Origin of the sequence: Jiangella aurantiaca (genome assembly GCF_004349105.1) — a bacterium.
Lineage (GTDB): Bacteria > Actinomycetota > Actinomycetes > Jiangellales > Jiangellaceae > Jiangella > Jiangella aurantiaca.
The window spans coordinates 1-55689 of record NZ_SMLB01000030.1 but is presented as its reverse complement, the minus strand read 5'-3'; the positions used below and the strand labels follow the sequence as shown (position 1 = coordinate 55689).

The window sequence follows — 55689 nt, the reverse complement described above, 5'->3', positions numbered from 1 at the left end:
GATGCGGCTGTACTTCCAGCCCGAGTTCGACCTTCGCGACGGCCGCATGACCGGCGTCGAGGCGCTGGTGCGCTGGCAGCACCCCGAGCGCGGGCTGCTCGCGGCCGACGCCTTCATCTCCGTCGTCGAAGAGATCAACCTCTCCGCGGAGCTCGGCCGCTGGGTGCTCGAGGAGGCCTGCCGACAGCTCGCGTCGTGGAAGCGCACGTCGCCGGTGCCGCCGCCGCTGGTCCGGGTGAACATCTCCGCCGGCGAGCTGATCAGCGCCGACTTCGTCGGGTTCGTCGCCACCCTGCTGAGCCGGTACGGCCTGGCGCCGGCCGAGCTGGGCATCGAGATCACCGAGAGCACGGTGATGCGCGACATCGACGACGTGCAGGCCACCCTCAACGGGCTGCGCGGTCTGGGCGTCACACTCGCCATCGACGACTTCGGCACCGGGTACAGCTCGCTGGCCCAGCTGAAACAGCTCCCGGTCGACATCCTCAAGATCGACCGCAGCTTCGTCTCGGCGCTGGCCGAGAGCAGTGGCGATCGCGCCATCGTCGCCGCGATCGTCCGGCTCGCCGAGGCCTTCAACCTGACCACGGTGGCCGAGGGCGTCGAGGACCCCGCAGCGGTCACGACGCTGCTCGACCTCGGCTGTTACCGCGCTCAGGGGTTCTTCATGTCCAAGCCGCTGCCTGCTCAGGTCGTGCTGGAACAGGCGCGGAATCCAGGAGTCCCACTGCGCATGATGTGACGTGGAACACGTGTCGTTGGCGTGTCCTGGCCTGACCTCCTAGCATGCGAGCTGAACAAAGTCGCGGACGGCCGATGATCAATCGGCCGCAAATGCCCGGTATTCTCTGATATGTCCCGGGCGTTGTCCGGGACCCTGCCAGGGGGGCGGCGCAGGCGTGCTGGTGCGGGCGGATCAGTACGGAGGACGAGGCACCTTTGGGGAGCTCGACGATGAACGACGGCAGTCCGAACTCGACGGAGGAGGACTTCGCGAAGGTCGTGGGCGCACGGTTGCGCGCGTTGCGCAAGCGCCGGCGGCTCTCGCTCCAGGCCGTCGAGGAGAAGTCCGGTGGCCGGCTGCGCGCAGTCGTGGTCGGCTCCTACGAACGCGGCGACCGCGTGGCGTCCATTCGACGCATCGCCGAGCTCGCCGAGTTCTACGGCGTCCCGGTCGACACCCTGGTGTCCGACGGCGCCCGGTCCCGGATCCCGACGCAAGAGGGCAAGGTGGTCCTCGACCTCGACGCACTGCGCAACGCGCCGCCCGAGGCCGAGCGGCTCGCCACCTTCGTCGCGTCCATCCAGCGGCAGCGCAACGACTTCGGCAGCCCGGTGCTCACCATCCGGTCCGAGGACATCTCGCTGGCCGCATTGCTCTACGAGATCCCGCCGGCCGAACTGCGCGAGAAGCTCGTCGCGTGGGGGGTCCTGGCCGCCAGCTCCGCCTGAGCCTGCGGCTAGGCTCCCGTCGTGGCGACCACGCTCCTCGACGGCATCGGACTGCTGGTCACGAACGACCCCACACTCGGTGACGGCTCGCCGCTCGGCGAGATCTCCGGCGCCGCCCTGATCGCCGACTCCGGCGGTCGGGTCCTCTGGGTGGGCCCAGCCCCCGCCGCACCCAGCGCCGACACCCGCATCGACCTCGACGGCCGCTGCGTCGTGCCCGGCTTCGTCGACAGCCACGCCCACCTCGTCTTCGCCGGCGACCGCTCGGCGGAGTTCGCTGCGCGCATGACCGGTGAGCCATACGCCGCCGGCGGCATCCGCACGACTGTGGCGGCCACCCGGGCCGCCCCCGACGAACTGCTCGGCCTCAACCTCGTCCGGCTCGTGGGCGAGATGCGTCGGCAGGGCACCACCACCGTCGAGATCAAGAGCGGTTACGGCCTGACGGTGGCAGACGAGGCCCGCGCACTCGCGCTGGCCGCGGAGCACACCGACGAGACCACCTACCTCGGGGCGCACGTCGTGCCCGCCGAGTACGCCGACGACCCGGCCGGATACGTCGACCTCGTGACCGGCCCGATGCTCGACGCCTGCGCCCCGCATGCGCGCTGGGTCGACGTCTTCTGCGAGACCGGCGCGTTCGACGCCGACGCCGCCCGCGCGGTGCTGACGGCGGGCATCGGCCGCGGGCTGGGCGCACGGGTGCACGCGAACCAGCTCGGCCCCGGCCCGGGCGTGCAGCTGGCCTGCGAGCTCGGCGCCGCCAGCGCCGACCACTGCACTTTCCTCGACGACGCCGACGTCACCGCGCTGGCCGCCTCGGACACCGTCGCGACGCTGCTGCCGGGCGTGGAGTTCTCCACCCGCTCGCCGTACCCCGACGCCCGCCGGCTGCTGGCCGCCGGCGCCACCGTCGCCCTCGCCACCGACTGCAACCCGGGCTCCTGCTACACGTCGTCGATGCCGTTCTGCGTCGCCCTGGCGGTCCGCGAGATGCGCATGACGCCCGCCGAGGCGCTCTGGGCGGCGACGGCCGGTGGCGCGGCGGCTCTGCGGCGCACCGACAACGGACGGCTGATGCCCGGCTCGCGGGCCGACTTCGCCGTCCTCGACGCGCCGTCGTACGTTCACCTCGCCTACCGGCCGGGGGTGCCCCTGGTCGCCGCCACCTGGGTCGCCGGCCGCCCGGTCTCAGCCGGCGGCGTCCAGCAGCCGCCGGTCGGCGGCCGGTAGCCAGGCGTCCACCGGCGGATCGAGCCAGCCCTCGGCCGGGATGAGGCGGTCGAGGGCCCGGTGGAGGGCGTCGATCCCGGGATGCGTCAGCGCCGTCCGGTGGACCATGGTCCACGGGTACAGCGGGGCCGGGTGGGTCAGCGGCCGGACCACGGTGCCGGGGATCGGCGCGGCGTCGAGCTTGGTGAGCACCGGCCAGCCGGTGGCGCGCAGGTGGTGGGTGGTCTCCTCCGGCGGGGCGGCGGCGACCGCGGCCATGCCGGGATGGTGGTCCGGCGCGACGATGCCGCCGTGCTCGCCGACCAGCTCGGCACCGAGGTCGACCCACTCCGGTGCCTCCGGGTTGCCGCCGCTGGTGTCGATGGTGCGGCCGCCGAGCGTGGCCATGGGGATGGTGTCGTGGCGCGCGAGCGGGTCGTCGTCGAGCACCATCAGGCCCAGTGGCTCGAGCCGGACCAGGCGGCGGGTGAGGTCGCCGGGCAGCGCGACCCGGATACCGCTCAGCCGGCCGAACACGACGTCGATGCGGTGGGCCAGCAGGCCGCGTACCGCGGCGTCGCAGCCGCCGTGGAACCGCGCCTCCAGTTCGGCGTCGGGCGCCAGCGGCCGGGCGGCCTCGAGGACGCGCAGCGCGGTCGAGCGGTCGTGCATGACGTCGACGAGCAGCGGCCGGGCGGTGTCGCGCAGCTCCGCGAGCATGGCGTCGTGCAGCGCCAGCAATTCGGTCGCCCGGGCGAGCAGCCGTTCCCCTGACGGTGTCAGAGTCACCTTGCGGGTGGTGCGGACGAACAGCCGGACGCCGAGCTCGCGTTCGAGCCGGGCGACGTCGCGGCTGAGCGCCTGCTGGGCGACGTAGAGCCGGGCGGCGGCCCGGCCGAAATGGAGGTCTTGGGCCACGGCCACGAAGTGCCGCAGCAACCGGGTGTCGACGTCGGACACGGCCACTCCGACACCTTATCGATTGACAACACAGCACGGTCAATTCTGCTCGAACAGGTGTTGGACGCCCTTCGATGACGGCGCCGATCGTGGAGGGCATGACTACCACCATCATCGCTTCCGCGGCCCCGCGACCGCCGACCACCCGAACCCGGCTGGCGTTGCTGGCCACCGCCACCGCCGTCGGCAGCATCGGCCTGGCCGCCGGCGGCCTCGCCGGACCGCTGCTGGCCGTCGAACTGACCGGCGACCCGGCGACGGCCGGACTGCCGATCGGCGTGCACGTCGCCGGCTCCGCCGTCGGCGCCGTCCTGGTCTCGCGCGTCAGCGCCCGCGACGGCCGGCCCGCCGGGCTCGCCCTCGGCTACCTCCTCGGCGCGGCCGGCGCCGTGATCGTCGTGGCGGCGGCCGCCTGGGCCGGCCTCGGCCTGCTGTTGCTCGGCAGCGCGGTCTTCGGCGTCGGCAACGCGTCGGTGTTCCTGGCCCGCTACGCCGCGGCCGCGACCGGTGGGCCGGCCACCCGGGGGCGGGCGCTGGGCATCGTGCTCTTCGCGGTCGCCGCGGGCGCCGTGGCCGGCCCGAACCTGCTGGCTGCGGGCGGCACGCTCGCGTCCGCCGTCGGGCTGCCGCACCTGACCGGGCTGTACCTCATCTCCATCGGCTCCTTCCTGACGGCCGCGGCGCTGCTGGGCGCCTTGACGCGGGCGTCGGAGCGGCCCGCGGCCAGGCCGGCGGTGCGCCGCGCGGCGGTCGCGGGGACGGGCGTGCCGGTGCGGGCCGTCGTGCTGCTGGCCGTCACCAACCTGGTGATGGTCGGGGTCATGGCCGTGGCACCGGTGCACCTCGTGGCGCACGGCCACGGGCCGGCGCTGGTCGGCGGCATCGTCAGCGTGCACGCGCTGTGCATGTTCGTCCCGTCGATCCTGTCCGGCCCGCTGCTCGACCGCGTCGGCCCGGCCGTCGTGACGACCGCGGCCGCGCTGCTGCTGGCCGCGTCGGGCGTCGTGGCCGCCGCCGGTTCGGACGACGGCGTCGCGCTGCTCGTTTCGGTGAGCCTGCTCGGCCTGGGCTGGAACGCCGGCGTGCTGGCCGGGAGCGCACTCCTGACGGCGGGCGTGCCGCCGCAGGACCGGCTGCGGGCCGAGGGCCGGGGCGAGGTGGCCATGGGCCTGGCCGCCGGAGGCGGTGCACCGGTCGCCGGGCTGGTGGTGGCGTCGGGCGGTTTCGTCGCGCTCGGTATCGGCGCGGCGATCGTCGTGCTCGTCGTCGCCGTCCCGGTCGCCGTCACGCTGATGGAGAGGTTCGGCGAACCTTCGCAAGGATAGGCACGACTTCGTGGAAATGCGTTCTGAGCTGCGTTAACGTCGGGCGCATGAAGCTCAACGACACGCTTGCCAAAGCCTACTCCGAGCAGATCACGCTCGAGATCGAGTCGTCCATCGCGTACCTGCAGCTGGCCATCGCGCTCGAGGACGCCAACCTGCCGGGCATGGCGTCGTGGATGCGCATCCAGTCCCACGAGGAACGCGTTCACGCGGCCAAGTTCATCCAGCACGTCACCGACCGCGGCAACCGCCCGCAGATCGGCGACATCTCGGCGCCGAAGGATCCCGGCCCAGCGGTGGTCGCGGCGTTCGAGGCGTCGCTGGCGCACGAGCAGAAGGTGTCCGACTCCATCCGCGCCCTCTACCGACTGGCCCAGGCCGAAGGCGACATCGACAGCCTGCCGCTGCTCAGCTGGTTCATCGAGGAGCAGATCGAGGAGGAGTCGACGGTCTCGGAGATCCTCGGCCGGCTGCACCTCATCGGCGACGACGGCCCCGGGCTGCTGCGGCTCGACGCCGAGCTCGGCGCCCGCCGTACCGGCGCTGACGAGGAGTAGGCCCGAGCCGTACGCGAACCGATGACGGACCACGGGGCGGCCAGCAGCCCCGGCGGTCCGGAAACCGCTTGCCGCACCGGACCGGCCGTTCGCCGCATCGTGCCTGGCGGGAAGGGCGCCGCCGGCCTTAGCGTCACCAGTGCCGCGCCCGGTTCCCCCCGCCGGGCGCGGCCGACTCGACGAGGAGCCGCCGATGCCGCCGTCCCGCTCGCTGCCGACGTCCCTTCGACGCTGGGCCGGGCCGCTGGCCACGGCCGCCGCGGGCGCGGTCCTCGTGGCCGCCGCCGCGACCGCCACTCCGTCCGCGAGCACCGTCCCGCCGAACCCGACGGCCGTCGACGTACCGGTCGCCACAGTGCCCGCGGCGACCGGCGACTGGGTCGGCACCTGGGCCACCGCGGTGGCCCGGCCCCAGAACGGCCAGGCCCTGGCCGGCTTCACCGACACCACCCTCCGCCAGCGGCTGCACGTGTCGGTCGGCGGATCGCAGGTGAGGCTGCGACTGACCAATGTCTACGGCACGCAGCCGCTGGTCGTGCTGGCGGCGACGCTCGCGCTGCCGGGCGCAGCGCCCGGCGACGTCGACCCGGCGACCCTGCGGCCGGTGACGTTCTCCGGCGACGCCAGCGTGACGATCCCGGCCGGCGCCGAGCTGATCTCCGACCCCGTCGGGCTGCCGATCGCCGACGACAGCGACGTCCTGGTGAGCCTGTACGTGCCCGGCCCGACCGGGCCGGCGACGTACCACTCGGCGGCGCACTCGACCGGCTGGGTCGCCACCGGCGACCAGACCACCGCGCCGTCGGTGTCCTCGTTCCCGCAGACCACGACCTCGTTCTGGTTCCTCGACGGGCTGGACGTGCGCGGCGTGGCGTCCGGCGCGGTGGTGTTCCTGGGCGACTCCATCACCGACGGCAGCGGCTCGACCCGCGACGCGAACCGGCGCTGGCCGGACTACCTGGCCGACCGCATGCTCGCGCAGCCACGGCCGCTCCAGTTCGGGATCCTCAACGCCGGCATCGGCGGCAACCGGCTGCTGTTGCACGCCAACAGCCCCGGTCAGGGTGACAACGCACTGGCCCGGTTCGACCGTGACGTGCTGACCCAGGCCGGCGCCGGCACGGTCGTCGTCTTCGAGGGCATCAACGACATCCAGCAGCCGAACTCGCAGTACGACCCGGAGCGGCTGATCGCGGCGTACGAGCAGATCATCCAGCGCGCCCGCGACCAGGGCATGCGGGTGGTCGGCGCGACCATCGGGCCGTTCCAGGGCTGGGGCACGTGGACGCCGGAGCGCGAGGCCGTGCGGGCCGCCGTCAACGAGTGGATCCGCGAGTCGGGCGCGTTCGACGCGGTGATCGACTTCGACGCCGTCCTGCGCGATCCGGACGAGCCGCTGCGGATGCGGGCCGAGTACGACTCCGGCGACCACCTGCATCCCGGCGACGCCGGCTACCAGGCCATGGCCGACGCGGTGGATTTGGCCGAGCTATCGCCGCGCCGACGGTGACAGCACCAGCTCCCGACCCGAGCGGCCCAGGGCTGCTGCCACCGCCTCCAGCGGGCCACGGCCGATGAACGCCCGCCAAGGCATCGCGATCGCGAACATGATCGCGACGTGCACCAGGTAGGTGGACAGGTCGTGGCCCGCGACCGGCCCGGACAGCAGCACGACGTGCAGGGTGTACAGCGTGAACGTCATGCCGCCGATCGCCGCCAGCGGCCACACCAGGGGCCGGGCGCGGGGCGCGATGAGCAGCATCAGCCCGAGCACGGCCACGCTGGTGCCGATCGTGTGCAGCAGGTCGAACGGGGTCGCGGTGTGTGGTGCCGCCACTATCAGCCACCACCAGCTGGTGGCCGGCGTGGTGCCGTAGAAGGACGTGTTGTTCACCGCGCCGGCGAAGTCGAACGGGTTGGCCGGGTGCCCGCCGAGCCCGGCGGTGACCAGGTGCTCCAGTCCGCCGTTGTCGAGCAGCACCGTCGACGTCACCCAGGCGGCCACCGCCAGCGTGGCGCCGCCGGCCAGCAGCGTCGCCGCGACCCGGGTCGACGACAGGGCCAGCCGGCCGATGCCCAGGCCGACCAGCAGGTAGGCCAGCCAGGGGAACACCGGGTAGTAGCCGGTGACCAGCAGCTCGCGCAGCAGGTCGCCCGTGTGCTCGAGCGACTCGAACGTCGGTGTGTCGTACGACGCCGGGGGCTCGCCGATGCGCCAGTAGTGGTTCAGCAGCGGCGCGCCGGTCGCCCAGACCAGCCCCAGCGGCAGGAGGATCCGCGGCCCGAGCCCCAAGAACGGGATGGCCAGCAGGAACAGCAGCCCGTAGTAGGCCAGGATGACCGCGACGCCGGACGGGAACGCGCCGAGGCACAGGCCGACGAGGAAGATCACCAGGGCGCGCAGGGCGACGCCGACGCTCGCGGCAGCCAGGGGCCTGCCCCGCAATGGCGTGCGCCCGCCGGTGGCCAGCGCCAGTCCGACGCCGGCCAGCAGCGCGAACAGCGCCGACGACCGTCCGCTGGCGATGAGCCGCGATGCCGTGGCCCCGCCGTCCTCGCCGATGCCTGGGAGGATGTGCACCGACATCATGCCCAGCAGCGCGATGCCGCGGGCGGCGTCGACACCCAGCAGCCGGCTGCGGACGGCGACCGGCCGGGCCTCTTCCTGAACGGCCATGGCGGCTAGAAGATCAGGGCGGCGAGGAACGGCGCCACGCCGGCGATCAGGCAGAGGATGAGCACGGCGGCCGTGATCTGCTTGCGCAGGTCCGGGCGGCGGGGTGCGTCGTCGTCCTGGAACTCCGGGAACATGCGGGTCAGCGTACGCGCAGTATCTGAGGGAATCCTCAGAGCCGGTCGCTCGTTGTCCAGATACGGAAGTTGAGCCACGTCGGCTCAAGGTTATAGTTGAGCCATACTGACTCAACACTGCTGAGCGAACACTGGAGGTAACTGCCATGGCACGAGCCGTCGGCATCGACCTGGGCACGACGAACTCCGTCGTCGCCGTCCTGGAGGGTGGCGAGCCCACCGTCATCGCCAACGCCGAGGGGTCGCGCACCACCCCGTCCGTGGTGGCCTTCGCCAAGAACGGCGAGGTCCTGGTCGGTGAGGTGGCCAAGCGCCAGGCCGTCACCAACGTCGATCGCACCATCCGCTCGGTCAAGCGCCACATGGGCTCCGACTGGTCGCAGAAGATCGACGACAAGACCTTCACACCACAGCAGATCTCGGCGTTCGTCCTGCAGAAGCTGAAGCGCGACGCCGAGGCGTACCTGGGCGAGACCATCACCGACGCCGTCATCACCACGCCGGCGTACTTCAACGACTCCCAGCGCCAGGCCACCAAGGAGGCCGGCGAGATCGCCGGGCTCAACGTCCTGCGCATCGTCAACGAGCCGACTGCCGCGGCGCTGGCCTACGGGCTGGACAAGGGCGAGCACGACCAGACCATCCTCGTCTTCGACCTGGGTGGCGGCACGTTCGACGTGTCGCTGCTCGAGATCGGCGAGGGCGTCGTCGAGGTCAAGGCCACCAGCGGCGACAACCACCTCGGTGGCGACGACTGGGACCAGAAGGTCGTCGACTGGCTGATCGGCCAGGTGAAGTCCGCGCACGGCCTCGACCTCTCCAAGGACAGGATCGCCATGCAGCGCGTCCGCGAGGCCGCCGAGCGGGCGAAGATCGAGCTGTCGTCCAGCACGCGGACGTCCATCTCGCTGCCCTACATCGCGCAGGACGCCGAGAAGAACCCGGTGCACGTCGACGAGACCCTCTCTCGCGCGCAGTTCGAGCAGATGACCACCGACCTGCTGGGCCGCACCAAGGCGCCGTTCCAGAACGTCATCCGCGACGCCGGCATCTCCGTCGACCAGATCGACCACGTGGTCCTGGTCGGTGGCTCCACCCGCATGCCCGCCGTCGTCGACCTCGTCAAGGAGCTCACCGGCGGCAAGGAGCCCAACAAGGGCGTCAACCCGGACGAGGTCGTCGCCGTCGGCGCCAGCCTGCAGGCCGGCGTGCTCAAGGGTGAGGTCAAGGACGTCCTGCTGCTCGACGTCACTCCGCTGTCCCTCGGCATCGAGACCAAGGGTGGCGTCATGACGAAGCTGATCGAGCGCAACACGACCATCCCGACGAAGCGCTCCGAGATCTTCACCACGGCCGACGACAACCAGCCGACCGTGGGCATTCAAGTCTACCAGGGCGAGCGGGAGATCGCGGCCTACAACAAGAAGCTCGGCACGTTCGACCTCACCGGTCTGCCGCCGGCGCCGCGCGGCGTCCCGCAGATCGAGGTCACGTTCGACATCGACGCCAACGGCATCGTGCACGTGTCCGCGAAGGACCTCGGCACCGGCCGCGAGCAGTCCATGACCATCACCGGCGGGTCCTCGCTGCCCAAGGACGACATCGACCGCATGGTCCGCGAGGCTGAGCAGTACGCCGAGGAGGACCGCAAGCGCCGCGAGGCCGCCGAGAACCGCAACCAGGCCGAGTCGCTGGTCTACCAGACGGAGAAGTTCCTGGCCGACAACACCGAGAAGGTCGGCACGCTCTCCCAGGAGGTCCGCGACGACGTCGACACCGCCCTCGCCGACGCCAAGAAGGCGCTCGAGGGCAACGACGACGCGGCCATCAAGTCCGCGACCGAGCGCCTGCAGACGGCCTTCCAGGCCCTCGGCGCGGCCATCTATGCCAGCGCTCAGGCTCCGTCGGGCGACGGCGACGGCGCGCAGGCCGGTGCCGACACGGGTGCCGCCGGCGACGGCGCGTCCTCGGCCACGAGCGACAACGCCGAGGAGGACGTCGTCGAGGCCGAGATCGTCGACGACGAGAAGGACACCAAGTGACCGATGCGCAGCGACCCGAGGGTCTGGGAGACGACCCCGAAGAGCTGAAGCCCGTCATCCGCGACCGGCGCCGCATCGATCCCGAGACCGGTGAGGCGCGGGCCGCCGACGCCGGCACCGCGTCCGGCCCGGACGCGGGGGCCGCGGCTCCCGCGTCCGACGGCGTGGCGGCGGCCGGCGAGGAGCTGGCCGCCGCGCGTGCCGAGGCGGCCGAGCGGCTCGACGACCTCCGGCGGCTGCAGGCCGAGTACGTCAACTACCGCCGCCGGGTCGAACGCGACCGCGAGGCCAACCGCGAGGCGGCCAAGGCCGAGGTGCTCGCGGAGCTGCTAGGCGTGCTCGACGACATCGGCCGGGCCCGCGACCACGGCGACCTCACCGGTGCGTTCCGGTCGGTCGGCGAGGCGCTGGAGTCGGTGACGGCGAAGGCCGGCCTGGTCCGCTTCGGCGAGCCGGGCGACGCCTTCGACCCGATGATCCACGAAGCGTTGATGCACGGCTACGCCGACGACGTCGAGGTGCCCACCTGCACGCAGATCCTGCAGCCGGGGTACCGCATCGGCGAGCGGATCATCCGGCCCGCGCGGGTCGCGGTGGCCGAGCCCACCGAGGCGCTGCCGGCGGCGCCCGCGGACTCGCCCGGCGAGGACGATTCGGCGGAGAATAAGGACGACCAGATCTGACGTTCCGTAGACGGAGAGGAGGGGTGAGCCCGTGAGCACCAAGGACTGGATCGAGAAGGACTACTACAAGATCCTCGGCGTCTCGAAGGACGCCGACGCGGCCACGGTCAAGAAGGCGTACCGCACCCTTGCTCGCGAGCTCCACCCCGACCGCAACACGGACGACAAGGCCGCGGAGGAGCGCTTCAAGGACGTCTCCGAGGCGTACTCCGTGCTGTCCGACCCCGCCAAGCGCAAGCAGTACGACGAAGCGCGCACGCTGTTCGGCAGCGGCATCCGCACGCCGGCCGGCGGGGGCGGCGGGTCGTTCAACTTCGACCTCGGCGACCTGTTCTCGGGTAGCGGCGGTGGCGGTCTCGGCGACGTGTTCGGTGGCATCTTCGGCCAGCGCAACCGGCCGCGGAGCACCGGCGCGCGCCGGGGCGCCGACGTCGAGCGCGAGGTGACCGTCTCGTTCAGCGAGGCGGTCGAAGGCAAGACCATCCCGCTGAAGCTGACCAGCTCGTCGGCCTGTTCGGCCTGTGCGGGCACCGGTGCGCGGGCCGGCACCGTCCCTCGGGTCTGCCCCACCTGTTCGGGCACCGGGTTCACCAGCACCGACTCGGGCGGTTTCGGCATGGCCGAGCCGTGCAAGGATTGCCGGGGCCGCGGCCTGGTGGTCGACGACCCGTGCCCGGTCTGCAGCGGCTCCGGCCGTGGCACCACGAGCAAGGTCATGCACGTGCGCATCCCGGCCGGCGTGGTCGACGGCCAGCGCATCCGGCTGCGCGGCAAGGGCGTGCCGGGCGAGCGCGGCGGCCCGGCCGGCGACCTGTACGTGATCATCCACGTCGGGTCGCACCCGGTGTTCGGCCGCCGCGGCGAGCACCTCACCCTCACCGTCCCGGTGACGTTCCCCGAGGCGGCGCTCGGCGCCGACATCAAGGTACCTACGCTGGGCGGCAGCGCGGTGACGCTGAAGCTGCCACCGGGCACGCCCAACGGCCGCACCTTCCGGGTCCGCGGCCGTGGCGCGCCCCGTAAGGACGGCACCCGCGGCGACCTGCTGGTCACCGTCGAGGTGACGGTGCCGCCGACGCTCAAGGGCGACGCGAAGCAGGCGCTCGAAGAGTTCCAGACGGCCACGTCGGGCGATGACGTCCGGGCCGAACTGATGAGCCTGGCGGCGAAGGAGGGATGACCATGGAGGCCGGAGGACGGTTCATCGTGGCGATGTCCGGCGCCGCCCGGCTGGTCAGCGACGACGAGCCGCTGTACGTCATCTCGGTCGCGGCCGAGATGGCCGGCATGCACCCGCAGACGCTGCGGCAGTACGACCGCCTCGGGCTGGTGTCCCCCCGGCGCACCCCCGGCGGAGGCCGGCGCTACTCGCTGCGCGAGGTCGAGCTGCTGCGAGAGGTGCAGCGGCTGTCCCAGGAGGACGGCGTCAACCTCGTCGGCATCAAGCGGATCCTGGCGCTCGAGGCCGAGGTGCACGCGCTGCGCCAGCAGCTCGAGCTGCTCACCGGCGCGGTCCACGAGCCCGCCGATTACCTGCCGGTGCCGGCGTTCACGTCGGCGCTGGCGGTCTACCGCTCCCGCTACGTCACCGGCGACTGACCACCCGGGCGTCAGGCCGTCAGCAGGCCGACGCCCAGAGTGGCGAGGCCGGCGGCCAGGATCACGGCGCCGATCCACACCAGCCAGATGAGCCGGTTCGGCATCGTGCGGCCGGGCCCGATCGACGAGAGGAAGAAGCCGGCCGGCATGACGATGGCGGCGATCGGCACGCCGCTGCGCGCCACCCAGGCCGCGAACCCGTCCAGCGACGTCGCGTCGGTGAGCACCGCCGTGATCAGCCCCAGCGTGACGAACATGCCGGCGTGACCGTGCCCCGCCCGGGCGAACGAGCGCTGGAAGTCGGTGGCCGGCACCTTGCCGCGGGCGATCCGGGTGAGGTACCAGCCGCCGGACTCGATGGTGACGGCGGCGAGCAGGAGCACCCCGGCCAGCCGGGTGGCCTCGGAGCTGAGTTCGAGCATTGATGGCACCTCTCCGATGTGCTGAGCGCGCGAATAACCTAACGCTGTTATGAAACAACGTTAGGTTATGCTCGTCAAGTGGGTAGACCTCGGCTGCACGACGACGCGCTCCGCGACCGGCTGCTCGAGCGGGCGGCTGCGACGGTGTCGTCCGAAGGCGTCGCGGCGCTGAACCTGCGCGCGCTGGCGGCCGAGGCCGGCACGTCGACGGCGGCGGTGTACTCGCTGTTCGGAGGCAAGTCCGGGCTGGTCTCGGCGCTGTACGAGCGGGTGTTCGCCCGGTTCGCCGAGCGGCTGGCGGCGGTCGGGGTCAGCGACGACCCGGTCGCCGACATCGTCCGTCTCGGCCACGCCTACCGCGAGAACGCGCTCGCCGATCCGCACGGCTACCGCGTCATGTTCGGCGGCGAGCTGCGCCCGTCCGACGTCGGGCGGCGTGCGGCGCGGTCCGGCGCGCGGACGTTCGATCCGTTGCTCGACGCGGTCCGGCGGGCGGTCCGCGCGGGCGCGTTCCCGAAGCGGCCGCCGGCGGAGTCGATCGCCACCGCGCTGTGGGCCAACGTGCACGGGCTGGTCTCGATCGAGCTGGGCGAGTTCATGCCGCCGCGGGCCGGCGACCCGGCCGCGGTCTTCGCCGCCGCAGTGCGGGCCAACGTCGCCGGCTGGACACTGACAGAGGCCGGCTGACCGGATGGTCTCAGCCCGTGGTCGGCGCCGTTGTCGCGGGCTCAGTGGGCGACGGCGTGGGCGTCGGGCTCGCGGTGTCGTTGCGCACCTCGTACCGGACGTCGTTGCCGTCGACGTCGGTGGTGGTGACGGTCAGGCCGAGCTGCTCGCCGTCGACCGTCGCCGTGCAGTGCACCGACGCGTCGACCTCGCCGGCGAGGTCGCCGTCGCAGCTGACGGACTCGACTTCCTGGCCGGACTGCTCCTCCATCAGCTGCCGCACCGCGCCCTCCAGGTCCGAGCGGGGCACCGAGCGGTCGCCCAGCACGGAGCAGCCGGTCAGGGCGGCGATGGCGAGGGCGGCGGCGGTCAGCGCTGCCGGGAGGGGTCGAGGCATCACCGATATCGTTCCAGATATCTGGGTCGTCATGCAGAGTTGAGTGGAATAGGCTCAACTCTGTCGCGGTTGTCTCCGACAAGAGACCGACCACACTGGGAATCCGGGGAGATCGATGTCCGACCAGCTCACCACCAAGGCCCAGGAGGCGCTGTCCGTCGCCGTGCGCAGCGCCGCGACCGCAGGGAACCCGGCCGTCGAGCCGGTGCACGTGCTGCGTGCACTCCTCATCCAGTCCGGTGGGCTGACCGGGCCGCTGCTCGAGGCGGCCGGCGCCGACCTCGCGGCGGTCCGGCGCGATGTCGACGCCGCGTTCGAGGGGCTGCCGAAGGCCGCCGGCTCCACCGTCGCGTCGCCGAACCTCGCCCGCACGACGTACTCCGTGCTGTCGCACGCCGGCGAGGTCGCCCGCGAGATGGACGACCAGTACGTCTCCACCGAGCACCTGGTCGTGGGGTTGGCACACGTGCCGTCGCCGGTGCGCGACCTGCTGTCCAAGCACGGCGTGTCGGCTGAGAAGGTGCGCGCGGCGTTCGGCGAGGTCCGGGGCTCGGCCCGGGTCACCAGCCCGGACCCCGAAGGCAGCTACGACGCCCTGAACAAGTACGGCGTCGACCTCACCGAGCGCGCCCGCGAGGGCAAGATCGACCCCGTCATCGGGCGCGACTCCGAGATCCGCCGCGTCGTCCAGGTGCTGTCGCGGCGCACCAAGAACAACCCCGTCCTCATCGGCGAGCCCGGCGTCGGCAAGACCGCCGTCGTCGAGGGCCTGGCCCAGCGCATCGTGGCCGGCGACGTGCCCGAGTCGCTGCGCGGCAAGCGGCTGGTCGCGCTCGACATGGGCGCCATGCTGGCCGGCGCGAAGTACCGCGGCGAGTTCGAGGAGCGGCTGAAGGCCGTCCTCGACGAGATCAAGGCCAGCGACGGCGAGGTCGTCACGTTCATCGACGAGCTGCACACCGTCGTAGGTGCGGGCGCCACCGGCGACTCCGCCATGGACGCCGGCAACATGCTCAAGCCGATGCTGGCCCGCGGCGAGCTGCGCATGGTCGGCGCCACGACGCTCGACGAGTACCGCGAGCGCATCGAGAAGGACGCCGCCCTGGAGCGCCGGTTCCAGCAGGTGTACGTCGGCGAGCCCAGCGTCGAGGACACCGTCGCGATCCTGCGTGGCCTGCGCGAGCGGTACGAGGCGCACCACAAGGTGCAGATCGCCGACGCCGCGCTGGTCGCCGCCGCCGCGCTCTCACACCGTTACATCACCGGCCGCCAGCTGCCCGACAAGGCCATCGACCTCGTCGACGAGGCCGCGTCCCGGCTGCGCATGGAGATCGACTCCTCGCCGGTCGAGATCGACACGCTGCGCCGCCAGGTCGACCGCCTCAAGATGGAGGAGCTGGCCCTCGACAAGGAGCACGACGACGCCTCGCGCGAGCGGCTCGCGTCGCTGCGGGCCGAGCTGGCCGACCGCGAGGAGGAGCTGCGTGGGCTCGAGGCCCGCTGGGAGCAGGAGAAGGCCGGGCTCAACCGCGTCGGCGCGCTGAAGGAGCAGATCGACGAGCTGCGTGGCCAGGCCGAGCGCGCGCAGCGCGAGGGCGACCTCGCCGGCGCCAGCGAGCTGCTGTACGGCCGCATCCCGGAACTGGAGAAGGAGCTGGCCGCGGCCAGCGAGGCTGAAACCCGGACCGCGACCGCTGAGTCTCTCCTGGTCAAGGAGGAGGTCGGCCCCGACGACGTCGCCGACGTCGTGGCGGCCTGGACCGGCATCCCGGCCGGCCGGCTGCTCGAAGGCGAGACCGAGAAGCTGCTGCGCATGGAGGACGAGCTGGGCAGCCGGGTCGTCGGGCAACGGACCGCGGTGGCTGCCGTCTCTGATGCCGTCCGCCGGTCCCGCGCCGGCATCTCCGACCCCGACCGGCCCACCGGCTCGTTCGTCTTCCTCGGCCCGACCGGTGTCGGCAAGACCGAGCTGGCCAAGGCGCTCGCGGAGTTCCTCTTCGACGACGAGCGCGCCATGGTCCGCATCGACATGAGCGAGTACAGCGAGAAGCACAGCGTCGCCCGGCTGGTCGGCGCCCCGCCCGGCTACGTCGGCTACGAGGAGGGCGGCCAGCTGACCGAGGCGGTCCGCCGCCGCCCGTACTCCGTCGTGCTGCTCGACGAGGTCGAGAAGGCGCACCCAGAGGTCTTCGACATCCTGCTCCAGGTGCTCGACGACGGCCGGATGACCGACGGCCAGGGCCGCACGGTCGACTTCCGCAACGTCATCCTCATCCTGACGTCGAACCTCGGCTCGGTGTTCCTCGCCGACCCGGCGCTGGACGAGAAGGCCAAGCGCGACGCCGTCATGGAGGTCGTGCGGGCGTCGTTCAAGCCGGAGTTCCTCAACCGCATCGACGACATCGTGATGTTCGAGCCGCTCGGCACCGACGAGCTCGCCCGCATCGTCGACCTGCAGGTCACGAAGCTGGCGGCGCGGCTGGCCGACCGGCGCCTGGTGCTCCGGGTCACCGACGGCGCGAAGGAGTGGCTGGCCCTGACCGGATACGACCCGGTCTACGGCGCTCGGCCGCTGCGCCGGCTGGTGCAGACCGCTATCGGCGACCAGCTGGCGAAGGAGATCCTGGCCGGCCAGGTCCGCGACGGCGACACCGTCGTCGTCGACCTCGACGAGGGCGCCGACAAGCTCAGCGTCCGCCCCGCCGCCTGACGCCGCCCGGCCGGCTCCCCGCTCAGCCGGGGGAGCCGGCCCGGCCGAGGCGCCAGTAGCCGAACGCGTGCAGCCGGTCGCGTTCGACGCCGCGTTCGTTCGAGGCGAACCGGCGGATCGCGCGCACCTCGCCCGCCTCACCGGCCACCCACACGTCGACGGCGCCGCCGGGCCAGGGGAGCGACCGGACCGCGCGCTCGAGCGCACCGGTCGTCCCGGCCGGGGCGCCGTCGCGGTGCAGCCAGGTGACCCGCAGGTCCGCAGACGACGCGAGCGGCTGCTCCTCGGCGGCGTCGGCCACCTCGATGACGGCGTGGACCGGCAGCCCGGCGGGCGCGGCCTCGGCCACGGCGGCCAGCGCCGGCAGGCCGGTCTCGTCGGCCGCCATGATCACGGCATCGGCGGCGAGCGACGGCACCGCGTGCGGCCGCGGCCCGGTGAAATCGAGCGCATCGCCGGGTGCGGCGGACCGGGCCCAGCGGACGAACAACCCGTCGCCGTGCAGGACGACGTCGAGGTCGATCAGCCCGGACGCCGGGTCGGCGCGGCGGATCGTGTACGTGCGGCTGGCCGGCCGCGCCCCGCTGAGCGCCCCGGCATCGGCCTCGGCGCCGACGGGTGAGAGCCGCAGCACTTGGTTCGGGCAGGACGGGTCCAGCGGCAGGTGCGGCTGCTCGACCTCGACGGTCAGCCGGAGCATCGCCGGGGTCAGCGGCTCAACGGACGTCACCCGCAGCCGGCCGGCCGACCCGCGGGCGGGTGCGGGTCCGGCGGTCATGCCCGCATCGTAAGACCGCCCCCGCGGCCGGTCGGCTGCGGGGGCGGTCGGAGGTCCATCGGTCTCAGTCGAACTCGCCGGCCTTCGCGCCCATCACGAATGCCGACCACTCGCCAGCGGTGAACTTGAGAATTCCACCGTTGGGATTCTTGCTGTCGCGCACGGCCATGCCACCTTTCGGCAGCGGCGTGACCTCGACGCACTGTCCGCCGTCGCCGTTGCTGTAGCTGGACTTGCGCCACACGGCGCCGGCCAGCTCCGACACCTCGCTCATAATTCCTCCATGACTTGGCGGATCAGATCCGCCGATTCATCTGGTGACAACGCCTGGGCCCGGAGCACATCCATCCGGTCCACGGCATCGCCCACGACTCCGCTGTCCGTCATGAGGTGACCCCCTGTGGGGCCCTCGTAGTACAACACCGGCTGCCCGTTCAGACGGTCGAAGATCGTCATTTGTCCGTTCAGCGCGGCATGCGCACCTGCAGCGAATGGCATCACCTGAATGGTGATATGCCGCATCTCGCCCATTTTGAGCAGGTGTTGAAGTTGATCTCTCATGACGTCCGGCCCGCCGATCATCCGGCGGAGCGCGGCCTCGTCGATCACCGCTCGCAGCCTCGGTGGATCATCGCGGCGAAGGATCTCTTGCCGCCGCATCCGAGCTTCGACCTGCGTGTCGACGTGGTTGTCATAGGCCATCCTGACGCCCGCCAGGAGCTCGCGTGCATACGCCTGTGTCTGCAGGAGTCCGGGCGGAAATGTCTGCTCGTACGTATGGATCGACTTTGCCCGTTCTTCCTCCTCGATGAACCCTCGATACTTCGCGGGTACCGACTCGCGGCTCACCATCTTCCATGCACGGACGAGGAGGCCGTCGGTTCCCAGGATCTCATCGCACCGTTCCGCGAACTCTCGCTGCGGAGGCCGCTGCGCAGTTTCCACATTAGCGACGGCCCCGCGCGAGTAGTTCAGCTTTTCGGCCAACTGTTCTTGGGTGAGACCGGCACGGTGACGCGCCCGCGCCAGCTCACCACCGAAAAAGGCGGCCGCGGAATCCGGATCATGGTCTGTCACGGCATCTCCAGGCGATGTCACAAAGTCGCGGGCGGCGTCACAAGTGGGGGGCGTGACAGCCGAATTGTTCCCGCGGGTGGCTCAGATCATGCACGATACTTCGCCAAGGGCTACGGCGCAGCGTTTCGGCTGATCCGAGCCGTGGCGAAGCGTTGCCAGGCCCCGGTCCGCAGCCCGCCCCGAACGGGCGTGGACGAGCCCGGAGCACGGGCCCTCGAGAGGCCCGGCACGACGGAGGAGAGATGGCCCGCTTCACGGCCCGAGCCCACGGGTACGGCCTCGTCGACTGGAGCCCTGACGAGGTGGACGCCTACGCCTCCCGGTTGCTGCGTGACCACGTTCCGGGCCGGCGTTGGATGCCGCACCGCTCGTCGTCGTGCCGCGAGTGCGGAGAGAGCTGGCCGTGCCCGGCCGCGGCGTGGGCCGGCCAGTGGAGCCACGGCGTGACCCGTACCGAACCGCGCTCGCGGTTCTGAATCCGGTGAGTGAGATGACCTCGACCCTCGTTGTCCTTGCCCTGCCCCTGCTGTGGGCCGTCTGCGAGCTCATCTCGCGGGAGCGTCGCCGGCACCATTCGTGACCAGCGGCGTGCCCGGTGAGACGCGGTCGCGCGTGCGCACCGCCCGGGCCACCCGGTCGATCGGATGTGCCGTCATGGCGAACGCCTGCACCGATGCGACGCCGTCGACGCCGAAGTGGTAGCGGATGGTCTCGCCTACGGGCGCGTAGCCGGTGCCGCCGGCGATGCGCAACGTGTGGTCGTCGACGACGGCCAGCCGGATCGGCTCGTCCGTGGGATCCCGGTCGGTCGGGTCCAGCAGGTAAAGTCGGCCGGCCAGGTCGACCACGTCGAACACCCGCCACATGCTGGCGAACCGCCCGGTGAACCGGGACAGGTCGGCCGGTGACGGCGCCAGCTGCGGGCTCGCGGTCTGGGCGAGGTTCACCAGCCGGATCAGCCCGTCGGCCAGCATCTGCGCGGGCCCGTCGATAGCGTTGGTGAGCACCGAGACGGCCAGCCGCCCGGCCGGGTCGAACGACGTCCGGGTGATGTGGCCCGGGTAGCCGCCGCCGTGCCCGAACACCAGCCGGTCGCCGATCACCGAGCGGCCGAACCCGAGGCCGTACTCCGCGTCGCCACGGCCCTCGACCTTCCACTCGGCCCGCTGCATGAGCCGCTTCGACGCGTCCGACACCAGCCGGGTGTCGCCGTGGAAGTGCGCCGCGACGTAGTGCACGAGGTCCTCGGCGGTGCTGAAGAACCCGGTGGCGGCGGCCATCGCGGCGGTGTCGACGTGATCGATCGGGATGCGCCGGTCGGCGTAGGACAGCGCGGTGTAGCCGGTGGCGTAGTCGCCGGCCCGGACCGGGTCGTACTCGGGGCCGGTGTTCTCCAGCGACAGCGCCTCGACGATGTACTCGTGCACGAAGGCGTGGTACGGCATGCCAGACACCGCCGCGACGATCATGCCGAGCATCGAGTAGCCGATGTTGGAGTACTTGAACCGCTCGTTCGCGGGGAGCACGCCGGCGCCGTCGTCGAGCAGGATGTCGCGTAACCGGTCCTCGTCGGGGAACGCGTGCGCCAGCTGCCAGAAGTCGCCGTCGCGGCTGTCGCGGACCACGCCGCCGCCGTGCCCGAGCAGCTCGCGCACCGTCACCATGGCCAGCGGCGTGCCGCGCAGGAACGGCAACCAGTGGACCGCCTGGTCGTCCAGCCGCAGCTGCTCGCGCTCGGCCAGCTGGAGCACCGCGGTGGCCGTGAACGTCTTCGAGTGCGACGCGATCCGGAACAGGTGCTGCGGAGTCAGTGCGACGCCATGCTCGACGTCGGCCAGCCCGTGCGCGCTGGAAAGCAGCAGCTTGTCCTCGTGGAGGACGGCCGCCTGGATGCCCGGGACGCGGTCGTACTGCTGCCGGAACGCGACCCACGTGTCGAAATAGCGGGTGGCGTCGGCCACTGCGGGATGAGAAAGATCGCTCACGAATCATGACCTTATCGACCGTGATGACCGAAGTGTGACCATGATCGTCGCGATGTATCGAAATCGGGGGCCGGGTCTCGCATGCTGGTCGTCGGCGTAGGGTCGCCCTATGGCTACGGCACTCGTCACCGGACCCACCGCGGGCATCGGGCTGGCCTTCGTGCGGGCGCTGGCGGCGCGTGGTCACGACGTCGTCCTCGTCTCCCGCGACGAGGCCCGGCTGCAGGCCGTCGCCGCGGAGCTGCGCGGCGCCTACGGCGTGGCCACCGAGGTGCTGCCGGCCGACCTCGCCACCGACACCCACGTCGTCGAGAAGCGGCTGCGCGCGGTGGAGCGCCCGGTCGACCTGCTGGTCAACAACGCCGGCTTCGCGTTGCGGACCCGGTTTCTCACCAACGACGTCGCGGACGAGGAGTACCTGCTCGACGTGCTGGTCCGCGCGGTGCTGCGGCTGACGCACGCCGTGCTGCCCGGCATGGTCGAGCGCGGACGGGGCGCCGTCGTCAACGTCAGCTCGATGGCCGGCTCGGTGCCGCGCAGCACGTACAGCGCGGCGAAGGCGTGGGTGACGGCGTTCAGCGAGGGCCTGGCGCCGCAGCTGCGGGGGACCGGCGTCCAGGTGATGGCGCTCGCGCCGGGCTTCGTCCGCACCGAGTTCCACGACCGCGCCCAGATGAACATGTCCGGCCTGCCCTCGTGGATGTGGCTCGACGCCGACGCGGTGGTCGCCGCCGCGCTGAAGGACCTGCGGCTCGGGAAAGTCGTGTCCGTGCCCGGGACGGTGTACAAGGTCGCCGCCGCCGTGCTGCCGCGGCTGCCGCGTCGGCTGGTGCTCGGGCTCGGGCAACGGCACCCGGCCGGCCGCCGGTGATCCCGACCGAGCCGTGAGGGGTCCGACCCAGCGCGCCGCAGTGATGTTGATCATGGCAAAGAGCCCCTCTCGAGGCGAGTGAAAGGGGGACTTCCCCATGATCAACCGGGATTCCAGCGCCCGGACGAGCGCGCGCGAGCGGACGGCGGTGCCGGATTTCGGTGGTCAGGCGGTTGCGTGACTGTCGGTCATCCGGGCAGTGCGGCGACCGCCTCGGCCAGCGCGGCCGTCACGTCCTCGTCGTCGGTCATCGTCCGCACCGGCCAGCCGCGGGCCGCCGCCGAGCGCGCCCAGAAGTCCACCGGGCCGATGCCCGGCACTGTGGCGCCGGTGCGCAGGAAGGCGCACGGTGCGTCGGGCCAGTCCGGCGCCGGCGGCAACCGTTCGGTCCAGAAGTCGTGGTCGCCCGGGTGCGCGGCCTCGGGCGGCCATCCGGCGCCGCCGGCGTGCAGCGCGTCGTGCGCGGCGTCGGCAGTGGCGCCGTCGGCGGCGCGCAGCAGATCCAGGTGCGACGGCGCCCCCGGCCGCGGCAGCGTGGCGTCGGCGAACACGTAGCCGCCGACCCGCCGGCCGGCCGCCCGCTGGGCGCGGGCCAGGGCCGGCAGCAGCGGTCCGGCGGTGCCATGCGCGACGAGGACCAGCGGCGACGCGGGCCTGGCCGCGAGCAGCCGCCGCGCGGCGTCGGCCAGCCAGCTGACCGCGTACGGCCGGCGGTCCGCGACCGGCGCCGCGACGACGACGGGGTACGGCACGGCGGTGGACGGCTCGCGCGGCGGCGGCCCACTGGCCCAGGGACCGAGCGGGCCGGACACGACGACGACGGCTCCGGGCTGCACGTTGCCAGCCTGCCGTACGCTCGTGCCTCGTGAGTGCCTGGGATGAGCTGCGCCGCCACATCGTCGAGAAGGCCGTCGTGCACGGCCGAGTCGTCCTGTCATCGGGCAAGGAGGCCGACTATTACGTCGACCTGCGCCGCATCACGCTCGACGGCGCCGCCGCGCCGCTGGTCGGGCAGGTGATGCGCGACCTGACGGCCGACCTGCGGTTCGACGCCGTCGGCGGGCTCACGCTGGGCGCCGACCCCGTCGCGACGTCCATGCTGCACGCCGCCCACGCCGCCGGGCAGCCGCTGGACGCGTTCGTCGTCCGCAAGGACGCCAAGCAGCATGGCCTGCGCCGGCGCATCGAGGGCCCGGACGTCGCCGGCCGCCGCGTGCTCGCCGTCGAGGACACCTCCACCACCGGCGGCAGCGTCCTGACCGCTGTCGAGGCACTGCGCGAGGCCGGTGCCGAGGTGGTCGCCGTCGCCGTGATCGTCGACCGCGACACCGGCTCCCGAGAGCGCATCGAGGCCGCCGGTCTGGAGTACCGCGCCGCCTACTCGCAGGCCGACCTCGGCCTCTAAGTCACGGCCACACCGTCGGGGGCCGAGCAGGCACCCATTTACCGTCCAGCAGCTGCCGGTCTCCCAGCGGCTCGTCGAGCTGGACGGTCAACGGTGCCGGCGGACTGCCTTGGCAGGTGTAGGCGCCGTCTGGCAGCGGCTCGATCCGCGCGGTGATCACGACGGCGTCGGCGCGATACTCCACGATCGCTTCGGCCAGCCGGTCCGCGGGCGACATGCCCCCGGAGCAACCCTCCTCCTGGACCTGGATGGTGACCGAGGTGGCGTCCGGCCCCGGCGTGGTGCGCAGCCACCATTCCGCGAGAACCAGACCGTCGTCAGGAGTTCGCTGCGGGTAACAAGCGCCGCCGCCCTGGGAAGACCACGCTCCATCCGGCGCCTGCTCGTACCGGGCGCCCAGGACGTCGGTGTCGAAGAGGCTGCGGGCCTCGTCCGTGTCCGTCAGCCAGATCAGCACGTAGGCCGTCGATCCGGTCTGCTCGACGAGGGTGGCGCCCGCGACGATCGCCGGCGTGGCCGGGGGCGGCGGGCCGGTGCGTACGGCCGTTCCAAGTGCGCTGGCGGGATCGACCAGCGGGCGCTCGGTCAGCAGGGCGGGGTCGAATCCCGGGCCGTTGCCCCAGCAAGTGGCCAGATCCGGATCGAGCGTGGCGACGAGGTCCTCGGCCGGTTGAGTCGCGGCGGGCTCCGGCTCTCCGGCGAAGGGGACGTACCCGGATCCGGCCAGGCCCGCCACCACGCCGGCAACGAGCGCCGCCGCCGCGGCCGCGACACGGCGCCGCTTCCGGCGGGCGAGGCCGGTGCGGGTGACGGTGTCGGCGAGCTCGTCTCCCGCTGGTGCCCAGCCGGCGTGGTCGGCCAGGGTGGCGCGCAGGGCGGTCTCGAGGTCGAGGTCAGACACGGGTCCGCTCCTTCCGCAGCGTCGCCAGGGCCCGGGACGCGTTCGACCGGACCGTCGAGGGCGTGCTGCCCAGCACTTCGGCGATGCGGGCGTCGTCGAGGTCCTCGTAGAACCGCAGCACCAGCACCGCACGCTGCACCCGCGGCAGTCCTGCCAGCGCGGTCCACATGACCGACCGCTCGGCCTGCGCGTCGGTGTGGTCGTGCTGCGCCGGTGCGGGCAGATCGGCCGGCGCCGTCGGCGCCTCGGTGGAGCTGCGCCGCCGCTTGCCGTCGATGTAGACGTTGACGACCATGCGGCGCACGTAGGCGTCAGGCTGGTCGGCCCGGCTCACCCGTCGCCACTGCCGGAACGCCCGCAGCAGCGCCGTCTGGACGACGTCCTCGGCGAGGTGCGCGTCGCCGGTCAGCAGGTACGCGAGACGCAGCAGCGGCTGCCGCCGGGTGACCACGTATTCGTGGAAGTCCACGCCCATATCCCTCAGACGTACCGGCCCGGTCGATCCGCTGCATCGTCCGTCTGGCGCGAATCTCCCACACCGCCCACGCGGGCGCTCGCAGGTCGGTAGATTTGCCGCCGTTCCCCTGCCGTGAGGCATGTGCGCGTGTCGTTGACAAGGCGCACGACTGTCCATGTCGGGGGATGTCCTATGCACACCCCTCAGTCAAGGAATCAGACGAACCATGCGAAAGCTCGGAATTTCAGCGCTGGTGGCCGCCACCCTGTTCCTCGCCGCGTGCGGGGGTGACGACGAGTCGGGCGACGACGCGACCACCTCCAGCGAGGAGACCGCGGCCGCCGAGACCCCCGGGGACGACGCCACCGGCGACGCCGCCGCCGAGGAGGAGGGCGGCGAGGCCGGCGCCACCGGCCTGCAGGCCGCGCTGCTGGCGGCCGAGGACCTCCCCGAGGGCGCGACGGTGTCCGCGTTCGATGTCGCCCAGCTGAGCAGCGCCGGCGAAAGCATGGCGCAGCTGCTCGAGGGCGTCACCTACGAGCCGGCCGACTGCCAGGCCTACGACGCCAACCCGCTGCAGAAGGACGGCGCCGAGGCGGCCGGCATGACGGCGACCTCGGGCACCGACGTGCTGGTCAACGCCGTCTACACCAACGCCAGCGCCGACGACGTCGCCAGCGTGCAGGAGTACTACGACCGCTGCGGCGAGATCACCATCAGCGGCGAGGCCGCCGGCCAGCCCCTCGACATGACGGTCCGCACCTCCACCGTCGAGGCGCCGGAGGTCGACGCCGACGAGGTCGTCGCGGTCGAGACCGTCACGGAATCTGCGGCCATGCCCGCCGTCCCGACCCGGGTCATCTACATGATCGACGGCGACCGCGGCGTCTACGTCGCCGGCAACCCGGAGTCGACGACGTTCGACCTGGACGCGCTGGCCGCCGCCGCCCTGGAGAAGCTCAAGGCGCAGGGCTGACACACCCCGTGCCGGCGCCGGGTCACCCGCCAGGCGGGCGGCCCGGCGCCGGCACGAACTACGGTGGGTCCCGTGAGTGACCAGGCGGCCCTCGGCGCGGATCCCGAGGCGGATCAGCCGGGCGTCGGGCCGTGGCCGGGTCCCTGGCCCGACGACCCGCGGTACGACCACGAACTGCTGGAGCACGGCGACCGCCGCAACGTCGTCGACGCCTACCGCTACTGGAGCAACGAGGCCATAGTCGCCGACCTCGACCGGCGCCGGCACCCGTTCCACGTCGCCATCGAGAACTGGCAGCACGACTTCAACATCGGCTCGGTGGTCCGGACGGCGAACGCGTTCCTCGCCGCCGAGGTGCACATCGTCGGACGGCGCCGCTGGAACCGCCGCGGCGCCATGGTCACCGACCGCTACCAGCACATCCGGCACCACGCCGACCTCGCCGCGCTCGCGTCCTGGGCACGCGCCGAGGACCTGCCGGTGATCGGCATCGACAACCTGCCCGGTGCCGTCGCGCTGGAGACCTACGACCTGCCGCGCGCCTGCGTCCTGCTGTTCGGCCAGGAGGGGCCCGGCCTGTCCGAGTCCGCGCGCGAGCACGTCACCGCCGTCCTGTCGATCGCGCAGTTCGGGTCCACCCGTTCCATCAACGCCGGCGCCGCGGCGGCCATCGCCATGCACGCCTGGATCCGCCGGCACGTCGTCCCCGGAGGTGCCGATGGCTGACCGTGTGCTGGTGATCGGGGCGGACGCCGCCGGTATGAGCGCCGCCTCGCAGGCACTGCGGACGGCGAAGGCGGCCGGCCGCGACCTCGACGTCATCGCCGTCGACCGCGGGCACTGGACGTCCTACTCCGCGTGCGGCATCCCGTACTGGATCGGCGGCGACGTCGCCTCGCCGGGCGCGCTGGTCGCCCGCACGCCCGAGGAGCACCGCGCCAATGGCATCGACGTCCGCCTGCTCACCGAGGCGGTCGCCATCGACACCGAGGCCGGCTGGGTCGAGGTCGTCGACCACGCGGCCGGCCGGCGCGAGCGGTTCGGCTACGACCAGCTGGTGGTCGCCACCGGCGCGGCGCCCGCGCGGCCGGACGTCCCCGGTGCCGACGCGGCGGGGGTCTACGGCGTGCAGACGCTCGACGACGGTGGCGCGGTCATCGCCCACCTCGGCGGCGAGGTGCGCTGCGCGGTCGTCGTCGGCGCCGGGTACATCGGCCTGGAGATGGCCGAGGCGCTCGTCCGCCGCGGCCTGTCCGTCACCGTCGTCGACCGCGGCCCGGAACCGATGAACACCCTCGACCCCGACCTCGGCACCCAGGTGCACGCCGCCATGGAACGCATGGGCATCGACGTCGTCACCTCCGCAGCCGTGACGGCGTTCGAGACCGCGCCCGGCGGGGGCGTCGCGGCCGTCGTCACCGACGTCGGGACGTTCCCGGCCGACATCGTCGTGCTCGGGACCGGCGTGCGGCCGGCCACCGACCTCGCCCGGGCCGCGGGTCTGCCGCTGGGCCCCTCCGGCGGGCTGCGCACCGACGACACCCAGCGGGTCGCCGACGGCGTCTGGGCGGCCGGCGACTGCGTCGAGACGTGGGACCGGGTCCGGCGCGACTGGGTGCACGTGCCGCTGGGGACGCACGCGAACAAGCAGGGCAGAGTGCTGGGGACGAACCTCGGCGGCGGCGCGGCCCGGTTCCCGGGCGTCGTCGGCACCGCGCTGACGAAGGTCTGCGACCTAGAGCTGGCCCGCACCGGCCTGACCGAGGGCGACGCCGTCGAGGCCGGCCTCGACCACGTCGCGGTCACCATCGAGTCGACCACGCGCTCCGGCTACCTCCCGGGCGCCGAGCCGATCACCGTCAAGATGGTCGCGGAGCGCCCGACCGGCCGGCTGCTCGGCGCGCAGATCGTCGGCCGCGACGACTCGGCCAAGCGCATCGACGTGTGCGCCATGGCACTCTGGACGGAGCTGACGGTCGGTGAGCTGGCCATGACCGATCTCGCCTATGCGCCGCCGTTCTCGTCGGTCTGGGACCCGGTCCAGATCGCCGCCCGCAAGGCCGCCGACCGGCTCTGACGGCGGACCCTGAGGACGATCTCAGGGTCGCCCCGCGCCGGCGGCTCGGGGAGGCTCGTGCTCTGGGACGATGTCGCGTGTCGTACCACCGCCCGACGCGCGATGCCACACCTCGGCTGTAGCGTCGATCCGTGCCTGTCATCCAGACCGAGGAACTGACGAAACGGTTCCCGGCGACCACCGCGCTCGACCGGCTGAGCATCGAGGTCGAGCCGGGCGTCGTCGGCCTGGTCGGCGCCAACGGCGCGGGCAAGTCGACGCTGATCAAGATCCTGCTCGGGCTGTCGCCGGCGACGTCGGGACGGGCCAGCGTCTTCGGCCTCGACGTCACCAAGGAGGGCCCACGCATCCGCGAGCGGGTCGGCTACATGCCCGAGCACGACTGCCTGCCGGCGGACGTGTCGGCCACCGAGTTCGTCGTGCACATGGCCCGTATGTCTGGGCTGCCGGCCAACGCCGCCCGCGAGCGCACCGCCGACACCCTGCGCCACGTCGGCCTCTACGAGGAGCGGTACCGCCCCATCGGCGGCTACTCCACCGGCATGAAGCAACGGGTCAAACTGGCTCAGGCGCTGGTGCACGACCCCGAGATCGTCATGCTGGACGAGCCCACCAACGGTCTCGACCCGGTCGGCCGCGACGAGATGCTCCTGCTGATCCGGCGCATCTGGGCCGAGTTCGGCATCACCGTGCTGGTGACGTCGCACCTTCTCGGCGAGCTGGAGCGGATCTCCGACCACGTGGTGGTCATCGACGCGGGCACGCTGCTGCGGTCGTCGTCGACATCGGAGTTCACCCGCACCAGCCAGTTCCTGGTCGTCGAGGTGTCGGCCGAGGCCGACGCCGTCGCCGCCACGCTCACATCGGCCGGCCTGACGGTGAAGCGCGACGGCGCGCAGCTGGTGCTCTCGCTGGACGACGACGAGATCTACGACGCGGTGCGCGATGCCGTCGCCGCCCACGGCGTCGGGCTGATCCGGCTGGAGCAGCGCCGGCACCACATCGCCGAGATCTTCGGAGAAGACCAGGCAGGAGCGGCCCGATGACCGATTCTCCGACCGGCGTCATCCACGACATCGGCTACCGCAAGTACGACGGACCCCGGCTGGGCCGCGGCCAGGTGGCCCGGGCGCTGTACGCCCACAGCCTGCGCGGCGCCTACGGCCTCGGCCGGTCGGCCCGGGCGAAGGTGCTGCCGATGCTGCTGCTCGGCGTCATGTGCATTCCGGCGTTCGTCATCGCGGTCATCGCGAACGTCGCGTCCGGCGTCACGACCGAGCTGGTGCTGCCGTACTCGCGCTACGCCGTCGTGACGCAGGGCATCCTGACGATCTTCGTGGCCGCGCAGGCGCCCGCATCCCTCTCGCGCGACCTGCGGTTCAAGACCGTGCCGCTGTACTTCTCCCGGCCCCTGGAGCGCTCCGACTATGTGCTGGCGAAGTACGCGGGGCTGGCGACGGCATTGTTCCTGCTGCTCACCGCCCCGCTGCTGATCATGTACGTCGGCGCGCTGCTGGCCGAACTGCCCGCCGGGCGCGAGACAGGTGACCTGCTGCTGGCGCTGGTCGGGGCCGTGGTGTTCGCCGTCGTCTTCGCCGGGATCGCGCTGGTCGTCGCGTCGTTGACCGCGCGGCGCGGACTCGGCGTCGCGGCCATCATCACCATCTTCGCGCTCAGCTTCCCCGCGGTCAGCGTCATGCAGGGGGTCATCCGGTACGAGGTCGAGAACCCGGACCTCGCCGGCTACCTGGGGCTGCTGTCGCCCATCTCGCTGGTCGACGGGTTCCAGACCTGGGTGCTCGACGCGTCGTCGTCGGCCGTCGCACAGCCGCCGGGCGCCACGGGTGGCGTCGTGTTCGTGCTGGTGACGTTCGCCGTCATCGGCGCCTGCTGGGCCCTGCTGAACCTGCGCTACCGGAAGGCCTCCGTCTCATGAGCCCCTCGGTGCTGTCCGTCGACACCGTCTCGCGCTGGTACGGCAACGTCGTCGCCGTCAACGACGTCACCATGACCATCGGGCCGGGCATCACCGGCCTGCTCGGCCCCAACGGTGCCGGCAAGTCGACGCTGATCGGCATGCTGGCCGGGTTCCTGGCGCCGTCGGCCGGGTCGGTCACGCTCGACGGTACGACCGTCTGGAAGAACCCCGACGTCTACCGCGCCATCGGGCTGGTGCCCGAGCGCGAGGCCGCCTACGACTTCCTCACCGGCTGGCAGTTCGTGCTGGCCAACGCGGAGCTGCACGGCCTGGCCGACCCCGGCGCCGCCGCCAAGCGGGCGCTGGCCACCGTCGAGATGGAGTTCGCCCAGAACCGCAAGGTCGGCGAGTACTCCAAGGGCATGAAGCAGCGGGTCAAGATGGCCTCCGCGCTCGTGCACGACCCAGCCGTGCTGCTGCTGGACGAGCCGTTCAACGGCATGGACCCGCGGCAGCGGCTGCACCTCATGGAACTGCTGCGGCAGATGGGCGCCGAGGGTCGCACGGTGCTGTTCAGCTCGCACATCCTCGAAGAGGTCGAGCAGGTGGCTCAGCAGATCGAGGTGATGGTCGCCGGCCGGCATGCCGCGTCAGGCGACTTCCGCGAGATCCGCCGGCTGATGATCGACCGGCCGCACCAGTACGTCATCCGCTCCTCCGACGACCGCGGGCTCGCCTCCGCGCTCATCGCCGACGGCTCCACCGCCGGCGTCCAGCTCGACGACGGCGTACTGAGCGTCGAGGCGGTGTCGTTCCTGCGGTTCACCGAATTGCTGCCACGCGTCGCCCGCGACGCCGGCATCCGGCTCTTCGAGGTCTCGCCCACCGACGAGTCGCTCGAGAGCGTCTTCTCCTACCTGGTGAAGAGTTAGGGGTTCAGGCATGAACGGGACCGTTGTCCGGCTGACCTACCGGGCGCTGCTCGGGGGCCGGCGCGCCTGGCTGCTGTTGCTGATGTCGGTGCTGCTGCTGGCCATGGCGGTGCTGCTGCGGGTCACCGTCGGGGTCGACCACCAGGTCACCGCCGACTTCCTCGGCGCCGTGGCGGTGGCCGCGCTGGTGCCGCTGTTCGGGCTGATCGTCGGCACCGGCGTCATCGGCCCCGAGATCGACGACGGCTCCATCGTCTACCTGCTGTCCAAGCCGATCTCCCGGCCCCGGATCATCCTGAGCAAGCTGGTCGTCGCCGCCGCCGGGACGGTGCTGTTCGCCGCGGTGCCGACGTTCGTGGCCGGCCTGGTGATGTCCGGGACGGCGGACCGTATCGCGCTCGGCTTCGGCGTCGCGGCGCTGGTGGCGTCGCTGGCCTACAGCGCGATCTTCCTGCTGCTGGCCGTCGTCACCCGGCACGCGGTCGTGTTCGGGCTGGCGTACGCGCTGATCTGGGAGGGGCTGCTCGGCTCGTTCGTCCCCGGCGCCCGGACGCTGAGCGTGCAGCAGTGGTCGCTGTCGCTCACCGAGGCGATCACCACCCGCGACCTCGTGTCCTCGGACGTGCGGCTCGCGGTGGCCGGGGTGCTGCTGGCGGTCGTGATCGTCGGTGCCACTTGGTACGCGGGCCAGCGGCTGCGGGTGCTCACGCTGGCCGGCGAGGAGTGATCTCCCGGCGGAGCGGTCAGGCGCCCTGACGCTCGGCGCGCTGCCGGATCAGCTCCTCGACGGCGCTCGGGAGGGTGGTCTCGAAGTCGATCAGCTTGGCCCACGTCGGCGTCACGACGATCCGCACCATCCGCTCGTAGAGCGAGCGGACCTCGGCCTCCCACTCGACCCGCTGCTCAGGCGTCATCTCGTAGCTGCCGTTCATCTGGAGATACTCCTCCGGGATGCCCTCGACGACGTCCAGCTCGGCCCGGCCGCGGAGCAGCAGGATCTTCGGCGGGTGCACCTCGGTGTCGATCGTCAGGGCGACCGCCGGGTTGCGGCGCAGGGCCGCGAGCTTCGGGGCGTTCGTCGTCGTGCACATCACGATCTCCGCGCCGTTCCAGGTGAACCCGATCGGGACGGTGCGCGGCGTGCCGTCGGCGGCGACGTAGGCCAGCCGGGTGATGTCACGGGCCAGCAGCTCGTGGCTCAGCGGGCGGTTCAGGATCTCCATGATCTCGTTCTGCTGCATCGTCGGCCTCCTCGTTCGTCGGTGGCCCGTCGCGGCCACTCATGCCCCGGGGACGGAGCCGGTGCCGGGTTCTCGACATCGCAGCCGCGCCGATCGCAGAAGTTTCCGGGACTGCCGCCCGCGCCGGCACGACCGAGGAGGCGGCCCGCGACGGCGACATCGTCGTGGTGGCGATCCCGTTGCGCGTCAGCGGCGCCGTGCCGGTGGAGCCGCTGGCCGGTAAGACGGTCATCGACACCAGCAACTACTACTGGCAGCGCGACGGCCACATCCCCGAGCTCGACGACGAGTCCACGACGACGTCGGAGTGGCTGCAGGCGCACCTGCCGCAGTCGCACGTCGTCAAGGCGTTCAACCACATCCTCGCGGGCGAGCTCACCACCGACGGCCGGCCCGCGGGTGATCCCGGCCGGCGCGGGGCCGTCCTCGCCGGTGACGACGAGGGCGCCAAGGCGGAGGTGGCGAAACTCATCGACCGGTTCGGCTTCGACCCGGTCGACATCGGCCCGCTCGCGGAGGGCTGGCGCATCCAGCGCGACACGCCCGGCTTCGGCGCGCGGCACACCGCCGACCAGTTGCGCGCCGAGGTCGCCGTGGCAAAGCGCTGCCGCGACATGTGAGTTCAGGGTTCCGGCCCGACGTTGTCGGTGGCCGCTGCTAGCGTTCGAACTCCTGTTCCCCTTGAGGTATCTCCGGAGGTCGACCATGGCGTTGGGCGCCTGCACGTCGCTTCAGCTGCAACAGTGGCAGGACCAGGAGGACGCGTGGCTGCGCGATACCGTCCGCCGGCACGGCTGGGCGGTCCAGTACGCCGCCGGCGCCCCGCCGTTCGCCTACACCGTCGGGCTGTACGGCTTCGGACATCCCGAGCTGCTGGTCTATGGGCTCGACCTGCAGGCCAGCGCCTGGGTGCTGAACCAGCTCGGCGACAAGATCCGCGACGGTGAGCGGTTCGGCCCGGGCCGGCCGATGCAGCTGGCAGGCTGGTCGCACCGGCTGCAGCTGTTCCCGTTCCACGACGGCGACGATCCGCCGGTGCTGGGCTCGGCGCAGCGCTTCTACGGCCGCGGCGGCGCCGACCCGGTGCCCGCCCTCCAGCTCTTCTGGGACGACGCCGGCGGGCGGTTCCCCTGGGAGGACGGCTACGAGCTGCCCGGCGGCCTGCAGCCCGCGCCCCGGCCGCACTCACCGGAGTGAAGGCACCGCCCCGCCCATGGAGAAGCCGGGGTTCTGGCGGCCCGGAACCCCGGCTTCTCCGTGATCAGCATTCGTGCGGCGTCCCCGGTCGCCGCACCCGGCCTCAACCGTGCGTGGCCTCGGCCGGCGGTTTGTCGCTACGGGTGTCGTCGGTGTGGTGGCGGCGCCAGCGTCCGAGCCGGCTGTGGCGAGCCTCGCCGGCACCGTCGTCGGTGGTGCCGGCGACCGGCCCGCCGGTGGTCGCCGAGCGGTCGTCGACGGCGCCGTCCTCGGACAGCTCTTGGCCGGCCACCTTCTGGCGCAGGTAGCGGATCTCCGTCCGCCGGGCTCGGGCGGCGCGCAGCCCGGCGGCGAACGCGGCCACCGCGGCGAGCACCACGAGCATCGTGACGGCGCCGGCGATGAACACGCCCCACGCCGGGATCTCGGTGTCCAGGCCGAACTCGTCCAACATCACCTGGCCGGTCCCGTCCGCCGCGATCACGTAGACCGCGGCACCGGCGACCGCGAACAACAGCAGTGCGAGCACGATCAACATGGCTCCCGACCTCCTCCGGAGTCTGCCGTCGCCACGTACCCGCCCGGCCGCCGGCCAAACGGGTTCGATCAGGACCGCAACAGCTCCGCCGGCCCGGCGACCACCCGGTGCGCGCCCCCGGCGAGAAGGGACTGCGGCGATGCTCCGGTGGCGACACCGACGACCAGACCGACCCCGGCGTCGAGCGCCGACCGCAGGCCCGGGACGGTGTCTTCCAGCGCGACGGCGTCGGCCGGCGCGACGCCGAGGGTCTCGGCGCCGGCCAGGTAGGGCGCCGGGTCGGGCTTGCCGGTGGCGGTCACCTCCGCGGTGATCAGCGCGGCGAAGTGGTCGCGGACGCCCAGCACGTCACCCACCGCGTGCTCGGCCCAGGCCCGTCCGGCCGAGGTCACCAGCGCGACCGGGATGCCCGCCGCGTGCAGCCGCCGGATCAGCTCGGCCGCCCCGGGCAGCGGCCGCAACGGGTGGGTGTCGTGGTCGAGGTGGGTCAGGACGCCCTCGACCAGAGTGGTGGTGTCCTCGCCGGTCCACGGCCCCGGAAGCTGCGCGAACACCTCGGCGCCGCGGCGCCCGGCGAACTCGCGGAGGACCTCGGGATCGAGGTCCCAGCCGCGAGCCATGAAGTAGGAGCGGTAAGCGGCCTGGTTGGCCGGCTCGCTGTCGACCAGGGTGCCGTCGAGGTCGAGCATCGCGGCCCGCCGGCTGGTGAGCGCGGCGTCGAGCCCGGCGCTCACCGGGCCCACGTGAACAGTACGTCGCCCGCCTCGGCCGGGCCGGCGGGGCGCAGCCCGTCGAGGTCACTCGGCGTGGCCTCGAGCGCGATCACCGGCACCACCGGCGACCGGCCGCTGGTGGCGACGGCTGCGGGGTCCCAGGTGACGACGGCGTCACCGGCGGCCACCACGTCGCCTTCGGCGACGTGCAGCTCGAAGCCCTCGCCCGCCAGCTGAACGGTGTCGATGCCGAGGTGCGTGAGCACGCCGGCGCCGTCGTCGGTCTGGAGGACGAACGCGTGCGGGTGCAGCTTGACCAGCCGGCCCGCCACCGGCGCGACGGCCGTCACCGGACCGGTCCGGACGGGGTCGACCGCCAGCCCGGGGCCGACCAGTGCCTGGGCGAAGACGGGGTCCGGCACCTCCGCCAGCTCGATCACTCGCCCGGGCACGGGGGACAGCACGTCGAGCTGGGTCACATCAGATCCTCGATGTCGGTGGCGATGGTGTCCGCCTCGGGTCCGACGACGACCTGCACGACCTGGCCGGACGAGATGACGCCGAACGCGCCGGCGGCCTTCAGTGCCTTCTCGTCGACCTTGGACGAGTCGTGCACCTCGGTGCGCAGCCGCGTGGCGCACGGCTCGATCTCGACGATGTTGTCGGCGCCACCCAGCGCCGCCAGGATCTGCTCGGCCTTGTCCATGTGTCCCCTCCGTTGGAACTGTGAGTGCGGCCGGCTCAGTTGCCGGCCGGGTCGGTCTGGGTGACCTTCGAGAGCCCGCGGGGCGCGTCCGGGTCGAGCCCGAGCCTGCGCGCCAGAGCCTCGACCGTCAACTGTGCGGGCACGACGAGCGCCAGCGGGGCCACCAGTTCGCGCAGTGCCGGCCCGGGGACGCAGACGTCGACGGCGCCGGCGAACCCGGTGTCGCCGCCGATGCCGATCGTCGCCGCCGCGCCCCGGCGACGCAGGTCGCGCGCCAGCTCCGTCAGGCCGGCCACCATGGGGCCGTCGGCGGCGGACACCAGCAGCGCGACGTGCTCGGCGTCGACGACGGCGATCGGCCCGTGCCGCAGGTCGGCGTACGAGAGCCCGCGCACCGGGCGCAGGCAGGTCTCCTCCAGCTTCAGCGCCGCCTCCAGCGCCGTGCCGAACGTCACCCCACGGCCGCTGACCAGCGTCTCCGGCGTCGACGCGAGCCGCTCGGCGGCCTCGTCGACGCCTTCGCGCCGCTCGATCAGCCGCTGCACCTCGGCCGGGACGCGGTCGAGCTCGGCGTCGAGCGTGCCCGGCTTGGCGGCGAACGCGTCGGCCAGCACCGCCATCGCGGCCAGCTGGGTGGTGTACGACTTCGTCGCGGGCACCGCGAGCTCGGTGCCGGCGCGCGTGACCAGCGCCAGGTCGGCGGCCCCGGCGAGCGCGCTGCCGCCGTCGTTGGTGACGGCGACGGTGCGCGCCCCGTGCGCGGCCGCCCATGCCTGCGTCTCGACGATCTCCTCGGTCTCACCCGACTGTGACACCGACACGACGACGGCCTCAGAGAGGTCGAGGTCCGCGTGGTAATGCGTCGCGACGCTCGGCGCGGCCAGCCCGCCCGGCACGCCGCCGTGCACCTCGAGCAGGTACCGGCCGTAGATCGCGGCGTTGTCCGACGACCCGCGGGCGACGAACAACACGACGCGGCGGTCCTCGGTGAGCGCCCTGAGCTCCGGCCGCAGCGGCAGCAGCGCCTCGAGCGTGCGGGCGAGCGCCTCCGGCTGCTCGGCGATCTCACGGGCCATGATCGTGTCGGTCACGGGGCGGTTCTCCTGTCGGATGGGTCGGTGACGGTACAGGGTCAGGTGGTGGCTCCGGGCGCCGCGGTCCGGCGGCGCGGCACGACCGGCGGGTTCGGGCGGGAGACCGGCACCCACAGCGTGTAGCGGTCCGAGCGGAACGCCGAGCGGCTGTACTCGATGGCGGAGTCGCCGGTGAACGCGCGGCGGGATATCCGCAGCACCGGCTTGCCCGGCTTGATCTGCAGCAGCTTGGCCTCCTCGTGGTCGGCCTCACCGGCGTCGATGGTGTCCTCGCCCCAGTCCGGGATCAGCCCGCGGGCGTCCAGCTCGACGTACACGCTGGCGGGAACGCTGCCATCGAGGAACCCGGGCAGGCGGCCGGCGGGCAGCCACGTGTGCTCGACGGCCATCGGTTCGTCGTCGGCATAGCGCAGCCGGTGCAGGTGGATGAGCTGCTCGCCGGGCGCCACCTTGAGCGCCTCGGCGATGTCCGGCTCGGCCCGCACCAGGCCCGACGTGAGCACCTTGACGCCGGCCGTCATGCCGCGGCGGGTCATCTCCTCGGTGAACGACGCCAGCCGGACCTGCAGGTCGACCTTGGGCGGCGCGACGAACGTGCCGCGGCCCTGCACCCGTTCGAGGACCCCCTCGACGACGAGCGCGTCGACGGCCTGGCGCACCGTCATGCGGGAGACGCCGAACCGCTCGCACAGCATGCGCTCCGAGGGGACCGGGTCACCTGGACGCAGCTCACTGACGACGAGACTCCGCAGGTAGTCGCGCACCTGCAGGTACTTGAGCGTCGATCGGCGCAAGGACAGCACGGGACTCGCATCGGGTCGGGGCCGTCGGAAATCCGGCCGGCGGTCGATTCGGGGCACGCACCCCTTGACAAGCGTGGTGCGCAGCCACATTGTATGGGCCACTGGTCAAGTCATCTAGACCAGTTCCTACCAGTGTCCGAGATGTCCGGAAAGAGGGTCTCCGTGAACGTGGTCGACGGACCGGTGCCCAAACACCGGCAGCTGAGAGAGATCCTGCTCGCCATGATCGAGGGCGAGCTGGTGCCCGACGCGCCAGTCCCCTCGGAGCGAGAGCTGGTGGCCCGCTTCAAGGTCAGCCGGGCCACCGTACGCGAGGCCGTCGGCCGGCTGGTCGCCGAGGGCCGGCTCTACCGCGTCCGCGGCAAGGGCACGTTCGTCGCGGCGGCCAGCATCGAGTCGCAGATGCACCTGTCCTCGTTCACCGAGGACATGCGCCGCCGAGGGCACAAACCGTCGACCGTGGTGCTGGGTGCCGACGAGACCGCGGCACCGCCGCCGGCCCGCGCCGCGCTCGGCCTGGACGTCACCGATCGCGCCTATCGGATCGAGCGGCTGCGCTCGGCTGACGGCGCCCCGATGGCGCACGAGGTGTCCTGGCTGCCGGCCGCGCCGCTGCCCGGGCTGCTCGAGCGCGACCTCACCAGTTCCGTCTACTCGATCCTGGCGCACGACTACGGCCGCGTCCTCGACTCCGCCGCCCAGACGGTGTGGGCCGAGGGCGCCGACCCGCTGCGGGCCCGGCTGCTGCGGGTCCCGCCGGCCGCGCCACTGCTGGTCTTCCGCAAGACCTCCTACGCCGCCGGGCGGCCGATGGAGCATGTCACCTCGTGGTACCGCGCCGACCGGTACCAGGTGCACATGACGCTGGAACGCACCCCGCACTCGGGCTCCGGCCCGGGACATCACCTGTAGAGGAGAAGCACGTGAATCGTCACATCCTCACGACGAGAGAGACCGACCCAAGGCTGACCGCGAGGTCCCAAGCGGGCAGTACGTCCCGCGAGGGAAAGGAAAAGCTGGGATGAGCACGGCGACCGCCACCGCGACCGGGAAGCGTGGCTTCCCCGGCCTCGCGGTCCTGCAGCGCATCGGCCGCAGCCTCATGCTGCCGATCGCCGTCCTGCCGGCCGCGGCCCTGCTGCTGCGGCTCGGCTCGAACGACATGCTCGGCGGCGAGCCGGGCACCGTCCCCGAGGGGTTGCCGGCCGGCCTGGCGCAGTACGACGGACTGCACTGGCTGCAGCCGGTGTCCGAGGTGGTCGGCGCCGCCGGCGCGGGCATCTTCAACAACCTGCCGCTGATCTTCGCCCTCGGCGTCGCCATCGGCTTCGCCCGCAAATCGGACGGGTCCACGGCACTGGCCGCGGTGGTCGGTTACCTGGTCTACGAGAGCGTCTCCGACGCGATGTCGCCCTACATCCTCGGCGAGCCCGGTGAGGGCGAGGAGCAGCAGCTGATCAACTTCGGCGTGCTCGGCGGCATCATCATGGGCATCGTCGCGGCGCTGCTGTGGCAGCGGTACTACCGGATCAAGCTCCCGCCGTACCTGGCGTTCTTCGGCGGACGCCGGTTCGTGCCGATCATCACCGCGTTCGTGGCGGTGTTCATCGCCGTGGGCATGAGCTTCCTGTACAAGCCGTTCGACGCCGGCCTGACCAACCTCGGCGAGTGGGTCACCGAGAACGACGTTCTGGGCGGCGGCCTCTACGGCTTCTTCAACCGGCTGCTGATCCCGCTCGGCCTGCACCACATCCTCAACTCGTTCCCGTGGTTCCAGCTGGGCGAGTACACGCCGCCGGGCGGTGCGCCGGTCCAGGGCGACATCCTGCGTTTCCTCAACGGCGACCCGACCGCCGGCGCGTTCATGACCGGGTTCTTCCCGATCATGATGTTCGCGCTGCCGGCAGCCGCGCTGGCGATCTGGCAGACCGCCAAGCCGGCCCAGAAGAAGATCGTCGGCGGCATCATGCTCTCCGCCGCGCTGACCTCGTTCTTCACGGGCGTGACCGAGCCGCTGGAGTTCTCGTTCCTGTTCGTCGCGTTCCCGCTGTACCTCATCCACGCGGTGCTCACGGGCACGGCGCTGGCGCTGACCAACGCGCTGGACATCCGCGACGGCTTCGGATTCTCGGCCGGCTTCATCGACTACGCGATCAACTTCCGCATCGCCGAGAAGCCGCTCTGGCTGATCGTGATCGGCCTGGGCTACGCGGTGGTCTACTACTTCCTGTTCCGTTGGGTGATCACCAAGTGGAACCTGCGGACGCCGGGCCGCGAGGAGGAGGCCGAGGCGGTCGAGGCGTCGCTCGGCGAGGAGGCCGCGGAGATCGTTCAGGAGGAGAAGGTCCCGGCCGGCGCGCCGGCGCCGACTTCCGCCGACCGCCCGATGGCCACGCCGCCGCCGGGGACCACGCCGCCGCCAGGGACCACGCCGCCGCCGGGGACCACGCCGCCACCGGCGCCCGAGCCGCCGGCGGGACCGCCGTCGGACGGGCAGCCGAAGTAACCGAGCCGCTGTGATCATCGGCACTTTCCGGTCCCACCAGGGCCGGGAAGTGCCGATGATCGTGTGAGAAGACCTGAGGAGGAGCGCCGTGGCAGTGATCAGCGGAGTGGGTGTCAGTTCCGGGCGAGCGGTCGGGCCGGTGGTCCGGATGCCGGACCCGGTGGCCGAGCCTCCGGCCGGGGCGACGCTGGGCGAAGGCGCCGACGTCGCGGCCGAGGGCGCCCGCATCGCCGCCGCCGCGGAGCAGGTCCGTGCCGACCTCGAGCGGCGCGCGTCGTCGGCGCATGGCGACGGCGCCGCAGTGCTCGAGGCGACTGCGCTGATGGCGGCCGACCCGGCGCTGGTCACCGCCGCGCAGACGAAGCTGGCCGACGGGACGGCGGCGGCCCGCGCGGTGTGGGAGGCGGCGGGCGAGGTCCAGGCGATGCTGGAGTCGCTGGGCGGCTACATGGCCGAGCGGGCCCGCGACGTCGCCGACGTCCGCGACCGCATCGTGGCCGTGCTGGACGGCCGGCCGGCGCCGGGTGTGCCGGAGCGGCTCGAACCGTTCGTCCTGGTGGCGCACGACCTCGCCCCGGCCGACACCGCGACGCTAGACCCGGCGACCTGCCTGGCCCTGGTGACGGAGGGCGGCGGGCCGACGTCACACACCGCGATCCTGGCCCGGGCGCTCGGCCTGCCCGCGGTGGTCGCGGCACCAGGGATCCTCGACCTGGCGGAGGGCACCGTCGTCCTGGTCGACGGCGGCACCGGGACCGTCGAGCCGGACCCGGTGGCCGACGTCATCGCGCAGGTCCAGGCGGCCGCCGCCCGTGGGTGGACGTTCGACGGCACCGGCCGCACGGCCGACGGGCACCGCGTCCAGCTGCTGGCCAACGTCGGCGACCCGAAAGGCGCCGCGGCCGCCGCCGACGTGGGTGCCGAGGGCGTCGGGCTGTTCCGCACCGAGTTCTGCTTCCTGGACCGCGCCGAGGAGCCGTCGGTCGACGAGCAGACCGCGCAGTACACGGCCGTGCTGGAGCCGTTCGCCGGCAAGAAGGTGGTCGTCCGCACGCTCGACGCCGGCGCGGACAAGCCGCTGCCGTTCCTCACCGACACGTCCGAGGCGAACCCGGCGCTGGGTGTGCGCGGCTACCGGACCGCGCTGCGGCACCCGGAGGTACTCGACCACCAGCTGGAGGCGATCGCCCGCGCCTGCGACACGTCGGGCGCCGACGTGTGGGTCATGGCGCCGATGGTCTCGACCCCCGCCGAGGCCGCCGACTTCGTCGCCCGGGCCGGTGCGTTCGGCCTGGCCACGGCCGGCGTGATGGTGGAGGTGCCGGCGCTCGCGCTCACCGCCGACGCACTGATGGCGCAGGTCGCGTTCGCCAGCATCGGCACCAACGACCTCACCCAGTACGCGATGGCCGCCGACCGCCTGCTCGGCGAGCTGGCCGTGCTCAGCGACGGCTGGCAGCCGGCCGTGCTTCGGCTGGTGCACCTGACGGCCGAGGCGGGCCTCCAATCGGACCGGCCGGTCGGCGTCTGCGGCGAGGCCGCGGCCGACCCCGCGCTCGCCGTGGTACTCGCCGGGCTGGGCGTGACCAGTCTGTCGATGACGGCGCGCGCCATCCCGGAGGTCGCGGCGACGCTGCTCTCCGTCACCCGGGCCGAGTGCGTCCGGCTGGCCGAGCTGGCTCTGGCCGCCCCCGACGCCCGGTCCGCCCGCGCGGCCGTCCACGCCGAGCTCCCGCCGCTGGTCTGACGGCGTCGGGCGGCGCCGAGGCGGGCCTCGACCCGCGGGTCGCCGAGCTCTGGGTCACGGTCATGAGACACCTAATAATGTCTGATGACAAGACATAATCCGTTGGCTTGTAGACGAAATAGAGGTGTCACCGATGCCGCTCGTCGTGCAGTTCACCGGACCCCGTCAGGTCGGCGTGGCCGATGAACCGTCGTCGCTGCTGGGCGCGGGGCAGGTCCGCATCGCCACCTGGTACTCCGGCATCTCCGCCGGCACCGAGCTGACCGCGTACCGCGGCTCGAACCCGTACCTGACGAAGACCTGGGACGCCGGCGCCCGGCTGTTCACCGAGGGTGCGCCCGCGTTCTCGTACCCGGTCTCCGGCTGGGGCTACCAGGAGGTCGGGCAGGTCACCGAGGTCGCGCCGGACGTCTCGACGCCGCGCGTCGGCGACGTCGTCTACGGCATCTGGGGTCACCGCGCCGAGACCGTCGTGCCGGCCGTCATCGCGGCCCGGCGGCTGCTCCCGTCCGGCGTCGACCCGGTGCACGGCGTGTTCGCCCGCGTCGGCGCGATCGCGCTGAACGCGGTCGTCGCCGCCGACGTGCACTTGGGCGAGCACGTGGCGATCTTCGGCCAGGGCGTCATCGGGCTGCTGGCCACGCGGCTGGCCGGGTTGAACGGTGCCTCCGTGACGGCAGTGGACGGGCTGGCGGACCGCGTCGCGTTGGCGTCGCGGTTCGGTGCCGTCCGGGCGGTGCCCGCGGACGCGCCCGGCGGCGCCGCGGTCGCGGTGCGGTCGGTGACCGATGGCGCCGGCGCCGACACCGCGATCGAGCTGAGCGGCAGCTACCGGGCCCTGCACGAGGCGATCCGGTCCGTGCGGCCGGCGGGGCGCGTCGTGGCGGCTGGGTTCTACCAGGGCGACGGGACCGGGCTGCGGCTCGGCGAGGAGTTCCACCACAACCGAGTCGAGATCGTGGCCAGCCAGATCAGCGGCACGCCGCGGGCGCTCGGCGACCGGTGGAACCACGACCGGCTGCTGACGGTGTTCATGTCGCTCGTGGCGTCCGGCCAGGTGGACGTCGCGCCGCTGCTGTCGCACGTCGTCCCCGTGGCCGACGTGGCGGGCGCGTTCGAGCTGCTCGACCAGCGTCCGGCCGAGGCGCTGCAGGTGGTGCTCCGGTTCCCGGCCGCTCCGGCTACAGCAGCGACGGTGCCGCGCTGACGGCGACCCGCGGGTGGTGGGAACCCACTGGCGGGGCGCCGGGACCGATGGTGTGTGCTGCTGGGCATGACCCCTCCTGAACATTCACCGGTCAGGTGATCCATGTGGCCGGCGGCCCGGTCGGCTGAGCCCTCCACCTCTCGGGAGCTGCCTGGGCAGATCCACCCATTGACGGGATATGGGATATCTGACTAGTGTCTGCGCGAGGCGCGAATCGCGGACACAGGGAGGTGTCATGGGCACGAGAGGCGGGCGATCGGGAGCCGCATGGACGGCACGGGCAGCGGGGGTGCTCGCCGCGGCGGCGCTGCTCACCGCGTGCGGCAGCGGCGGTTCCGACGACGAGACCAGCGGTGACGGCGACGGTGGCACGACGACGCTGTCGCTGTGGCACTACTACGGGACACCGGACACCCCGACCGGTGCGGCGTTGCAGAACCTGCTCGACCGGTACGAGGATGAGCACGAAGGCGTCACCATCGAGCCGCGGCACATCCCGTTCGGCGACTTCACCCGGACGCTGCTGCAGTCCGCGGCCGGCGGCGACCTGCCGGACATCGCGCTCATCAACGGCTTCACCACGCAGGCGCTGGCCGACGCCGGGGTCATCCAGGACCTCAGCGACCGCGTCGAGGAGTGGGGCGAGGCCGACCATTACTTCGAGACCGGCTGGGAGACCACGCAGGTCGACGGCGCCACGTACGCGGTCCCGCACGTGGCCGACGCGTACGCCGTCTACTACAACGAGACCATGCTGACCGAGGCTGGCCTGCAGCCGCCCACCACGTGGGCCGACATGCAGGAGTACGCCACCCAGTTGTCCGACGGCCAGCGCTATGGCCTCGCGTTCAGTGGCATCGAGGGCGACGAGGGCGCGACGGCGCTGGTCATCCGGCTGCTCGCGGCCGGCGGCGACCCGGCCGACATCGACAGCGAGGCCGGTGCCGTCGCGCTGGGCCAGTTCACCGACATGATCGCCGGCGGCGCGGTCTCCAACGGTGTCCTCACCTGGAACGAGGAGGACGTCAAGAACCAGTTCGCCAACGGCCAGGCCGCCATGATGATCAACTCGGCGACCTACCTGAGCATCCTGGCCGAGGAGAACCCGGAGCTGCAGTGGAACGTCGCGCTGCTGCCCACGGACGTCCAGGCGGCCACATTCCTCAGCCAGGAGAACCTCGCCATCAGCACGACGACGGAGAAGGCGGACGCCGCGTGGGACGTCATCGCGTGGATGCAGCGGCCGGAGGTGCTCGCCGAGTACCTGCCCGAGCGGAACAAGCTGGCCGCGCGCGACGACGTCGACACCGGTGACGACCCGGTCCGGGCGATCTTCGCCGAGCAGCTGCAGCAGGCCTGGGCGCCCGAGGGCGACCTTGCCGCGGCGTCGTCGGAGGTGCTGACCCGAATCCAGGGCGCGTTGCAGGCCGCCGCGGGCGGCGGGGCGAGCGTCGCGGACGCGCTGGCCGACGCACAGGGGCAGATCGACGAGGCGCTGGCGAACGTCGAGTGACCACCACCGTCGCCCCGCCGGGAACGGCGAGCACCACTCCGGCCCGGGCCCCGCGGCGGGCCCGGCGCTGGGGCGACCACCTGTTCGTCGTCCCCGCGGTCGTCTTCGTCGCGGCGACCGTGCTGTACCCGCTGATCTTCAACATCGACCTCAGCTTCCGTGACGTCGGCGTCGCGCAGATCGTCACCGGCGGGGCCGAGTGGGTCGGCTGGGAGAACTACACCGACCAGCTGAGCCGGGACGACTTCTGGCACGCGCTGGTGATCTCGCTGCTCTACACCGGGCTCGCGGTCGCCGCCGCGTTCGCCCTGGGCATGGCACTGGCGGTCTATTTCAACCAGCGGTTCCCGGGCCGCAACGTCATGCGGTCACTGCTGCTGCTCGCCTGGATCCTGCCGACGGTGGTCAGCGCGAACGTCTGGCGGTGGATGCTCGACGGCAGCTACGGGCTGATCAACACGCTGCTCGAGGCCGTCGGCGTGGTCGACGGCGACGTGTTCTGGCTGGCCCGGCCGGTCCCGGCGCTGTTCGCCGTGGTCATCGCGACGGCGTGGTCGTTCACGCCGTTCATCATGATCCTGCTGCTCGCCGGCTTGCAGGGCATCCCGGACACGCTGTACGAGGCGGCCACCATCGACGGCGCCGGCGCCTGGCGGCGGTTCACCAGCGTGACGATGCCGCTGCTGAAGCCGGTCAACCTGACCGCGCTGCTGCTGTGCTTCATCTCCACCTTCAAGACCTTCGACACGGTGTTCCTGATGACCCGCGGCGGTCCGGGTGAGGCCACGATGATTCTGCCGATCTACGCCTACAACGAGGCGTTCGAGTTCTTCCGGTTCGACACCGGCGCCGTCGCGACCACGCTGATGCTGATCGTGCCGCTCGGCCTGTCGGTCTTCTACTTCCGCTCGCTGCGCCGCGAGGAGACGGCATGACGGCGACGGCGGCCCAGCGGCGACGCGGCTGGCTGAGCGCCGGCGGCGTGCTCATCACCATCGCCTACCTGCTGCCGGTGTACTGGATGCTGGCGACGTCGTTGAAGGACTCGTCGGACATCTTCGCCACGCCGCCGGACCTGTTCCCGTCGCCGATCACCCTGACCTCGTACACCGAGACGGTCGTGAACCACGCGGGCATCGGCCGCGGGCTGCTGAACAGCACCGTCATCGCCGTCGGGACAACGGTCGTGACGCTGGCGGTCGCGGTGCCCGCGGCGTACGCGCTGGCCCGGCTGCGGGTCCGGTTCGTCGCGCTGCTGATGCTGCTGTTCCTGGTCGTGCAGATGATCCCGGCCGTGAACCTCGCACTGCCGATGTTCGTGATCTTCAGCCGGGCCGACCTGGTGAACTCCTACGTGGGGCTGATCCTGGCGAACTGCTCGCTGGCGATCCCGCTGGCCATCACGATCCTCCGGCCCTACTTCCTGTCCGTGCCCGGCGAGGTCATCGAGGCGGCCAAGATCGACGGCTGCACGACGTGGTCGGCGTTCTTGCGGGTCGCGCTGCCGGTCTCGGTGCCGGGGCTGATCACCGTCGCGGTCATCAGCTTCCTCGGCGCGTGGGGCGAGTTCGTGTTCGGGCTGGCGCTGGCTTCGGACGAGGGCATGCAGCCGATCACCGTGGTGCTGGCCGGCCTGACGAACTCGTTCGGGACCCGCTGGAACGACCTGATGGCCGTCTCCGTCGTCGTCGCGCTGCCGATCATCGTCGTCTTCGTCTTCCTGCAGCGCTACATCGTCGGCGGTCTCACCGCCGGTGCCACCAAGAGTTAGAGGAGCACGTGCATGAGCACAGACACCGCGGAGGCGTTCGAGCTGTGGGCGGCCACGCCGACCCCGTTCCGGGCCGACGAGAGCCTGGCCGCCGAGGTGGTCCCCGCACAGGCCGAGCGGCTGGTCGCGCTGGGCATCGACGGAGCGTTCGTCGGCGGCACCACCGGTGAGTCGATGGCGCTGACGGTCGACGAACGGGCCGAGCTGATCAGCGCCTGGGCCGAGCACCGCGGCGACCGGCTGCTGCTCGGGGCGCACGTGGGCGACCTCAGCTTGGTGGACGCACGGCGGCTGGCCCGCCACGCCGCCGACGCCGGCGTCGACCTCATCGCCGCGGTGGCGCCGTTCTACGGCGAGCCGCCGTCGGTCACCGCCATCGTCGACTACCTGGCCGCGATCGCCGAGGCGGCGCCGGACGTGCCGCTGTGCTACTACCACATCCCGTCGATGACGGGGCTGCGCGCGGCGCCGTCGGCGGTGGTCGAGCAGGCCGCCGCCCGGGTGCCGAGCCTGCGCGCCGTCAAGTTCACCGACGGCGACCTGCTCGAGTTCATCCGCACGCGCGAGGCCGCCGACGGCGTCCGGGTCTACTTCGGCAAGGACGAGCTGCTGCCGGCCGGCGTGGCCTGCGGCGCGACGGGCGCCATCGGCAGTTTGTACAACGTGCTCGCCCCGGTCGCGCGCGAGGTCAGGGCGAAGATCCTGGCCGGCGAGGTCGAGGCGGCGCTGGCGCTGCACCGGCCGTTCCGCCAGATCGCCGCCGTCGCCGACCAGTGGGGCTCCATCCCGGTCGTCAAGGAGCTGATCAACCGGTTCGGGCCGGACGCGGGCGCGGCCCGGGCACCGTGGGGCCGGCTGAACGCCGACGCGATCGCTGCGGTCGACTGGCTGGTCGAGGAGCTCAAGGCGGCCGCCTCCTGACCGCTCCCGGCGGTCTGACAGTCTGATCCGGACGTAGTCGCCGCCTGAGGGGATCGCGATGGACGACCGCATGGTGACGCTGGCCCGGGCCGGGGTCGCCTTGGTGCTGGACCTAGCCTCGCCGTGGCTGCCGCGGGTACTGCACTGGGGTGCGGACCTGGGCTCCGGGGTGGACGCCGCGGCGCTGCGGGCCGCGGCGGTCCCGGGCCGGCGCGGCGGCGCGCCGCCCGAGCCGGCGGCGCCGTCGCTGCTGCCGGCACAGGTCGACGGCTGGGTCGGCCGGTCCGCGGTCGCCGGTGACCGCGACCGTGCCTATTCGCACCTGCGGCTGGTGCCGGTCTCGGTGTCGGCGGCGGCGGACGGTGGCGGTGTAGAGATCGCGTCGCGCGACGAGGCGGCCGGCGTGTCCGTCGTCAGCTCGCTGGTCCTTGACGACGCCGGCGTGCTGCGGATGCGGCACACGCTCACGAACGACGGCGACTCCGCGTGGTCGGTGGACGGGCTGCGCGCCGTCCTGCCGGTGCCGGACCACACCGCCGAGCTGCTGCACTTCAGTGGCCGGTGGGGGCTGGAGAAGATCCCTCAGCGGGAGGCGTTCCTGCCCGGTATCCGGTCGCTGGAGACGCGGCGCGGGCGCACCGGGCACTCGCACACCGGGCTGCTGGTCGCCGGCACTCCAGGTTTCGGGTTCGGCTCCGGCGAGGTGTGGGGCGTGCACGCCGGCTGGAGCGGCTGGACGGTGCACGACGCCGAGCGGATGGCCGAGGGCTGGTCGACCCTGGGTGCCGGTGAGCTGCTCGCGCCGGGCGAGGTTGTACTGGCACCGGGGGAGTCGTACGCGACCCCGGACGTGTACTTCGTCTATTCGGACGAGGGGCTGGACGGGCTGTCGGCGCGGCTGCACACGTCGTTGCGGGCCCGCGCGTCGCACCCGTCGACGCCGCGGCCGCTGGTGCTGAACACCTGGGAGGCGGTCTACTTCGACCACGACATGGAGAAGATGGCCCGCATGGCCGATGTGGCCGCCGCCGTCGGTGTCGAGCGGTTCGTCGTCGACGACGGCTGGTTCCTGGGCCGCCGCGACGACCTCGCCGGCCTCGGCGACTGGTACGTCGACCCCGACGTCTGGCCGAAGGGGCTGCACCCGCTGGTCGAGCACGTCAAGTCGCTGGGCATGCAGTTCGGGCTCTGGGTGGAACCGGAGATGGCCAACCCCCGGTCGCGGCTGGCCGAGGAGCACCCGGACTGGCTGCTCCACGATCCGGGCAGGGTGCCCCGCGAGTGGCGCCACCAGCACACCGTCGACGTCGCCAACCCGGAGGCGTACACGTACCTGCTGGAGCGGCTCGACGCCCTGGTCAGCGAGTACGGCATCGACTACCTCAAGTGGGACCACAACCGCGACCTGCTCGAGGCCGTCCACGACGGTCACGCCGGGGTGCACGAGCAGACCGCGGCGGTGTACCGGCTGCTGGACGAGCTGCGGGCGCGGCATCCGGGGCTGGAGATCGAGTCGTGCTCGTCCGGCGGTGCCCGGGTCGACCTCGGGATCCTGCAGCGCACCGACCGGGTGTGGGCGTCGGACAGCAACGACCCGCTGGACCGGCAGGCGATCCAGCGGTGGACGTCGTTGCTGCTGCCGCTGGAGCTGATCGGGGCGCACGTCGGGCCGTCGCACACGCACGTGTCCGGTCGGGTCACCGAGCTGCAGCTGCGCTGCGCGACCGCGCTGTTCGGCCACGCCGGCATCGAGTGGGACATCACCGAGTGCTCCGAGCAGGAGCTGGCGCTGCTCACCGAGTGGGCGGCGACGTACAAGCGGCTCCGGCCGCTGCTGCACACCGGCCGGGTCGTGCGCGCCGACACCGACGACGCCCACGTGCTGCACGGCGTGGTCGGCGACGGGCAGGCCGTGTTCAGTTACGTGGCGCTGACGACGATGACCGCGGACATCCCGCCGCGGCTGCGGCTGCCCGGCCTTGATCCCTCGGTGACGTACCGCGTCACGCCCATCGCCGCGTTGAGCAGCGTGCTGCCGCGGTGGGCGCGACCGGCGGCCTGGCTCGAGTCCGGCGGCGTCGAGCTCCCCGGCCGGGCGCTGGCGACGGTCGGCCTGCAGGCGCCGACGCTCAACCCGGCCCAGGTGCTCACCCTGGAGCTGACCGCCGTCTAGCCCGGCGTCGCGGCGGCGAACATCGTCTCGAAGTTGGCCCGGTAGCGGGCGTAGACCGACGCGATGTCCGTGCGGAGCATGGTCTCGTCGTTGCGGCGCAGCGACGTGTGGTTGAAGTTCGGGCTGCCGGTGACGACCCACCGCTCGCTCCGGTCGGTGGCGTTGCCACCTTCGATGAGCACGTACTTCGAGTGGATCCGGCCGGGCAGTACGTTCGCGTCGTCGAGCTCGCGCAGCGCGATGGCCGGCGCGGCGGCCAGCACCGCGCGGACCTCGTCGTCCATCAGCCCGTGCACGATCGCGACCTCGCAGCCCTGCCCGGCCAGCTCGGCCAGCCGCTCGGCGATGGCGATGCGGTAGGCGTCCCACTCGGACATGCCGACGCGCAGCACCGTCTGCGGGCCGCAGCTGACGCCGTCGAGCAGCTCGGTGATCGGGTCACCGTCGGCCCGCGGGAAGAACGAGGCGGCGACGGTGCCCGTGCGCATGGTGGTGGTGACGGTGCGGTCGTAGTCGTCGGTGCGCCGCTCCGCGGCGAGGTCGCCGAAGTAGGCGCCGTACGCCTCGTACAGCTCAGCGTTGCCGGCGATCGTCATGGCGTTGTTCCAATACGTCGTCGAGTTCAGGTCGGTGAAGTTGGCCGACGACTGCAGGACGACGTGCTCGCGGCCGCCGGTCTCGGAGAACAGGTAGAACTTGTTGTGCTGGCCCTTCGTGCCGATGCAGGCGGCCGTGTTGCCCTCCGGCGACAGCCCGGTGCACACGTGCAGCCACGAGCGCCGCGCCTGGTCGGTGCCCAGCTCTGCGCGCAGCGCGGTCACCGCCGGGTTGGTCACCTGCCAGCCGTCCAGCACGACCTGGACGTCTACCCCGCGCCGGTGCGCCTCGGTGAGGACCGCGACGAAGTCCGCGCCGGACGTCCCGGAGATGACGAAGTGCGCGATCCGGATCAGCGACCCGGCCGGCGCCTGCTTCACCAGGCTGCAGATCTGCTCGATGATCGGAGTCCCGTCGCCGGCGGCTGGGTTGTTGAAGACGGCGCCGGTGGTCACCGGCCGTTCGGGTGCGTCCTGGCACGGGCGTGCGGGGGTGTCGGCGGCGGCGGACGGCGTCAGCGTGGCGGCCGCGAGGGTTGCGGCGACGCCGGCGACGGCGATCGGGCGGACGCGACTGGGTCGATGGCGGGTCGTCATGCGGGTCAACGTGCCCAGCCGGCGCGAACGCCGGCCCAACGTCCGGTGAACGCTACAGGCCCGCTCGGAGGCGGATGAGGCCGCCGGGGATGCGGTCCTCGGCGATGGCGCCGTAGCCGAGCGCCAGCCCGCGGACCGGATGCGCCACCGCCAGCGGCGACAGCGGCAGCACCTCGACACCGGCCGAGCGGGCGCGAGCGGCCAGCTGGACGTCGTCGGCGGCGGGGTCGGTGAGCAGGGCGGTCACGTGCAGGCCGACCAGCGAGGGAACCGGTTCGAGGACGCCGGCGAAGTCGCGGCGCAGCAGCGAGGTCACCAGGTGGTGGCGTCGCGCGTACACCCGGCGCATCGCCTTGAGGTGCCGGGCGAACAGGCCCTCGTTGATCAGCTCGGCCAGCGCCGCCTGGGGAGGCACCGCGGTGTGCCAGTCGAGCAGTTGCTTGGCCTTGTGCATGGCGTCGCGCAGCGACCGCGGCGCGACGACGAAGCCGAGCCGCAGGGTCGGCAGCAGCGTCTTGGAGAACGAGCCGACGTAGGCGACGTGGCCGGCGGCGCCGAGGCCGGCGAGCGGCTCGAACGGGCGCCCGGCGAAGCGGAACTCGCTGTCGTAGTCATCCTCGACGATCAGCGCGCCGGCCCGCCGGGCCCACTCGAGCAGCGCCAGCCGGCGGCCCAGCGACATCGACGTGCCGAGCGGGAACTGGTGCGACGGGGTGACGTAGACCAGCCGCGCGGCGTCGGGCAGCGCGTCGACCACGAGGCCCTCGCCGTCCACGGGCACCGGGACGACGTCGAAGCCCGACGACGTCAGCAGCTTGCGGGGGAGCGGGTACCCGGGGTCCTCCACGGCCACCACGTCGCCGGGGGACAGCAGCACCCGCGCGAGGAGGTCGACGGCCTGCTGGCTGCCGCTGGTGACGACGACGTCGTCGACGCCGGCCGGGACGCCCCGGGCGACGGCGACGTGCCGGGCGATCGCCGCACGCAGCGGCGGGTGGCCGGCGGCCGCGATGTGCGCGCCGGACCCGACGGCCGTCGTGCGGAGCTGGCAAGTCGTCACCCGGCGCCACGCCGCGTAGGGGAACAGCGACGCGTCGGGGATGCCGGGCCGGAAGTCGAACTCGGCGTCGGCGGCGGACAGGTCGGTCGCCGCACTCATCGTGTCCCAGATCGGTCTGGGCGCCAGCGCCACCTGGTCGCCGTCGTCGCCGCCCGGCCGATCCTGGGCGAGCCCGTCGGCCACGAACGTGCCGACGCCGGAGCGCGCGACGAGGAAGCCCTCGGCCACCAGCCGGTCGTAGGCCATGCTCACGGTGTTGCGGGCGATGCCGAGGTCGCCGGCGAGCTCACGGGTCGGCGGCAGCGGCTGGCCGGCGGGCAGCAGCCCGGCCAGTATGGCCGTCCGAACCTGCCGGTAGATCTGCCCGGACAGGTCGCCCCGCCCGTCCAGCCGCACGTGCAGATCCATGGGCCCGAGACTAGGGCCGCCGGCGTCATCGGGCCGTGATCGGCCCAGTGCAGAACCCCGTCCTGTGGCCCAGAGAGCGGCTACTGACCGTGGCTAGCGTGGCCAACGGCTCAGAGAAGACACAGGTCAGGAGGGTTCGCCATGCGCAAGAACACGTTCCGGGCGATCGTGGGGGTGCTGGCCGCCGGAGCACTCGCACTGCCCGGCATCGCCGCGGCCTCGGCTCAGAACGACGCCGCCGGCCACCGCGGCTGCGAGGCGCGGTTCGACGAGGCCCAGCGGATCGACATGGAGTCGTTCCGCGACTTCGACGCCGAGGCGTGGCGCGACGTCCATCACGAGGACGCCGTCAGCGTCTACGCCAGCGGCCACCGGTTCGCCGGCATCGACGCGATCATGGCCGCGCAGAAGAGCCACTTCGAGAACCGCGAGGCGATCTGGACGTGGACCGAGATCGACCGTCACGTCTACGGCTGCAAGACCGCGGTCATCGAGTACGACGCCACCTATGAGCTGCCGCGCATCGGGTTCAAGTCGCGCGCGCTCACCGTCGTGACGTACGTGTTCGAGCACGGCCGTTGGCTCGCCGTGTACGACCAGGGCACTGCGTTCCCGCCGGGACACTGACGGTCAGGCGGCCACGATCAGGCCTCGACGATCCGGTAGCCGGCCGCGGCGAGCGCGCGGGCCATGTAAGCGGCGTACCACTGCGGCCACTCCTCGTCGTGCTTCCCGCCGAGGACGTCGGCCTCGTACTCGCCGTGCGCCGCGGCCGCCTGCTGGAGGAGGTCGAGGATGATCTCCTGGGTTCGGTCCATAATCTGTCTCCTCGTCGACGGTGCCCGGGTCAGCGGCCGGGCAGCCGGGTGGTGATCTCCTGAACGGTCCGGCCGTCAGTCCAGCCGCCGGCTGACGCCGTCCAACAGCAGCTCCAGCGACAGCCGCATGATGGCGAGCGGGTCGCCGGCCTCGACCGCCTCACCGGTCGCCGTGCCGACGCGTTCGGCCAGCGGGAACCGGCGCCCGCGCATCGCCCGCGCGAGGACGGGGCTCACCGTCGCCCACCAGTCGAGGTCGCCGGTGCCGGCCCGCAGGCGGTCCAGCCCGATCTGCTGCCGCGCCGTCGACTCGACCAGGGCGAGCACGCCGGACAGCACCTGGTCCATCTCGAGGTCGGACAGGCCGGTGCCGTCGAGCGGCGCCAGCTCGAGGTCGTACTTGGTGGACACGCCCGGCCCGAGCACCGGCCTCCCGGGTACCACCTCGACCGTCCACGGGTGCCGCAGGTGGTGGCGCCAGTTCCGCTCCGCGACGTGGCGCATCCCGGCACGCCAGCCGCCCTGCGCGCCCGGCAGCGCGCCGTCGGCGTACGCCTCGCCGGCGACCGCGTCGAGCATCAGCTCGACCAGCTCAGGCTTGCCCGGCACGTGCGTGTAGAGGGTCATCGCGCCGACGCCGAGGCGGTCGGCCACGCGCCGCATGGTGAGCGCCCCGAGGCCCTCGGCGTCGGCGATCGCGATGGCGTTCTCGACCACGGCCTGCTTGGTCAGCCCGCTGCGGCCGGGCCGGTCGGACGGCTCCCAGAGCAGCGAGACCAGCCGGGTGGGGTCGGACGGGCGGGGCGCGTTCGAGGGCACGGGAACATCCTCTCACTCTCCGCACGTTGTTCCGTACGTTGTACCGTACACTGTACGGTTCACTGAACAGAGGAGGGCGAGTGGACGCAGCCATCGAGGCGCGGGCGGTGCGCAAGCACTACCGCGGGGCGGAGCGGCCGGCGCTGGACGGGTTCGACCTGCGGGTCGCCGCCGGGTCGGTGTGCGCGCTGCTGGGCCGCAACGGCGCGGGCAAGACGACGGCGGTGCGGATCCTGACGACGCTGCTGGCCATGGACGACGGCACGGCGACGGTGGCCGGGCACGACGTGCGGGCCGACGGCGACGGCGTGCGGCGGGCCATCGGGCTGGTCGGGCAGAACGCCGCCGTCGACGAGATCCTCGGCGGCCGGGCGAACCTGATGCTGTTCGGCCGGCTGCGCGGGCTGGCCAAAGCCGCGGCGAGGGCGCGGGCGGACGAACTGATCACGCGGTTCGGTCTGTCTGACGCGGCCGAGCGGGCCGTCGGAACCTACTCCGGTGGCATGCGGCGCCGGCTCGACCTCGCCGCGAGCCTGGTCGTGCCGCCGTCGGTGCTGTTCGTCGACGAGCCCACGACCGGCCTCGACCCTGACGCCCGCCGCGAGGTGTGGGCCACCGTACGGCGGCTCGTCGACGACGGCGTCACGGTGCTGCTGACCACGCAGTACCTGGAGGAGGCCGACGAGTTGGCCGACCACGTCGCCATGCTCCGCGACGGCCGGGTCGTGCTGGAGGGCAGCCCGGCGGAGCTGACCTCGCTGGTCGGCGAGACCCGCGTGGAGGTCCGGTTCGCGACGGCGGACGACGCGGCGGCCGCCGGGCGGGCGGCCGAGCCGTATGCCGTCGGGCCCGTCGACGTGACCGGGACGACCGTCGCCGTACCGGTGGCCGACGCCGGCGCCGTCACCGGGTTCTGCGCCGCACTGGCCGCCGCCGGCCTGGAGCCGGAGCACGTCGCCGTCCGGCGGCCCACGCTCGACGACGTCTTCGTGCACGTCAACACCGTCGAAGGGGAGGCTCGATGAATTCGCTCGTCCATGACTCGCTGGTGCTCGCCGGCCGGACCTTGGGGCACTGGCGGGCGCAGCCGGTGCCGTTCCTGGTCACGCTGCTGTTCCCGGTGCTCGTCGTGCTGATGATGGGCGGCCTGTTCGGCGGCGCGATCGCCGGCGGCGCGGCCGACTACGTCCCGTTCGTCGTGCCCGGCGTGCTGGCGCTGACCATGCTCTTCGGGCTCGAGACCACGATGATCGCGATCACCACGGACGCCGCGCGCGGCGTGACCGACCGCTTCCGGTCGCTGCCGCTGCACAGCGGCGCGGTCCTGGCCGGACGGTGCCTGGCCGACCTCACCGCGTCGGCGGCCGGCCTGGCTGCTATGACGGCCGCCGGGTTCGCGCTGGGCTGGCGGTGGTCCGGCGGGGCCGGCGACGTGCTGGCGGCGTACGGGCTGCTGCTCCTGCTCCGGTTCGGGCTGCTGTGGGTCGGCGTCTGGGCCGGGCTGAAGGCGCCCGGGCCGGAGGCCGTCGCCGCCGTGCAGATCATGGTCTGGCCGGTCGGCTTCCTGTCCACGGTGTTCCTCGACCCGGCGACCATGCCGTCCTGGCTGGGCACCGTCGCCGAGTGGAACCCGCTGTCGGCGACGGCGGACGCGGTGCGCGAGCTGTTCGGCAACCCCGGCGTGACCGGCGGAGGTTGGCCTGCCGATCACGGACAGGCGTTGTCAGTGATCTGGCCGATCCTGATGGTCGTGGTGTTCGCACCGCTGTCCGCCGCTGCCTACCGGAGGCTGAACCGATGACGTTGGCCGATCATGGCTTCATCGAGGTGCGTGGTGCCCGAGAGCACACCCTGAAGAACATCGACGTCGACATCCCGAAACACCAGCTGACGGTGGTCACCGGCGTTTCCGGGTCGGGCAAGTCGTCGCTGGTCTTCGACACCCTGGCCGCGGAGTCGCAACGCCAGCTCAACGCCACGTTCAGCGCGTTCGCGCAGAGCCGGCTGCCCAACTACGGCCAGCCCGACGCCGACCGCATGGCGCACCTGTGCGCCGTCACCGTCGTCGACCAGAAGCGCCTCGGCGGCGGCGCGCGGTCCACCGTCGGCACCGCCACGGACATCGGCGCCCGGTTGCGGCTGATCTACTCCCGCGCCGGGCGGCCGTTCGCCGGCTACTCCAACGCGTTCTCGTTCAACGACCCGCAGGGCATGTGCCCGCGCTGCCAGGGCCTGGGCGTGGTCAGCGTGGTCGACGAGACGCAGCTGGTCGATCGCGACCGCTCGCTGGACGACGGCGCGCTGACGTTCCCGGCGTTCGGGGTCGGGCAGTGGTTCTGGCGGTCCTACGCCAGAAGCGGGTTCTTCGACCCGTCGCTGCCGCTGCGCGAGTACACCGACGAGCAGTGGCGCATCCTGATGTACGCCGGACAGGGCGAGCTGAAGGCGCCGAACCCTGACGTCACCAGCTACGAAGGCGTCATCGCCCGGTTCAACCGGCTCTACCTGCACAAGGAGCCCGAGTCGTTCAAGGGCAAGACGCGCGAGGCGTTCGAGCGCATCGTCACGCGCGGAACCTGCCCCGACTGCGGCGGCACCCGGCTGGCCGAGGCGGCGCGCTCGTCGCTGATCAACGGACGGTCCATCGCCGACCTCAACGCGATGCAGGCCGACGACCTGGTCGACGCGATCCGGTCCATCGACGATCCCGGCGTCGCGCCGCTCGTGCGGGACGCCGCGGAGCAGGTCGAACGGCTCGGCATCCTCGGCCTGGGCTACCTCAGCCTCGACCGCGCGACGTCGACGCTGTCCGGCGGCGAGTCGCAGCGGGTCAAGATGGTCCGGCACCTCGGCAGCAGCCTGTCCGACCTGCTGTACGTGTTCGACGAGCCGACGGTCGGCCTGCACCCGCGCGACGTGCACCGGCTCGGCGAGCTGCTGCTCGAACTGCGCGACAAGGGCAACACGGTCGTCGTCGTGGAGCACGATCCGGAGATCATGGCGATCGCGGACCACTGCATCGACATGGGGCCGGGGGCGGGGCGGGCG

The 55689-nt window shown here is 72.4% G+C and carries 60 protein-coding genes (1 of these 60 only partly in view); 37 read left to right on the top strand and 23 right to left on the bottom strand.

The window, feature by feature from the left end; genetic code table 11:
* The 3 genes from E1262_RS19650 to hutI all read left to right on the top strand — a co-directional run.
* A protein-coding gene (locus E1262_RS19650) for a putative bifunctional diguanylate cyclase/phosphodiesterase (RefSeq protein ID WP_132104831.1) crosses the window boundary here: on the top strand, positions 1–742 show its end. 1493 nt of this gene lie to the left of the window's left edge; only the last 742 of its 2235 coding nucleotides appear in the window; its start codon lies off the left edge, out of view; it ends in the stop codon at positions 740–742.
* Between the two features lie 212 nt (positions 743–954).
* On the top strand, positions 955–1452 hold the full coding sequence (locus E1262_RS19645; RefSeq protein WP_132104830.1) for a helix-turn-helix domain-containing protein: 498 nt from the start codon (positions 955–957) through the stop codon (positions 1450–1452).
* Positions 1453–1473: 21 nt separating this feature from the next.
* Positions 1474–2685, top strand: a complete 1212-nt coding sequence (gene hutI / locus E1262_RS19640) for an imidazolonepropionase (RefSeq protein ID WP_132104829.1) — start codon at positions 1474–1476, stop codon at positions 2683–2685.
* Here hutI and E1262_RS31765 read toward each other — a convergent pair.
* Positions 2644–3630: a LysR family transcriptional regulator gene (locus E1262_RS31765; RefSeq protein ID WP_132104828.1), complete on the bottom strand. Its 987-nt coding sequence runs from the start codon at positions 3628–3630 to the stop codon at positions 2644–2646. The two genes, hutI and E1262_RS31765, sit on opposite strands and share 42 nt — an antisense overlap.
* 92 nt (positions 3631–3722) lie before the next feature.
* Between E1262_RS31765 and E1262_RS19630 the strand changes: the two genes are divergently transcribed.
* The 3 genes from E1262_RS19630 (at position 3723) to E1262_RS19620 (ending at position 7016) form a co-directional block, all read left to right on the top strand.
* Entirely contained in the window at positions 3723–4949 is a 1227-nt protein-coding gene (locus tag E1262_RS19630) for an MFS transporter (protein WP_162606002.1), read from the top strand.
* Between the two features lie 47 nt (positions 4950–4996).
* On the top strand, positions 4997–5506 hold the full coding sequence (locus E1262_RS19625) for a ferritin (RefSeq protein WP_132104826.1): 510 nt from the start codon (positions 4997–4999) through the stop codon (positions 5504–5506).
* Positions 5507–5699: 193 nt separating this feature from the next.
* Positions 5700–7016 carry an SGNH/GDSL hydrolase family protein gene (locus E1262_RS19620; RefSeq protein ID WP_132104825.1) on the top strand — a complete coding sequence of 439 codons (1317 nt, stop codon included), beginning with the start codon at positions 5700–5702 and terminating at the stop codon, positions 7014–7016.
* Here the strand turns inward: E1262_RS19620 and E1262_RS19615 are convergent.
* Positions 6996–8183: a heparan-alpha-glucosaminide N-acetyltransferase domain-containing protein gene (locus E1262_RS19615; RefSeq protein ID WP_162606001.1), complete on the bottom strand. Its 1188-nt coding sequence runs from the start codon at positions 8181–8183 to the stop codon at positions 6996–6998. The genes E1262_RS19620 and E1262_RS19615 overlap by 21 nt on opposite strands.
* Before the next feature lie 5 nt (positions 8184–8188).
* Positions 8189–8317 (bottom strand): hypothetical protein, encoded by a 129-nt coding sequence (locus E1262_RS31760; protein ID WP_275261789.1) that lies wholly within the window; start codon positions 8315–8317, stop codon positions 8189–8191.
* Between the two features lie 146 nt (positions 8318–8463).
* Here E1262_RS31760 and dnaK point away from each other — a divergent pair, with 146 nt between their 5' ends.
* The 4 genes from dnaK to E1262_RS19595 are packed head-to-tail and all read left to right on the top strand — an operon-like array spanning position 8464 to position 12641.
* Positions 8464–10359, top strand: a complete 1896-nt coding sequence (dnaK, locus tag E1262_RS19610; protein WP_132104823.1) for a molecular chaperone DnaK — start codon at positions 8464–8466, stop codon at positions 10357–10359.
* Positions 10356–11042, top strand: coding sequence for a nucleotide exchange factor GrpE (grpE, locus tag E1262_RS19605; RefSeq protein WP_238992988.1), 687 nt, complete (start codon positions 10356–10358; stop codon positions 11040–11042). Before dnaK ends, grpE begins: the two co-directional genes overlap by 4 nt.
* 31 nt (positions 11043–11073) lie before the next feature.
* On the top strand, positions 11074–12222 hold the full coding sequence (gene dnaJ, locus E1262_RS19600) for a molecular chaperone DnaJ (protein ID WP_132104822.1): 1149 nt from the start codon (positions 11074–11076) through the stop codon (positions 12220–12222).
* The gene (locus E1262_RS19595) at positions 12219–12641 is read left to right on the top strand and encodes a heat shock protein transcriptional repressor HspR (RefSeq protein WP_132104821.1); all 423 of its coding nucleotides are present in this window, start codon (positions 12219–12221) and stop codon (positions 12639–12641) included. Before dnaJ ends, E1262_RS19595 begins: the two co-directional genes overlap by 4 nt.
* Before the next feature lie 11 nt (positions 12642–12652).
* Here the strand turns inward: E1262_RS19595 and E1262_RS19590 are convergent, their stop codons facing one another.
* Entirely contained in the window at positions 12653–13063 is a 411-nt protein-coding gene (locus tag E1262_RS19590; protein WP_132104820.1) for a hypothetical protein, read from the bottom strand.
* Between the two features lie 78 nt (positions 13064–13141).
* Here E1262_RS19590 and E1262_RS19585 point away from each other — a divergent pair, with 78 nt between their 5' ends.
* Positions 13142–13750: a TetR/AcrR family transcriptional regulator gene (locus E1262_RS19585; protein WP_132104819.1), complete on the top strand. Its 609-nt coding sequence runs from the start codon at positions 13142–13144 to the stop codon at positions 13748–13750.
* A 10-nt stretch (positions 13751–13760) separates the two neighbouring features.
* Here the strand turns inward: E1262_RS19585 and E1262_RS19580 are convergent, their stop codons facing one another.
* A complete protein-coding gene (locus tag E1262_RS19580) occupies positions 13761–14126 on the bottom strand; it encodes a DUF4333 domain-containing protein (RefSeq protein WP_162606000.1) in 366 nt (121 codons plus the stop codon).
* Positions 14127–14241: 115 nt separating this feature from the next.
* On the opposite strand from E1262_RS19580, the gene clpB reads away from it, so the two are divergent.
* On the top strand, positions 14242–16836 hold the full coding sequence (clpB, locus tag E1262_RS19575; RefSeq protein ID WP_132104817.1) for an ATP-dependent chaperone ClpB: 2595 nt from the start codon (positions 14242–14244) through the stop codon (positions 16834–16836).
* Positions 16837–16858: 22 nt separating this feature from the next.
* Here clpB and E1262_RS19570 read toward each other — a convergent pair whose 3' ends face one another.
* From E1262_RS19570 to E1262_RS19560, 3 genes are all read right to left on the bottom strand, one after another.
* Positions 16859–17614 (bottom strand): siderophore-interacting protein, encoded by a 756-nt coding sequence (locus E1262_RS19570; RefSeq protein WP_132104816.1) that lies wholly within the window; start codon positions 17612–17614, stop codon positions 16859–16861.
* 64 nt (positions 17615–17678) lie between these two features.
* Positions 17679–17888, bottom strand: a complete 210-nt coding sequence (locus tag E1262_RS19565) for a DUF397 domain-containing protein (protein ID WP_132104815.1) — start codon at positions 17886–17888, stop codon at positions 17679–17681.
* Complete coding sequence (locus tag E1262_RS19560; RefSeq protein WP_158603025.1) at positions 17885–18691, bottom strand: helix-turn-helix domain-containing protein; 807 nt, start codon at positions 18689–18691, stop codon at positions 17885–17887. The genes E1262_RS19565 and E1262_RS19560 overlap by 4 nt, the downstream gene beginning before the upstream one ends.
* Positions 18692–18933: 242 nt before the next feature.
* Between E1262_RS19560 and E1262_RS19555 the strand changes: the two genes are divergently transcribed.
* Positions 18934–19167 (top strand): hypothetical protein, encoded by a 234-nt coding sequence (locus E1262_RS19555; RefSeq protein ID WP_132104814.1) that lies wholly within the window; start codon positions 18934–18936, stop codon positions 19165–19167.
* A 69-nt stretch (positions 19168–19236) separates the two neighbouring features.
* Here E1262_RS19555 and E1262_RS19550 read toward each other — a convergent pair whose 3' ends face one another.
* Complete coding sequence (locus E1262_RS19550; protein ID WP_132104813.1) at positions 19237–20676, bottom strand: serine hydrolase domain-containing protein; 1440 nt, start codon at positions 20674–20676, stop codon at positions 19237–19239.
* A 109-nt stretch (positions 20677–20785) separates the two neighbouring features.
* Between E1262_RS19550 and E1262_RS19545 the strand changes: the two genes are divergently transcribed.
* Entirely contained in the window at positions 20786–21547 is a 762-nt protein-coding gene (locus E1262_RS19545; RefSeq protein WP_132104812.1) for an SDR family NAD(P)-dependent oxidoreductase, read from the top strand.
* A 188-nt stretch (positions 21548–21735) separates the two neighbouring features.
* On the opposite strand, the gene E1262_RS19540 is transcribed toward E1262_RS19545, so the two are convergent.
* On the bottom strand, positions 21736–22383 hold the full coding sequence (locus E1262_RS19540; RefSeq protein WP_132104811.1) for a hypothetical protein: 648 nt from the start codon (positions 22381–22383) through the stop codon (positions 21736–21738).
* Between the two features lie 29 nt (positions 22384–22412).
* On the opposite strand from E1262_RS19540, the gene pyrE reads away from it, so the two are divergent.
* Positions 22413–22952 carry an orotate phosphoribosyltransferase gene (gene pyrE / locus E1262_RS19535; protein WP_132104810.1) on the top strand — a complete coding sequence of 180 codons (540 nt, stop codon included), beginning with the start codon at positions 22413–22415 and terminating at the stop codon, positions 22950–22952.
* 1 nt (position 22953) lies between these two features.
* On the opposite strand, the gene E1262_RS19530 is transcribed toward pyrE, so the two are convergent.
* Together E1262_RS19530 and E1262_RS19525 are read right to left on the bottom strand one after the other, a co-directional pair.
* Positions 22954–23853 (bottom strand): hypothetical protein, encoded by a 900-nt coding sequence (locus tag E1262_RS19530; protein WP_132104809.1) that lies wholly within the window; start codon positions 23851–23853, stop codon positions 22954–22956.
* Positions 23846–24328: a SigE family RNA polymerase sigma factor gene (locus E1262_RS19525; RefSeq protein ID WP_420810546.1), complete on the bottom strand. Its 483-nt coding sequence runs from the start codon at positions 24326–24328 to the stop codon at positions 23846–23848. Before E1262_RS19525 ends, E1262_RS19530 begins: the two co-directional genes overlap by 8 nt.
* A gap of 208 nt (positions 24329–24536) precedes the next feature.
* Between E1262_RS19525 and E1262_RS19520 the strand changes: the two genes are divergently transcribed.
* The 7 genes from E1262_RS19520 (at position 24537) to E1262_RS19490 (ending at position 30940) form a co-directional block, all read left to right on the top strand.
* The gene (locus E1262_RS19520) at positions 24537–25286 is read left to right on the top strand and encodes a DUF5642 family protein (protein ID WP_132104807.1); all 750 of its coding nucleotides are present in this window, start codon (positions 24537–24539) and stop codon (positions 25284–25286) included.
* 72 nt (positions 25287–25358) lie between these two features.
* A complete protein-coding gene (locus tag E1262_RS19515) occupies positions 25359–26012 on the top strand; it encodes a TrmH family RNA methyltransferase (protein WP_238992987.1) in 654 nt (217 codons plus the stop codon).
* Positions 26005–27363: an FAD-dependent oxidoreductase gene (locus E1262_RS19510; protein ID WP_132104805.1), complete on the top strand. Its 1359-nt coding sequence runs from the start codon at positions 26005–26007 to the stop codon at positions 27361–27363. The genes E1262_RS19515 and E1262_RS19510 overlap by 8 nt, the downstream gene beginning before the upstream one ends.
* Positions 27364–27494: 131 nt before the next feature.
* Positions 27495–28409, top strand: coding sequence for an ABC transporter ATP-binding protein (locus tag E1262_RS19505; RefSeq protein ID WP_132104804.1), 915 nt, complete (start codon positions 27495–27497; stop codon positions 28407–28409).
* The gene (locus E1262_RS19500; RefSeq protein WP_132104803.1) at positions 28406–29299 is read left to right on the top strand and encodes an ABC-2 transporter permease; all 894 of its coding nucleotides are present in this window, start codon (positions 28406–28408) and stop codon (positions 29297–29299) included. Before E1262_RS19505 ends, E1262_RS19500 begins: the two co-directional genes overlap by 4 nt.
* On the top strand, positions 29296–30213 hold the full coding sequence (locus tag E1262_RS19495) for an ABC transporter ATP-binding protein (RefSeq protein WP_132104802.1): 918 nt from the start codon (positions 29296–29298) through the stop codon (positions 30211–30213). The genes E1262_RS19500 and E1262_RS19495 overlap by 4 nt, the downstream gene beginning before the upstream one ends.
* 10 nt (positions 30214–30223) lie before the next feature.
* A complete protein-coding gene (locus E1262_RS19490; RefSeq protein WP_132104801.1) occupies positions 30224–30940 on the top strand; it encodes an ABC transporter permease subunit in 717 nt (238 codons plus the stop codon).
* 16 nt (positions 30941–30956) lie between these two features.
* On the opposite strand, the gene E1262_RS19485 is transcribed toward E1262_RS19490, so the two are convergent.
* Positions 30957–31454, bottom strand: coding sequence for a pyridoxamine 5'-phosphate oxidase family protein (locus E1262_RS19485; RefSeq protein WP_132104800.1), 498 nt, complete (start codon positions 31452–31454; stop codon positions 30957–30959).
* 41 nt (positions 31455–31495) lie between these two features.
* Between E1262_RS19485 and E1262_RS19480 the strand changes: the two genes are divergently transcribed.
* Both E1262_RS19480 and E1262_RS19475 read left to right on the top strand, forming a co-directional pair.
* Positions 31496–32074, top strand: a complete 579-nt coding sequence (locus E1262_RS19480; protein ID WP_132104799.1) for an NADPH-dependent F420 reductase — start codon at positions 31496–31498, stop codon at positions 32072–32074.
* An 85-nt stretch (positions 32075–32159) separates the two neighbouring features.
* Positions 32160–32651 (top strand): DUF4262 domain-containing protein, encoded by a 492-nt coding sequence (locus E1262_RS19475; protein ID WP_132104798.1) that lies wholly within the window; start codon positions 32160–32162, stop codon positions 32649–32651.
* Between the two features lie 103 nt (positions 32652–32754).
* Here the strand turns inward: E1262_RS19475 and E1262_RS19470 are convergent, their stop codons facing one another.
* From E1262_RS19470 to E1262_RS19445, 6 genes are all read right to left on the bottom strand, one after another.
* The gene (locus E1262_RS19470; RefSeq protein WP_132104797.1) at positions 32755–33189 is read right to left on the bottom strand and encodes a hypothetical protein; all 435 of its coding nucleotides are present in this window, start codon (positions 33187–33189) and stop codon (positions 32755–32757) included.
* A 68-nt stretch (positions 33190–33257) separates the two neighbouring features.
* The gene (locus E1262_RS19465) at positions 33258–33923 is read right to left on the bottom strand and encodes an HAD family hydrolase (protein ID WP_132104796.1); all 666 of its coding nucleotides are present in this window, start codon (positions 33921–33923) and stop codon (positions 33258–33260) included.
* A complete protein-coding gene (locus E1262_RS19460) occupies positions 33920–34381 on the bottom strand; it encodes a PTS sugar transporter subunit IIA (protein ID WP_238992986.1) in 462 nt (153 codons plus the stop codon). Before E1262_RS19460 ends, E1262_RS19465 begins: the two co-directional genes overlap by 4 nt.
* On the bottom strand, positions 34378–34608 hold the full coding sequence (locus E1262_RS19455) for a PTS sugar transporter subunit IIB (protein ID WP_119663009.1): 231 nt from the start codon (positions 34606–34608) through the stop codon (positions 34378–34380). The genes E1262_RS19460 and E1262_RS19455 overlap by 4 nt, the downstream gene beginning before the upstream one ends.
* 35 nt (positions 34609–34643) lie before the next feature.
* Positions 34644–35684: an SIS domain-containing protein gene (locus E1262_RS19450; RefSeq protein ID WP_132104843.1), complete on the bottom strand. Its 1041-nt coding sequence runs from the start codon at positions 35682–35684 to the stop codon at positions 34644–34646.
* Positions 35685–35740: 56 nt separating this feature from the next.
* Positions 35741–36505: a GntR family transcriptional regulator gene (locus E1262_RS19445; RefSeq protein WP_420810545.1), complete on the bottom strand. Its 765-nt coding sequence runs from the start codon at positions 36503–36505 to the stop codon at positions 35741–35743.
* A gap of 141 nt (positions 36506–36646) precedes the next feature.
* Here E1262_RS19445 and E1262_RS19440 point away from each other — a divergent pair, with 141 nt between their 5' ends.
* The 9 genes from E1262_RS19440 (at position 36647) to E1262_RS19400 (ending at position 48343) form a co-directional block, all read left to right on the top strand.
* On the top strand, positions 36647–37417 hold the full coding sequence (locus E1262_RS19440; RefSeq protein ID WP_132104795.1) for a GntR family transcriptional regulator: 771 nt from the start codon (positions 36647–36649) through the stop codon (positions 37415–37417).
* 109 nt (positions 37418–37526) lie between these two features.
* Positions 37527–39011: a PTS transporter subunit EIIC gene (locus tag E1262_RS19435; protein WP_132104794.1), complete on the top strand. Its 1485-nt coding sequence runs from the start codon at positions 37527–37529 to the stop codon at positions 39009–39011.
* Positions 39012–39099: 88 nt separating this feature from the next.
* Positions 39100–40758 (top strand): phosphoenolpyruvate--protein phosphotransferase, encoded by a 1659-nt coding sequence (gene ptsP / locus E1262_RS19430; RefSeq protein WP_132104793.1) that lies wholly within the window; start codon positions 39100–39102, stop codon positions 40756–40758.
* Positions 40759–40891: 133 nt separating this feature from the next.
* Positions 40892–41965 (top strand): zinc-dependent alcohol dehydrogenase, encoded by a 1074-nt coding sequence (locus E1262_RS19425; RefSeq protein WP_132104792.1) that lies wholly within the window; start codon positions 40892–40894, stop codon positions 41963–41965.
* Between the two features lie 235 nt (positions 41966–42200).
* Complete coding sequence (locus tag E1262_RS19420; RefSeq protein WP_162605999.1) at positions 42201–43478, top strand: ABC transporter substrate-binding protein; 1278 nt, start codon at positions 42201–42203, stop codon at positions 43476–43478.
* Positions 43475–44413, top strand: a complete 939-nt coding sequence (locus E1262_RS19415) for a carbohydrate ABC transporter permease (RefSeq protein ID WP_132104790.1) — start codon at positions 43475–43477, stop codon at positions 44411–44413. Before E1262_RS19420 ends, E1262_RS19415 begins: the two co-directional genes overlap by 4 nt.
* Entirely contained in the window at positions 44410–45249 is an 840-nt protein-coding gene (locus E1262_RS19410) for a carbohydrate ABC transporter permease (protein WP_132104789.1), read from the top strand. Before E1262_RS19415 ends, E1262_RS19410 begins: the two co-directional genes overlap by 4 nt.
* Positions 45250–45261: 12 nt before the next feature.
* Positions 45262–46170: a dihydrodipicolinate synthase family protein gene (locus E1262_RS19405; RefSeq protein WP_132104788.1), complete on the top strand. Its 909-nt coding sequence runs from the start codon at positions 45262–45264 to the stop codon at positions 46168–46170.
* A gap of 58 nt (positions 46171–46228) precedes the next feature.
* Positions 46229–48343 (top strand): alpha-galactosidase, encoded by a 2115-nt coding sequence (locus tag E1262_RS19400; protein ID WP_132104787.1) that lies wholly within the window; start codon positions 46229–46231, stop codon positions 48341–48343.
* Here the strand turns inward: E1262_RS19400 and E1262_RS19395 are convergent.
* Both E1262_RS19395 and pdxR read right to left on the bottom strand, forming a co-directional pair.
* Complete coding sequence (locus E1262_RS19395; RefSeq protein ID WP_132104786.1) at positions 48340–49536, bottom strand: phospholipase D-like domain-containing protein; 1197 nt, start codon at positions 49534–49536, stop codon at positions 48340–48342. The two genes, E1262_RS19400 and E1262_RS19395, sit on opposite strands and share 4 nt — an antisense overlap.
* Positions 49537–49588: 52 nt before the next feature.
* Complete coding sequence (gene pdxR, locus E1262_RS19390) at positions 49589–51004, bottom strand: MocR-like pyridoxine biosynthesis transcription factor PdxR (RefSeq protein ID WP_132104785.1); 1416 nt, start codon at positions 51002–51004, stop codon at positions 49589–49591.
* A gap of 141 nt (positions 51005–51145) precedes the next feature.
* Here pdxR and E1262_RS19385 point away from each other — a divergent pair, with 141 nt between their 5' ends.
* Positions 51146–51631, top strand: coding sequence for a DUF4440 domain-containing protein (locus tag E1262_RS19385; RefSeq protein ID WP_132104784.1), 486 nt, complete (start codon positions 51146–51148; stop codon positions 51629–51631).
* 17 nt (positions 51632–51648) lie between these two features.
* Here E1262_RS19385 and E1262_RS30430 read toward each other — a convergent pair whose 3' ends face one another.
* Complete coding sequence (locus E1262_RS30430) at positions 51649–51822, bottom strand: hypothetical protein (protein WP_162605998.1); 174 nt, start codon at positions 51820–51822, stop codon at positions 51649–51651.
* Between the two features lie 75 nt (positions 51823–51897).
* The gene (locus E1262_RS19380; protein ID WP_132104783.1) at positions 51898–52641 is read right to left on the bottom strand and encodes a TetR/AcrR family transcriptional regulator; all 744 of its coding nucleotides are present in this window, start codon (positions 52639–52641) and stop codon (positions 51898–51900) included.
* Positions 52642–52721: 80 nt separating this feature from the next.
* On the opposite strand from E1262_RS19380, the gene E1262_RS19375 reads away from it, so the two are divergent.
* The 3 genes from E1262_RS19375 to E1262_RS19365 form a co-directional block, all read left to right on the top strand.
* Positions 52722–53666, top strand: a complete 945-nt coding sequence (locus E1262_RS19375) for an ATP-binding cassette domain-containing protein (protein WP_132104782.1) — start codon at positions 52722–52724, stop codon at positions 53664–53666.
* The gene (locus tag E1262_RS19370; protein WP_132104781.1) at positions 53663–54442 is read left to right on the top strand and encodes an ABC transporter permease; all 780 of its coding nucleotides are present in this window, start codon (positions 53663–53665) and stop codon (positions 54440–54442) included. The genes E1262_RS19375 and E1262_RS19370 overlap by 4 nt, the downstream gene beginning before the upstream one ends.
* Positions 54439–55689, top strand: a 1251-nt coding sequence (locus E1262_RS19365; protein ID WP_476702884.1) for an excinuclease ABC subunit UvrA, incomplete at its 3' end; no start/stop codon positions are given. The genes E1262_RS19370 and E1262_RS19365, both read left to right, overlap by 4 nt.

Bases quoted from the DNA above. Each gene is read 5' to 3' on its own strand.
- E1262_RS19645 (WP_132104830.1), top strand. From the start codon at position 955: ATGAACGACGGCAGTCCGAACTCGACGGAGGAGGACTTCGCGAAGGTC.
- E1262_RS19630 (WP_162606002.1), top strand. From the start codon at position 3,723: ATGACTACCACCATCATCGCTTCCGCGGCCCCGCGACCGCCGACCACC.
- E1262_RS19625 (WP_132104826.1), top strand. From the start codon at position 4,997: ATGAAGCTCAACGACACGCTTGCCAAAGCCTACTCCGAGCAGATCACG.
- E1262_RS19620 (WP_132104825.1), top strand. From the start codon at position 5,700: ATGCCGCCGTCCCGCTCGCTGCCGACGTCCCTTCGACGCTGGGCCGGG.
- E1262_RS19615 (WP_162606001.1), bottom strand. From the start codon at position 8,183: ATGGCCGTTCAGGAAGAGGCCCGGCCGGTCGCCGTCCGCAGCCGGCTG.
- E1262_RS31760 (WP_275261789.1), bottom strand. From the start codon at position 8,317: ATGTTCCCGGAGTTCCAGGACGACGACGCACCCCGCCGCCCGGACCTG.
- dnaK (WP_132104823.1), top strand. From the start codon at position 8,464: ATGGCACGAGCCGTCGGCATCGACCTGGGCACGACGAACTCCGTCGTC.
- E1262_RS19595 (WP_132104821.1), top strand. From the start codon at position 12,219: ATGACCATGGAGGCCGGAGGACGGTTCATCGTGGCGATGTCCGGCGCC.
- E1262_RS19590 (WP_132104820.1), bottom strand. From the start codon at position 13,063: ATGCTCGAACTCAGCTCCGAGGCCACCCGGCTGGCCGGGGTGCTCCTG.
- E1262_RS19580 (WP_162606000.1), bottom strand. From the start codon at position 14,126: ATGCCTCGACCCCTCCCGGCAGCGCTGACCGCCGCCGCCCTCGCCATC.
- clpB (WP_132104817.1), top strand. From the start codon at position 14,242: ATGTCCGACCAGCTCACCACCAAGGCCCAGGAGGCGCTGTCCGTCGCC.
- E1262_RS19570 (WP_132104816.1), bottom strand. From the start codon at position 17,614: ATGACCGCCGGACCCGCACCCGCCCGCGGGTCGGCCGGCCGGCTGCGG.
- E1262_RS19565 (WP_132104815.1), bottom strand. From the start codon at position 17,888: ATGAGCGAGGTGTCGGAGCTGGCCGGCGCCGTGTGGCGCAAGTCCAGC.
- E1262_RS19555 (WP_132104814.1), top strand. From the start codon at position 18,934: ATGGCCCGCTTCACGGCCCGAGCCCACGGGTACGGCCTCGTCGACTGG.
- E1262_RS19545 (WP_132104812.1), top strand. From the start codon at position 20,786: ATGGCTACGGCACTCGTCACCGGACCCACCGCGGGCATCGGGCTGGCC.
- E1262_RS19525 (WP_420810546.1), bottom strand. From the start codon at position 24,328: ATGGGCGTGGACTTCCACGAATACGTGGTCACCCGGCGGCAGCCGCTG.
- E1262_RS19520 (WP_132104807.1), top strand. From the start codon at position 24,537: ATGCGAAAGCTCGGAATTTCAGCGCTGGTGGCCGCCACCCTGTTCCTC.
- E1262_RS19510 (WP_132104805.1), top strand. From the start codon at position 26,005: ATGGCTGACCGTGTGCTGGTGATCGGGGCGGACGCCGCCGGTATGAGC.
- E1262_RS19500 (WP_132104803.1), top strand. From the start codon at position 28,406: ATGACCGATTCTCCGACCGGCGTCATCCACGACATCGGCTACCGCAAG.
- E1262_RS19495 (WP_132104802.1), top strand. From the start codon at position 29,296: ATGAGCCCCTCGGTGCTGTCCGTCGACACCGTCTCGCGCTGGTACGGC.
- E1262_RS19490 (WP_132104801.1), top strand. From the start codon at position 30,224: ATGAACGGGACCGTTGTCCGGCTGACCTACCGGGCGCTGCTCGGGGGC.
- E1262_RS19485 (WP_132104800.1), bottom strand. From the start codon at position 31,454: ATGCAGCAGAACGAGATCATGGAGATCCTGAACCGCCCGCTGAGCCAC.
- E1262_RS19480 (WP_132104799.1), top strand. From the start codon at position 31,496: ATGCCCCGGGGACGGAGCCGGTGCCGGGTTCTCGACATCGCAGCCGCG.
- E1262_RS19475 (WP_132104798.1), top strand. From the start codon at position 32,160: ATGGCGTTGGGCGCCTGCACGTCGCTTCAGCTGCAACAGTGGCAGGAC.
- E1262_RS19470 (WP_132104797.1), bottom strand. From the start codon at position 33,189: ATGTTGATCGTGCTCGCACTGCTGTTGTTCGCGGTCGCCGGTGCCGCG.
- E1262_RS19455 (WP_119663009.1), bottom strand. From the start codon at position 34,608: ATGGACAAGGCCGAGCAGATCCTGGCGGCGCTGGGTGGCGCCGACAAC.
- E1262_RS19450 (WP_132104843.1), bottom strand. From the start codon at position 35,684: ATGGCCCGTGAGATCGCCGAGCAGCCGGAGGCGCTCGCCCGCACGCTC.
- E1262_RS19440 (WP_132104795.1), top strand. From the start codon at position 36,647: ATGTCCGGAAAGAGGGTCTCCGTGAACGTGGTCGACGGACCGGTGCCC.
- E1262_RS19435 (WP_132104794.1), top strand. From the start codon at position 37,527: ATGAGCACGGCGACCGCCACCGCGACCGGGAAGCGTGGCTTCCCCGGC.
- E1262_RS19425 (WP_132104792.1), top strand. From the start codon at position 40,892: ATGCCGCTCGTCGTGCAGTTCACCGGACCCCGTCAGGTCGGCGTGGCC.
- E1262_RS19420 (WP_162605999.1), top strand. From the start codon at position 42,201: ATGGGCACGAGAGGCGGGCGATCGGGAGCCGCATGGACGGCACGGGCA.
- E1262_RS19410 (WP_132104789.1), top strand. From the start codon at position 44,410: ATGACGGCGACGGCGGCCCAGCGGCGACGCGGCTGGCTGAGCGCCGGC.
- E1262_RS19405 (WP_132104788.1), top strand. From the start codon at position 45,262: ATGAGCACAGACACCGCGGAGGCGTTCGAGCTGTGGGCGGCCACGCCG.
- E1262_RS19400 (WP_132104787.1), top strand. From the start codon at position 46,229: ATGGACGACCGCATGGTGACGCTGGCCCGGGCCGGGGTCGCCTTGGTG.
- E1262_RS19395 (WP_132104786.1), bottom strand. From the start codon at position 49,536: ATGACGACCCGCCATCGACCCAGTCGCGTCCGCCCGATCGCCGTCGCC.
- pdxR (WP_132104785.1), bottom strand. From the start codon at position 51,004: ATGGATCTGCACGTGCGGCTGGACGGGCGGGGCGACCTGTCCGGGCAG.
- E1262_RS19385 (WP_132104784.1), top strand. From the start codon at position 51,146: ATGCGCAAGAACACGTTCCGGGCGATCGTGGGGGTGCTGGCCGCCGGA.
- E1262_RS30430 (WP_162605998.1), bottom strand. From the start codon at position 51,822: ATGGACCGAACCCAGGAGATCATCCTCGACCTCCTCCAGCAGGCGGCC.
- E1262_RS19370 (WP_132104781.1), top strand. From the start codon at position 53,663: ATGAATTCGCTCGTCCATGACTCGCTGGTGCTCGCCGGCCGGACCTTG.